Origin of the sequence: Pedobacter gandavensis, assembly GCF_032678465.1 — a bacterium.
In the GTDB taxonomy this organism is placed as follows: Bacteria; Bacteroidota; Bacteroidia; order Sphingobacteriales; family Sphingobacteriaceae; genus Pedobacter; species Pedobacter gandavensis_B.
Genome location: NZ_JAVTSK010000017.1, coordinates 1 through 57,671 on the forward strand (window position 1 = coordinate 1; position 57,671 = coordinate 57,671).

Here is a 57,671-nt window from a genome sequence, read left to right on the forward strand (position 1 = left end):
TGGAGTCTTTCAATGCAAAAATCAAGGCTTTCAGAAACTTATTTAGAGGCGTGAAAAATGTAGAATTTTTTCTCTACAGGTTGACTCAGCTATATGCTTAGGAGTTCAAAAAATCGCCTTTGCTCCACAACTTTTGGCATTGATCCGAAATTATTGGACATAAAAAAACCTTTCAGAGGTTCTGAAAGGTTTTGGTGGGAAATGAGGGGTTCGAACCCCCGACCCCCTCGGTGTAAACGAGGTGCTCTGAACCAGCTGAGCTAATTTCCCTTTTGGTTTTACTCTTTTTGTTTTAAAACAGTTGAGTGTCTGTTTTGGTGGGAAATGAGGGGTTCGAACCCCCGACCCCCTCGGTGTAAACGAGGTGCTCTGAACCAGCTGAGCTAATTTCCCTTCTGCTGTACTCTATTTGTATTAAATACGAGCTGAGTAAGCTCTTTCCCGTTTTGCAAAGTTACCTTCGTTTTGGGATTGCAAATATACACCCTTAAATCAGTTTTGCAAAAATATTTTCAACTATTTTATGATAAAATATCTTCCAGGACCTGATGTGAGCGGATTTCTCCGAAAGAAGCGGTGTGTAAGGTGTAGTATATCAGTATTTTATCAAGAATTCTACGGCGTGTTTTATTATCTAACTTTATTTCAATTATTTTTTCGAAAGGCAAAATATATAGTGAAATAAATGGGACTGCATCTTCCTTTTCCATAAAATGGGGATGCACCGGAGGTAAAGATTTAAACTCACCCTCCTGTAAATCGAAATAACTTTGGTCACTTTTGGTCTGCGTACTTGGTGCAAAACCAAGGTAACGTGATAATTTTAATAGAAAAGCCAGATGGAAATTTACATTTAATCCTTCAGATTCATCAAACCAGCAAACGGCATTATAGATGAAATTGAACAAATGTTCATCTGTCATCTGTTGACGAATGCTTTTATATAGCACCTCATTCAGGAACATTGCCATTGTACTTTTCAGAATGTCGTAAGGAATACTGCGGAAAATAGGTGCTGGTCTCAGTTCAGAAATCCGTTGTATGCTTGAGTTTACTTTATGGTAAACTACCATCTCTACCAGATGTAAAGGCTGTAGCATATTCATTTTAATTTTTGCTCTGGGCTTTTTCACCCCATTGATCAGGTAGGATTGCATTCCGAATTTTTCGGTAAACATTTGTACTACGACACTACTTTCACTATAAAGTGTCGTTTTTAATACGATTCCACGTGTTTTATGCAACATGAGTCAATTTTGGAAGAAAAATGATTAAGCCAATCAATAGTGCAGTAAAGGCCGCAATCAACACCGCTCCGGCTGCCACATCCTTAATTATTTTTGCCTTTGGATGGATCTCCGGTGAAACGAGGTCCACCAGTACCTCTATCGCGGTATTGAATAATTCTGAAAGCAATACGATTCCTGAGGCTGTAATAATCCATAACCACTCTTCTGTATTTAGTTCAAAATACCATCCGGCTATGCCAACGATACTGAGGGCACATAGGTGGAACCTGAAATTGAGTTGGCTTTTGCTGGCATAAGCGATTCCGGAAAACGCATAACCAAAACCTTTGATAAATTTAGTCATATGCGGTATAAGTTCTATTCTTTCAGTTTGCAAAGTACGTCATGCTTGACTAGATATCCAATTTTTAAATACTTCATATCGATTTATAGGGCCAAAAATTTCCACCATAAATCCTCAGATGCAAAGAGAAGAGGGCCTAAACCAATTTTTGAGCCTATTGTGGCCAACAAACCATAAAGGGGGCATGACCATGTTTAACCTAAATAACCTTACCTTTGTCGATTATTTAGTTGAAACTAATGTCTATAGAAAAAAACGAGTTACACCCAAGAAACAAGCACCGTTCCAGGTATGATTTTCCGGAATTGATTAGAACTTTACCAGAGCTACGTCCTTTTGTGACGGTTAATCCATATGGAGATGAATCCATTGATTTTTCAGATCCAGTGGCGGTGAGGTTGTTGAATAAGGCGTTACTGAAACATTTTTATCAGATTGATCATTGGGATATTCCGGAAGGGTATCTTTGTCCACCAATCCCGGGAAGGGCTGATTATGTCCATTATTTGGCAGATTTACTCGCTGAAGTAAACAGCGGAACAGCACCGAAATCTTCACAGATTAAAGGACTGGACATTGGCATAGGGGCCAATTGTATTTACCCGATCATTGGGCATCAGGAATATGGATGGTCTTTTGTAGGGTCTGATGTAGATTCGTATGCGATCAGGTCTGCCAAAAATATTGTCGCTATAAATCCATCTTTATCGGCTGCGGTGTTTCCCAGATTACAAATGCATAAAAATCAGATTTTTAAAGGTGTGTTGAAACCGGGGGAAATGTTTGATTTCACAATGTGTAACCCACCATTTCATGGTTCGGCGGAAGAAGCACAAGAGGGAACTCAACGAAAAGTAAGGAATTTAGGGAAACAGAAAGGTAAAACTCCGGTGCTCAATTTTGGGGGGCAGCAGGCGGAATTGTGGTGTGAAGGTGGAGAGGTAGGTTTCATCAGAAAGATGATTCAGGAAAGTCAAATGATCAGCAAACAGTGTTTCTGGTTTACGACATTGGTTTCTAAAAGTATGCACCTACCTTTTATACATGCTGCATTGGATAAAGTATATCCGGTACAGGTTAAAACGATAGAAATGGCCCAAGGTCAGAAGATCAGCCGTTTTATCGCCTGGACGTTCTTAACGCCAGAAGAGCAGGAACGTTGGAAAACTGAACGCTGGTTGAAAAAATGTGTTACCGGTACAAAAACATAAAGGGTACAATTGAAGAGGAGGCCAGCACTTAAAATATAAGTACGCTGGCCTTTTTGTTTTTGAAAGCACCAAGAACTACTCCAGTTTCGATATGTTTAAAAAATAAAACATCACTTTCCTTGAAACGCTTTTTCATCATGCAATAAAGGTGAAGACATTTGATCCAGTTTAGGGCGGTGACTTTATCCTTCCATATTTCTGGATATAAGAGGACCTCATTTCCTTCAATACGGATTATATTTTTTTCTTCCAGCTCTTTTACATTCGCAATGATTTTTGCGGTTTGTGATGCGAGATTAGCAGTATGCTGAACTTTCTTTTTTGCGTAAATCATATTCTAAGATTCAATGAATTATTCCAGTAATAAAGCGTCATCTTCATCATCGGTCAAGCTCAGTTGAATGGTATCAGTACCGGCAATTCCTTCAATGGAACCGCGAATATGAGCAGCATTTAACATGACCTTCTCCAATTGTTTCTCCCTGGCTTTCCATAGTTTTTCCATGGCATCGCGTTCTTTTTGAATGGATAATCTCATGCTCATAAAACCTTCTCTGATGGCTTTCCATTGTTCAGAAAACTCATTACTGGTTAGGTAATCGTATAACATGTGCATTTTATCACCACGATTTTCCTGAGATTTTGTGGCGCCATATAATTTTAAAATTCCATCTCTAAGGATGTAAGAAACTGCTTTTACTTCATCAAATGAACAGATCCATACACCATCTTTTTCACCAAAACAATCCATTCCTTTTGGATAGGATTGCGTCACGATTACGGCTACGTCTACGCCCATGCTGCGCATGTCTTTTTTTAATTTTTCAATCCATTCCATAGAGAAATCTTTGGTGCGCTTACTTTCATAAATAATTTTTCCGCATTCCTGACCAAATTGATTTCTGACATGGTGAACGCAATCTGCACCTCTTACTCCTTTACCCACTTCAGAAATGATATCAAAAGGAAAAGCATTACGCAATAGTTCTTCGAGGATCAGTTCTTGAACCTCGCCTTGCAGCTGCATTGAGCCTTGTTCAGCTTTACGTTTCATTTCTTCTGCGAGTTTTTTCTGGTCGTCCAGCTGTTTTTCCAATTCTTTGACACGGAGTTGATGTTCGGTATCTTTAAGGTTGGTTTTTTCTGCCTCCTGCTTCCTGATTTGCTCTACCATTTCCGCGCGTTGCTCTTGTAACTTGCGTTGCAATTGGAGCTCCATCTCTTCTTCCTTTTCTTTCATGGCCTTTTCCTTCATTAGGAAATCCAGCTCTTTTGAACGGGCAAGTTTCAGCTTTTCTTCTGCTTCCTTCTGGGCATTGTCCATCATTTGAAGTTTATTCTCAAAGTCGCTGGCAATGCTTTTCCTTAATGTTTCCTCCAGGGCAGTTTGTAATACCTTTTTTTCTTCAGCCAGCTTTTTCTCAAAAGCTTGTGCCTGTAGCCTTTGCTGTTGTTCATAAACCTGTTCCTGCTCTTTTTGTTGCTGGGTTAATTTGCTCAACTTTAGTTGATATTCTTCATCCTTTTGCTTAGTAAAAGTAACCATCTTCTCTCTGAGGTCTTTTTTATACTCCTCAGCCATGACTTCTTCAATTGGAAAAGTGTGCGCACAATTAGGACATTTTATTTCTGTTGACATATTTTATGATGGAGGTGATGAATTGAATGGATTTAAATTTACAACTATCTCTTCACAAATAAACTCTCTGCGAATTTCATGGATACATTTCTCTCTTCCTGGTTGGAAATCTGGATGCTCATGGAGCCATCAAAGTCTACCCGTTCCAGAACTTTTATAGGACTGCCAATTGTAATTTGTAACTTTTCGAGGTATTGCAAAAATACGGTTGAAGTATCTTTTACGGCAACTACCTGACAAACTTCTCCTTCTTTTATTTCTGAAAGTAGGATCTTTTCTAACATAGGAATCTCACCATTGGCTTTTGGAATAGGATCACCGTGTGGATCAAACTCAGGAAAGCCCAGAAATTCTTCGAGCTTATCTACGAGTTTGGTAGACTGAATATGCTCTAGTTGTTCGGCTACCTCATGAACCTCATCCCAACTAAAATCGAGCTTCTTATAGAGAAAAGTTTCCCATAAACGATGCTTTCTTAAAATCTCCAGTGCTTGCTGTTTTCCAGATGATGTCAATAAAATCTTTCCATATTTTTTGTAGTTGACCAGATCTTTCTCCTTTAGCTTTTTCAGCATATCTGTGGCGGTAGCTGGCTTTACACCTAAATGAGCCGCCATTTCATTGGTGCCAGCTTCAGGTTTGTCCTCGTTTTGAAAGCTCAGTTTCAATAAGGCTTTTAAATAGTTTTCTTCCGTATAAGATAGCATACTACAAATATAAAATAATAAATATCAAATATGATTTGTTAGGCTCGTCTAACTTATTTAGTTTTGTAATGTTTTGTTAGTCTAACTTTTATTTCACTACAACCAATGAAAACATTATTTATGTGGGCTTTTATAGCTATTCTGCTTTTAATCTGTAGTTTATCTGTTGTTGCGCAAACCGCCAGCATTCGAGGGAGGGTAATTTCTGAAGGAGATCCTGTACCTTTAGTCAATATCAGCCTGGCCTCAACGGGTTTGGTAACCAGTACGGATAGCGCAGGTTTCTATGAATTGACTGGAGTTCAGGCCGGGAGTTATAAAGTTCAGGCTTCGGCTGTCGGTTTCAAGAAAATGGCCAAAATGACGTTCCTGAAAGCAGGAGAATCGCTGCGCCTGGATTTTGATTTAAGTAATTTTCAGAATGATCTGAATGAGGTGGTGGTTACCGGAACATTGAAAGAGGTGAACAGATTGGAAAGCCCGGTGCCAGTGGAGGTTTACACACCGGCTTTCTTTAGAAAAAATCCGACACCAAGCATATTTGACGCTTTGCAGAATGTAAATGGAGTAAGACCACAATTGAATTGTAATATCTGTAATACGGGTGATATTCATATCAATGGTTTAGAAGGGCCTTATACAATGATTTTAATTGATGGGATGCCTATCGTAAGCAGCTTGTCGACAGTTTACGGACTGTCAGGTATCCCAAACTCCCTGGTCGAGCAGATCGAAATTGTGAAAGGTCCGGCTTCTTCTTTATATGGTAGTGAGGCTGTGGGCGGATTGATCAATATCATCACTAAAAAACCTCAGAATGCGCCATTGTTTTCTGCGGATATCTTTGGGACCACTTATGCGGAATTTAATGCAGATCTGGGACTAAAAACTAAAGTAGGAAAGGCGACGGCCCTTACCGGAGTTAACTATTATAAATTCGGGAATGTGGTAGACCATAATCATGATCATTTCACCGATGTGACCTTACAGGACCGGATTTCTGTGTTTCAAAAGTGGAATTTACAGCGTAAGGAAAATCGTCTTTTTACCCTTGCAGGTCGTTATTTGTATGAAGATCGTTGGGGTGGAGAAACGAATTGGAATAAATCTTATCGGGGCGGAGATCAGGTGTATGGGGAGAGCATTTATACCAAAAGATGGGAGTTGATTGGAAATTATCAGTTACCAGTAAAAGAAAAGATATTTTTTGCTTTTTCTTATAATAACCATGATCAGGATAGCCGGTATGGAGATAAATCTTACATCGCTACACAAAAGGTAGGCTTCGGACAACTGACCTGGGATAAGAAGATCAAAGCACATGACTTCCTAATTGGAACGGCATTGCGGTATACCTATTATGATGACAATACAGCTGCTACCGAGCTAAATAATCCAGCAAAAAATATCTGGCTCCCTGGAATTTTTGTACAGGATGAAATCAGCCTGAGCCCAAATCATACTGTGCTGGCGGGTATTCGTTACGACTATAATTCTTTACATGGCAATATCATGACGCCCCGGGCAGCCTATAAATGGAAATTAAACGAGCAGAACATCCTTCGTTTAAATGCTGGAACTGGTTTTAGGGTGGTTAATATTTTCACGGAAGATCATGCTGCATTAACTGGGGCAAGAGAAGTAGTGATTGCCACAAAACTGAAACCTGAAAAAACCTATAATGTGAACCTGAATTTTCTTAGGAAAATGTATGCCAATGATGGGACATATTTTGGGATAGAAACTTCGGCATTTTACACCTATTTTAACAATCGGATTATTGGTGATTTCGATACTGATCCGAATAAAATTATTTATGATAATCTGGATGGTTACGCAGTAAGTAAGGGCTTAACCGCTAACTTTGATATGGCCTTAAATAATGGTTTGAAATTAGTTATTGGGGCGACTTATCAGGATGTGGCGACCTTTGAGCATGGGATTAAAAAACAACAGATTCTAACGGAAAAGTTTTCAGGAAATTGGGCGGTTTCTTACAGACTCAAAGCTTTGGATCTGGGAATTGATTATACAGGAAATCTCTATAGTCCTATGCGCTTACCACTCCTTGGGCCATTAGATCCAAGGAAAGAATTTTCTCCTGTTTGGAGTATTCAGAATATCCAGTTTACCTATACTGGATTCGAGTGTTTTGAGCTTTATGCTGGGATTAAAAATTTGTTGAACTGGACCCCTAATCGTGGAAATCCATTTATCATTGCGGGGTCAAATGATCCTTTCGATAAGCAGGTCATTTATGATGAATATGGGAAAGTAAAACCCACTGAAAATAACCCTTATGGGCTAACATTTGACCCAAATTATGTGTTTGGACCTAATCAAAATATCAGGGGATTTTTTGGCATCAGGTATACCATAAAATAATAGGAATAGTTTAACTTTATGGCATGATCTACTACTCGACCTATCAGGCAGCAAGGGTGATTGCCCCAAAAGTTGAAGCTATTTTTGCAGCGCACCTTTCTGCAGCCAGAGAAAGTGGAGAAGATGATCTTGCCCCATTGCCTACTGCAAATGTGGTGGAAGCCATTATTGATGCCACTTTTTGGGCAAGCTTGCGTAAAGAGGAAGGGCACTCACCGAAGATTTCTTTAGCCTATCTTCCCCCTCAGCAAGCGGGAAACCCCTTGCTTTTCAAACATCGTTTGCCTTTAAATGCAGGAATACTAACTAAAATTGCCCCTGGTGTGGAACGGGCGGGAATTCATCTTGGCGTATGGATGGAAGATGATGAACTCTTTGTTTGGGGAACTACTGTAAGCATTCCTAATTTTTGCTTTGTACTGGATGTTTCAGAGCCTGCCTTATTGGTGATCAAACACCGCAGGATCTATGGGTTTGGTAAGTTTACAAACATTGCGGTACTCAAAGGTGATCAGGTGAAGATGGTAGAAGAGAAACATACGGATATGAAAGATTGTCCGCCAATGTTACTTTCGCTGCTAGACCTTACTGCACCTTCTTACTGGAACGATTCAGTCAATGTGATGATTCAGCTTGCAGTCTCTATGAGAAGTCATGGGAGAGGAGGCACCTTATTGATTGTACCTACAGAGACGAATCATTGGTTGCAATCCATTATTAAACCTATTCAATATTATATACAACCCGCTTTTACCGGTCTTTCTAAGTTATTACAACAGGATCGAAAGGAAGCGAGTCAGATTTTTTGGCAAACCGCACTGAAACGGGAAGTGGAGCATTTGGCAGGATTAACTGCTGTAGATGGAGCTACCGTGATTAGCAGCGATTATGAGTTATTGGCATTTGGCGCCAAAATAGGTCGGGCGAAGGGAAAAGATAATATTGATGAAATTTCTTTTTCTGAACCTATAAAAGGGGGAGATGCGATTGTGGTTCATCCAACGAAAGTTGGAGGAACAAGGCATCTTTCTGCGGCACAATTTGTCCATGATCAAAGAGATGCGACTGCATTGGTAGCTTCACAAGATGGACATTTTACCATTTATAGCTGGTCGCTGAGTCAATCCAGAGTTCAAGCCCATAGGATTGATACCTTGTTATTGTAAATGGTTTTTACGCATTAAAAAAGCGTATCATAATACGCTTTAAAAATAAATCAATGTTAATGATTCTACCTGCACTTAGGAAAATATAATCGCTCCTATTATCGTTGCCAACAGTAAAAAAATCAATACAACCCGATCCGCATTGATCCAGTCTTTCTGAGTAATTACCCTTTCAGTTTTTTCTTTTTTTTGCCTGGCAAAAACATGAAATATGGAAAACGATTTACTTAACATAGGTAGATGTTTTGAGTAGATGTAATTGATTTAATGCAAAGTGTGAGCCAAAATCAGTAGTAAATGTTGGATTGTTAATAAGTTCTGCTCTTCTTTCATTTTAACTGTTGATTAGTTGATTTTTGTGCTCATTATCAGTGCTTTGGTGTTGAAAAAATTTCTATGCTGTCCTTTTTATTAGTCTTCCTTTAACTTTTCCTGTCTATTTTTATTGAAAAAAATAATAACGCTGATAATCAGCTAATTAAGCTTAATTTAGTATTTTATATAGTACTATGTATTGCATATTACTATATAAAACATATAACTTTGAATTATGATAGCAGAAAATACGCAAACACAAATGCGAAAGGGCATATTGGAATACTGTGTGCTCCTGATCATATCCAGAGGTGAGATCTATGCTTCCGATATTATCGCAGAATTAAAGACAGCCAAATTGCTGGTTGTGGAAGGAACTTTATATCCTTTATTAACCCGACTGAAGAATAATGGCTTGTTGAGTTATAATTGGGTGGAATCAACTTCCGGCCCGCCTAGAAAGTACTATCTGTTAACCACAGAAGGAATGGCCATACTTGGTCAGCTGGACCATACCTGGCAGGAGTTGGCCTATGCCATCAATACTTCTAAAAAAGGAACAGATCTGGAATCCGTGAACCAAATAAACCTAACCAAATCATGAAAAAGACGTTAAACATAAATATTGGCAATTCCATCATTCACTTAGAGGAAGATGCTTATGAGATGCTCACAGTTTACCTGAATGAGGTAAAACAACATTTTGCAAAGAATGCAGATGATTTCGAAATAGTCACGGACATTGAAAACAGGATTGCAGAAATGTTCGGAGAGATCCTGACTATACAACAAAAACAAGTGATCGATATCCAGGATGTACGATCGGTGATTATTCAGATGGGTTCTGTGAAGGATTTTGAAAATTCAGAGGAACAGGAAGAGAATAACGGAAATTATCAGCCCTCATCCACCCCGACTGGGATTAAAAAATTATACCGGGATACAGATCAGGCCATGGTTGCTGGTGTTTGTGTTGGCTTAGGACACTACTTAAATATTGAAGCTCGTTGGCTTAGGTTAGCAGCATTGATTTCGATCTTTATTGGAGGCTCTGGAATTTTGATTTATCTGATCATGTGGATAGTAATTCCTAGAGCAGAAAGCAAGTCCGAGAAAATGGCAATGAGAGGAGAAGCGGCGAATCTAAGAGGATTTATGAACAGCCATCTGAACCCCTTGGTACAGCAGTCGCGTGGTTTCCTGGCTGAGTTTTTTGAGTTTTTAGGAAACTTTATTAGTGGTACAGGTAAAGCTGTGCTTAAGGTAGTGGCTACTGGAGTGGTGATTTTTGGTTCATTCTTATTGCTCATGCTGATCATTAGTCTGGCAGGATTATTCGGGCTATGGGACGCAGCTGTTTACAGCTATTTCCCATTCAGTATCATAGATGAAACTTATTTCAGCAATATGGTGCTCGCCGCATTTGTCGTGTTTGTAATTCCGATTCTAGCGCTGGTGTTGTTCTCTATCCGAGTTGCTTTCAATGGTAAGCCTATTCATAAAACGCTTTCTTTTGGCTTGCTGATCATTTGGCTGGTAGGCTTGGCAGTGAGTGTTTTTTATATTGCTAAAGTAAGTGCCGAATTTAAGGAAAGTGCAGAATTTGCCCAGGTGACAGAGTTGGTACCACATAAGACACTTGTTTTGTCTATTGATAAGACCAGGTTCTTCACAAAGGAAGATAGTTTAAATTATAAGATTGATCCGATAAATTATAAAGGACGAAGAATTCTGAATGATGGAAGAGGCCCTTTGGATCAGCCAAGAAATATGAGTCTGAGACTGGAGAAAAGTCAAAATGGAAAGATAGCGCTTACCGAAAATTATAGTTCAAATGGCAGAACTTTTGAATCGGCTTTGAAAAATGCACAGAATATACATTATGATTTTCAACAGGTAGATTCAACTTTAAATTTTAGTTCAGCCTTACAACTGATGAAAAAAGCGAATTATCGAGGTCAGGAAGTGTCGTTGACTTTAGCTGTGCCAGTAGGAACCCATTTAAAGATCAATCGAGATTTCAATAGATATTTAAATGGGTATAATTTCTGGGATTGTTATTCGGACGACAATCAGGAATATTCTGAATGGGTTATGACCGAAACTGGTTTAGAGTGTCTGAATCAGCACAAAGAGGGTGATTCAGACCACTAGTTATTTTACTGTGTAGCGGTAGACAAAGCGACTTAAATTGCCGTATTTGTCTACCCCTTCAATTACTGCTTTATACGTTCCTCTGCCATCGGCATTCCAGTATTCTAATACTAAAGGGGCAGTACCACTGGTATTCACTCTAGGATTCCAATAAATTGTGCTTCTCAAATCATTAAAATTATAGGTGTTTGCAGGGTTGGTATATTTAGGCATATAGAATTCGCGCTGTTTGCTAAATCCTTTCGGACTAAACTTAAGCATGTTTTCTTTAGGGAGCATTTTCTTTAAATCAGCAATACTCATGTTGCTTTTTACCACTTTCTTCGTATTTACCACCAGTACTCCATTGGTGTTATACATCCTATTAATGGTACCAAGGTCATCTTTAGTGAACACTTCTACAGATTCTACATCTTTCGGGTTTACGCCCAATAAAGCCATATAGTCCAGTGCCATTCCGTTGATGAAGATGGCTACTGGAACCCTGCTGCCAGATTGGTAATCACGGGTCACGTAGAAATTGTTTTCAAAATAAGTTAAGCCAATAGCCATAGTTTGTAAGCATAACGCAAGGGAATTACAATCTTTTAAGCGATCTCCCTCAATTACAGTAGCATTGATTGAACTTAAACCCGCCAGATTGGAATGATCTGCATGACTCGGTCTTTTTACTTTAGCGCCTTCAATCTTTACTTCTTTTAAGTTGCGAAGGAAGTTGTATTGCTTTTTACTATTGTTTAAGTAAGCTGATAAAGTACTGTCAATATTTTCGGCTGATCCAACATGATTGAGGTTTTTTCCTACGTCAGGTAATGGGGATCCATCTAATAAAATCATTAAGTTAGAACCATTGGTGCTGTATTTTGCATTGATCAAGACCTCAGATGAATCTGGAATCACCAGATTACCAAACGCAAAAATTCCTGACGGACTGGTGATGGCTTCAGCAGAAATACTGGTTCCCGGAACGGTTAGGCGTAAAGCACCTTTTCTGACTGGCATTCCTGTACGATCTCTCAGTGTACCTGTGATGCGCATATCTTGCTCTGGTAGATAAGTGATTGGAGTAGGCTTACCAGTTAAAACCTCTTTCATTGTAAAACGGCGGAAACCCTGAGTCAATAATAGTAAGTCAAGGTCAGCTATTTTTTTCTCATCTGGTTTATGGAAATAATAATTAGGTTTCTCTACATAGCCCTTTAGGTCGGAAGTCAATAGTAATGAACTTAAAATTGTAGTTTCTGTATCCTCATCCACCGGAACCTTAGTTTCATCAGTAACAGATACTGAATAAGTACCTTCTAATGGTTGAGTGACGCTTTTGGGGATCACACTTAGCTTTACTTTTTGTCTGGGTTTATAGGTAGGTAAATCTGATTTAAGTGATAAGTTTTCCTGTGTTGGGTAGTTAAAGGCCAGACGCTCATTAAGTGGCTCACCACTTTCAGAAATAAGCGTCACTTGTACAATTCCGCTTGGGAATTTATCTTTCGGAATTTTTGCTGAATTTACCTGAGTAGCCAGGCGTGTTTTTGCCGCATAATAGATAATTCCTCCTTGTGTGGCTATAATGAAATATGTTTTGCCTTTGTTTTGCTCAAAATAAGCATCATTTGCAAGGATTTTTAGGTTGAAATTCACCGGATCAGTATTGGTAATTTGAGTGATGATTCCGCTCGGGCTCGCCTTTGGTAATTCAAAGGTTTTGGTGCTACCATCTTTGAAACTCACATTCGCTTTATAGGTTTTACCTGGTTCTGTATTCAGGTAAAAAGAGCCCATTCCTAAATTGTTTGAGCTAAAGTTGGTTAAGGTATTTCCCGTATTGTCTATAATTGTTCCTGTTAACGCTGCGCCTAATCCTTTAGCATTAAGTGCTTTGAAACTGATTCTTACGGCTATACCGTTGACTAATTCTCCTCCTTCAGGGAAGAATTGGAGGTCATTGTCGGATTTAACAGGTCTTAAGCTAAAAGTAGAAGTCAGGATTTCCTTTTCAGTTAGGCTAAGCTCTGTAATGAGCTCACCATTGGTGATGAGTTCATTTTTACGGGGTTCTATTTTGATTTTTAGAATTCCATTCTGATCTGTTGTGCCTTTTCCTTTACTCACCGTTTCATAATTAGAAATGACTTTCCAGTTCACCAGTTTACCAGCCTGAACTACCTTATCCGCATTTTTAAACTGAATAATTGCGTTTATGGTTTGACTTTTATCTGTTTGCACATTGGTATAATTGAAATGTGTAATCAGTTGCTTGTCTATAGCCTCTCCGATTGGAATGGTTTTTTTGAAAAAGTACTGATCACTAAAGTTCATCATCCAAACGGTATAAGCTTTAATGTAATAATTGCCTTGTTTATAAGTGCCTTGTGTTAAAGGGATATTACCCGTGGCTACACTGTTTACTGTTGGAAGTTTTAAGGTTTCAACCAGGGAATCCCGCTCATTGATAACATCCACATAAACAATCTTGCTGAGCTGAGAAGGAATGTTCTGTTCCATAGTCAGGTATGCTTTAAACCAGATCGTATCTGCAACACTATAGTAAGGTTTATCGAAATGTAGATAGACTTTTTCTATAGGCTGCTCGTCGGAGAGTTTTTTGGTTTTGCTAATGATATTGTTTAAAACAACACTGTCCTGTTGTGCATTTGCAGAAAAGTGCAAAGTTGTGGATAGCAAAAGAAAGGCAATAACAAAGTTTATCAGTTTCATCAAAATAATTAAAAACGGTTAATATGGCTAATATATTGAATTATGAAGGGAATAGCCTTATGCTGAGCTATGTTTAACATATTTTGACATTTAAAAAATGGGGAGTGGTAAACTTGGAATGTCTTTTTTTCGGTAAGATTTGCAAGATTTTGTATTTAGGGTATTGCTTCCGTTATTGGGGAAATGTGGATTACTAAGGTTATTAATTGATTGATTATTGCTGAATTAACAAGTTCTTATTCGTTTATCCACATTGTACTGTGGATAACCAGCTGAGATTGGGGAATTTTGTATGAGAAGGAAGGATAATTAAGATGATTTTATGGAATGTTCTCGGGTTAAAGCATAGAATTGTGGGTTGTTTATGAAGTCAAAATGCTGTTAAATTGGTATTTAACAGTTTATTCACATTGTGTTATCCACATAGACTTGTGGAAAAGGTTTTGATTTTGTGGATTACTAAGATTGTTGGCCATAAAAAAACGCCTCTTCTTACATTTGATGTAAGTAGAGACGTTTTAAGGCAGATATTGAGGTTTATCTTACGATAAAGCGCTTTTTATTTCATTTCGATTACGAAGTCAGCCATTGGGGTACGTACTTTTTTAAGACCTACCAACCAGTCGCCATTTTCTGCTCTGTACCCTAAAGGTAACAAAGTTGTGCTACGAAGACCTTTTTCTCTTAATCCCAACAATTCGTCTAGTTTTGCAGGATCAAATCCTTCCATCGGTGTAGCGTCTACTTTTAACAAAGCAGCTTCCGCTAAAGCTACACCAAATCCGATATAAGCTTGTTTTGCCGCATGATGGAAATTCTCTTCCGGTGTTTTTGCCGTATAAGTTGCAATTAGTCTGTTCAGATAATCGCCGTTCGCATCTTCCGGTAAGCCACGTTCCAGATTCCCCTTGATGAAAATATTTTTGATGTTTTCTTCAGTGTAATTCTCCCATGCCGCAAAAATCAATAGGTGTGAAGAATCTGTAATTTGCTCCTGTCCATAAGCGATCTCTTTGATTTTCTCTTTTAACTCAGGATTGGTTACTACAATTACTTTGAATGGTTGTAAGCCAGAAGAAGTTGGAGCAAGATGCGCCGCTTTAATAATTTGATCAACTTTATCTTGTGAAACCTTTTCACCATTCATTTTTTTTGTGGCATAACGCCAGTTTAATGCTTCAATTAAGCTCATGGTAATATTTTTTTATTATAAATGTTCGTTTTTTTATTGTTAGTTATATAGCAACTAAATAAATAACAGTGTTAGCAAATGTAAGTATGTTACTTAGATCTGAGTTCATTCTTTCATAGTTTTGACTTTTAGATGATACTCAGTTTTAAGAGGTAAGCTCGATGTTATGATCAAAATTTTGGAATAACATTTGGATTGTTTTGGTTTATTGTCTAAACTCGTTAATTATTATGCAAGCATAGTTTGTTGCTATATGTAAAACTCTCTCCAACTTATTTTGTTTAATAATAACCAATTTAATTCTAACCATGTATGAAAAAGATTTTACTTAGTTGCTTATTGGCTGTGCCTGTTCTTGGGTATTCCCAGTCTTTCCAGGTGAACCTGCAAGGACAAAAACAAACTGCAATGGGAGGAGCAGGAACAGGACTTGCTTTAGATGAAGCTGCCGTGTTTTTTAATCCTGGAGCTGTATCCTTTCTGAAAAAAAATGGCGTTCAAGCCGGAATTAGTCCCTTATACCTGAAAACGGCTTTCCGGGAAAATGGTTCTAATGTTACAGAATACAATAAAGATAAAATCGCAACCCCGATAATAGGGTATGCTGTTTTCGGTTCTCCTGAAAACCGACTCCGGTTTGGTTTGGGAATTTATACGCCGTTTGGCGGTGCGATGCACTGGAAAGAGGATTGGACGGGTAGGTACTCGGTGACTTCTCTAGATCTACAGGCCATTTATATCCAGCCAACTTTAAGTTTGAAGATATCTGACCATGTTGGTATTGGTGGTGGTATGGTGTATTCACTTGGAAAAGTAGACTTGAGAAAGGCTTTACCTTATACTTTGAATGACGGCCGACAAGCGACAGCTCAGTTGAAAGGTCATTCTAAGGATTTTGGATGGAACGCGGGTATTTACGTGGAAACGGTATCCGGAGTTTCTATTGGTGTAACACATCGTTCTCAGGTAACAGCAACCGTAAAAGATGGTGATGCAAATTTTGATGTTCCTGATGCGATCAGAAGTCGTGTTCCTACTAAATTTGCTGCAGAACTTCCTTTACCGGCGACAACCACTTTGGGCTTAGGTTATCATCCTTCTGAAAAAACGACTCTTGCTTTTGATGTAAACTGGGTACACTGGAGTAAATACAAAGAGTTAGGATTCGATTACAATAATAATTTTGTATCCCCAGCCTCCCCAAGAAATTACCATGACGCTGCGGCATTGCGTTTTGGGATTCAAAATCAAACCACCAGAAGGTTGGCTTTACGCGCTGGAATTGGCTACGCATTTACACCGGTAGGCGAAGGATATGTGACACCTGAAGTTCCGGATGCTAACCGCCTTCTGCTAAGCGCAGGGATTGGATTTAAAGCTTCTGAGAAGTTTCATATTGATTTTTCCTTCCTGTATGAAAACGTAGAGAAAAGAAAAGAAACAAATATTGAAACCCAATTGGCAGGAGAGTTTAAAACCTTAGCCTATATTCCTGGTATTTCTTTTTCTTATAAATGGTAATCCACCCCTTCAGATAAAACACAATGAACTCAAAATACATCTATAAAAGTATAATTGCAGTCGCTATTCTTGGAATGGCTTCCTGTAAACCAGAATTGAGCAGTATCACCCCGTCCAAAGGAAGTGCTGATTTTTCCCGATACATTGCAGTGGGTAATTCCCTAACTTCCGGTTATGCCGACAATGGCTTGTATCTGGAAGGACAGAAAAATTCTTTTCCTGAAATGATTGCTGGTCAGATGAAAACAGTTGGTGGTGGTGCTTTTTCTACTCCATTCTTTAAAGAATCTGAAGCAGACGGTTCAGGTTATAAAATCCTGACCGGATTTACGCCTGGAGGTTTGCCCATTGTTGGCGATCAGGATGCACATACTGCATATCGGACAACCACACCAACCAAATTATTCACAAAATATGTTGGTGACATCAATAATTATGGAGTTCCCGGAATTAAATTATTACACATCACTCTACCTCAATACGGTAATTTGAATAATTATTATGAACGCTTATTGCCTACAGATTTTCCTAATAATACGAATGCTCCATATCTCGGTTTTGTAACAGCTAAGCCCTACACTTTCTTTAGCATGTGGCTGGGAAATAATGATATTCTTGGTTATGCGACTTCCGGAGGGGCAAATCCTGCAGACCAGCCTACGGATAAAAATACCTTTGCCAGTTTGTACAATCTGGCAGCGAGTACGATGACTGCAAATGGAGCTAAAGGTGTGGTCGCAACGATTCCTGATGTTTTAGCGACTCCTTTCTTTAATACCGTTACTTTAGGCTCATTACTAGCTGCGGTACAAGTTTCGGCACCAACCATTAATACTCTTTATATCAGAACAGGTAAAAATGTAGTTAGAGCAGCTACAGCAAAGGATTACTTTGTCTTGCCATTATCATCCGCTAATTTGATCGGCACAGGTGCTGTTCCTTATGGTTTATTTCCTTCAAATCCCATTGAAAGCCAATGGGTGCTGGATCAGGACGAAGCTTTAGTTGTGGCGGATTATGTAGCAGCTTATAACAATACGATTAAATCTGTGGCCACAAGTAAAGGGTTAGCTATCGTAGATGCTTATGCTCTATTAAAAGAATATAGTGCAGGAAAAGTCGTAAATGGGGTGCCAATAAGTGCTGCCTACATCACTGGAAATCTTTTTTCTTTAGATGGGATCCATTTAACCCCAATGGGCTATGCGCTGATTGCGAATGAATTCATTAAATCAATCAATGGAAAATATGGGTCCTCCATTCCTATTGTAGATGTTACCAGATATAGAGGTGTGAAATTCCCGTAATACCAATTGATTTTCATTACCCAAAATTTAAGCCCTCAAGATTTTGAGGGCTTTTTTAAGAATAGAAATATTCAAATCTACATTGCCTTTTTTAGTACGTATTTATCTGCAAGTGGACCTGTAATCTGTTCACCATCCATATCCAATTGTTTTAGGATATTTTCTCCCACAAAAAAGGTGTTTGATTGATCTTTTAAACCAATTAGCTCCACTTTAGATCCAGTGTTATCCCATTTAAAGTTACCACGATCCTCGGGGAAGTGGGTATCCTTCCCCATGTAATTCGTCTTTAATATATAGGTCATGTCAGGATTTAAAGTCAATTCGGTTTGGATGCCTTCGCAATCAGCACAAGGAATAACTCCCTTATAAGTACCAGCCCAGTCTAATGAATTTTGCGCATTATGAGAATCATATATCGCGGTTTTTTCCGTCTTCTGTGTACTGTCTGAATTACTGCTAACTTTTTGATCACTGTTGCAGGCCATGAAAAATATGGAAATGCCGGCCAGTGTTAAGATTTTTGTTTTCATGGGTGAATCATTTTGTTTGGCTCATAACTGATATGTATTGTCCTTTAAAACGATTTCCAGGGAAATATGTTTGATGTCTAACTGGCATTTGATCAAATGATGCTTTTTTTAATGAAAAGTGTTGATTAATGAGGTTTCAGTTTCGCTTTAAAAATCTTTTCTAATTTTTCCAGTTTAGGTAAGATAACGAGTCTGCAATAAGGCTGGTTACCATTTTTGTTGAAATAGTCCTGGTGGTAACCTTCCGCCACATAAAAAGTGCTTGCTTTGTCTATGGCAGTCACTACAGGTTTTCCATATGCCTTACTGTCGTTGAGTTCCTTTTTATATTTTTCGGCAATTTGTTTTTGTTCGTCATTATGGTAAAAAATGACGGAGCGGTATTGTGTACCCACATCTGCACCCTGACGGTTTAAGGTAGTTGGATCATGACTTTTCCAGAATACTTCCAATAGCTCGTCATATTTAATTTTCGAAGGGTCATAGCTGACCTCAATGACTTCAGCATGGCCTGTTGTTCCGGTACAGACATCTTCATAACTGGGATTGGCAACGGATCCACCTTCATAGCCTGATCTGACTGCTGTAACTCCATCCAGGCGTTGGAAAAGTGCTTCTGAACACCAGAAACAACCCATACCAAAGGTTGCTTTTTGTAATTTTTTAGACTGTGCACTGGCATTGCCTGCAGACAAGAGAATTAGAATCATTATTGATAAATACTTCATAATAGTAAAGACAAGTTGAAAACACTTTCATCATATAATACGTAAGAGTCGAGTTTAAAGTTTTTTATATATCGAATCTAATTCGATATGACAATCAACTGATAAACCGCATAGCTCTTCTTGAAATGTGTATAACTTAATGTATTTGTTTTCAGTCAATTGCTTTTCATTTATGTTGATATTTAACATTTATTAACAATACTTTATTAAATTTGTAGTGTTAATACCTATAAAAATATTGATATGTCAACACCTTATATTCCTAGTTTAGACCTGGGCTCATACATCAATGGAGATGATGCGCAGCGTAAAAAATTCTCTGATGAATTGGGTAGAGCTTTTAACGATTCTGGTTTTGTAACCATCACTAATCATGGTGTAGATCAGGAATTGATTGATAAGCTTTATGCTAACATTAAAGGTGTTTTTTCTCTTAGCCCAGAGCAAAAGAAAAAATATGAAAGAGCAGAACTTGCCGGCCAGCGTGGTTATACCAGCCCAGGCAAAGAGACGGCCAAAGGCGCTAAAACAGCAGACCTGAAAGAATTCTGGCAAATCGGTCAGGAAGTGATGGATGGTGATCCGATTAAAAAGGAATACCCTGATAATGAAGTGCTGGAAGAACTTCCTGAATTTAATGCGGTAACCCGCGAAATTTATGAACGTTTAGAAAATAATGGTAAGCATTTATTGCGTGCGATTGCAACTTATCTGGAATTACCAATTGATTATTTCGATCAGCATGTACATAATGGGAACTCTATTTTAAGAGGTATTCATTATTTTCCAATTGAGAACCCTGAGGCCTTACCGGATGATGCAGTTCGTGCAGGTGCACACGAAGATATCAATTTAATCACTTTATTGATTGGAGCAAGTGCAGATGGATTGGAAGTATTGACCCGTAGCAATGAATGGTTACCAATTAAAGCTGGTCATACTGATATTGTAGTAAATGTAGGGGATATGTTACAACGTTTAACGAATAATAAGTTACGTTCTACCACACATAGGGTAGTGAATCCACCACGTGAATTGATGAAAACATCTCGTTTTTCAGTTCCTTTCTTTTTGCACCCACGTGCAAATATGGATTTGACAAGTTTACCTTCTACAATTGATGAAGCACATCCAAAAGTTTATTCAGATATGACTGCTGGTGAATATCTTGACGAGCGTTTACGCGAAATCGGCTTGAAAATGTAATTGTTTTCATAAAGCATAAAAAAAGGGATCAATAAATTGATCCCTTTTTTTATGCTTGTCTTTAAATGGAAGCCACTTATTTTCTTCTGCTAAGTTTTATTTCCATGGTTTTCATTTCTTTTCCATCAGTGTTGCAGTACATTTCCATTAGTTGATGGTCGTCGTCTACATACTTGAATACTTCCCGGATGTCCATGTTTTTACCGGTCATCGGGTCAACACAACTTCCTTTAAAATTGATGGTTTTGTTGTCATTGTCCCAGGTGCCTTCCAGGTTCATAATGCCTGTGCCCATGTTATCTATCCAGGTGGAAACAAAAACTTTTTTTGAATTGTCGTAGCCTAATAGGCTCATTCCTTCAAAAGGCATTCCCATCATGTTCCCTTCGTGCATAGATTGTTGATAACGGCCCCCCATGATCATTGAATTTGTGCAGCTACTTTTACTTTTTGTGGGCGGCGCATCGGGAGCCATCCACATGGTTACTTCTCCATCCCATGTCCCATTGTCCTTTGCAATCATCTTGTGTACATCTCCTGGAGTCATGTAGGCTTGCCATGCTTTCATCATGGCGTCATCCTGTGCATGTACCCTGCAGGTTATGGCCAGCATCAGCAAAGCCATAACAGATAATGTTAACTTTTTCATTTTATTAGAATTAAGTTTTGTACGTTATCTAATTTACGAAAAACTGAGCTAATTCAGGCCTTTTTCAAAAGCTTTATAAATCGCGTCCTGAATTCTTGGTCGGATTTTTAAATTCCCTAATTTCTCTGATACTGTGGGGTTTACCCTATTGGACAGGAAGACGTACACGAGCCCTTTAGCTGGATCTACCCATACTGCGGTGCCTGTATAGCCTGTGTGACCGTAGGTGAGTGGAGAGGCCAGTTGCGAAGGGTATTTTTTGGTAGCATCAGGATCCCATCTGTCGAATCCCAGCCCTCTTCTGCTAACATCTGATTGTTTTTTTGTAAACATATCGACGGTTTGAGGCTGGAAATATTGATTGCCACCATAGCTGCCTTTATTGAGTAGCATCTGGTAAATAATAGCCAGGTCATTTGCACTGGAAAACAAGCCTGCATGACCCGAAACTCCACCTGATAATGCGGCCCCCTGATCATGAACATATCCTTCTAATAGTGTTTTCCTGAAATAATTATCTTGTTCTGTTGGTACAATCTGATCTTTGGAGAATCTGTTCCTTGGTAAGAATCCTGCAGTTTGCATGCCTAGTGGCTTGTAGAAATTCTCCCAAACATAAGTGTCTAGCGGTACACCGCTTAATCGTTCACAGATTTCTTTCATCACATACATGCTGATGTCGCTGTATACATATTTACCACGTGTTCTAATTGGGGAGTTTAGCATTTTTGGCCACATCACCTCTTTAAAGAAACCTTTTTTGATGTAGTAGTTATCCGCAACCTTAGTAGGGAAAGCTGCGCTGGAATCCCTGCTGTAATCACCAGGTTTTACAAAATCATGAAAAGGAATAAAAGGAATGAAGCCAGCCTGATGCAGCATGACTTCCCGAACTTTAATCTCATTCATCGGTGATAACCTCGCTTTTGGAATATAGGCGCCGATATTGGTGTCCAGGTTTAGCTTGTGTTCTTCAAATAACCGCATCACGGTAGGGGTAGTTGCAGTAGTCTTGGTAAGAGAGGCCAAATCGAAAATATCTGTTACTTTTTCTGGTAAACCGTTGGTATAGGTGTGGTTGCCATAGGCTTTGTTGAAGATGACTTTTCCATCTTTTGCTACCAATACGACAATTCCTGGGGCAGCTTTTTCCCGGATGGCTTCATTTGCGATGTTGTCGATTTCTTTGAGATTGTCGGAATTGACACCGGCATCTTCAGGAAGGCTATACTTTAGTCTGGTTTGACTGGTGGTTGCTCCTTTGCCGATGCTGTACTTGGAGGAGTAACTGGCGGTTAGTTTTTTACTGAATGGGATGCCGCCAAAAATCATCTGAGGTACAGCCATCGCTGCTGCTTCATTAATCTGGTTGGCCCAGACAATAGGGGCACTAAGTCCATCGAATGCCAGTAGGCTACCACTTTCTCCAAATAAGGAAATAATGATCTTTTTATTTTTGGCAATGCTACTGATGAAATTCATGTTTCTGGGATTGTTTATTGCCGAAACCGGCATTGCAATGATCACCAGATTGAAATATTTGAGGTCATCTTCCAGTTCATCGAGCGTGCTGGAAGCGGGGTAGGTGTTAGAAGAGAAGCTGCTGACTTTGGAATATTTATTTAAAAGGCTGTCAAAGGTCGACTGGAATTCGAAACTGAGGCTCACTGCAGCAATATTTTTCTGATCTAATGCTGTTAAAGGGATGAGCTGCGTTTCGTTATTTAGCAATACCGTATTGCTACTCACGCTATTGAGTATCTCTAGCTTTTGCAGGTTTTGCTGATGATTTTGTGCACAGGCTCCGAAGCTGAATAGGGCCATAAAACTAGTGGCAATAATTCCTACAAGGTTTGGTTTAGTGCGATAGTTCTTTTCCATTTAAGTGTGTTTTAAAAATTGCGATCTCCGTTTTTAAGGCGGTCTTACAGAATTGGCCGGAACTCAGAAATTAAAGACTTTCAATACCCGCGCCAAATGCCGGCATTTCCTGTCGATAAAGATAGAAAAAGGAACAAATAAAAGGAGAAGAGGCATGAAAAGACAAATTATTAACAAATGAAAAACGAAGATTGAGGCTTATTTTCCTTAAATTAGCAACCTTTACCAGAGAGAAATAAATGTCAGATATAATACAACTTTTACCGGATAGTGTAGCCAATCAAATCGCGGCCGGAGAGGTGGTTCAACGCCCGGCATCAGCCGTGAAAGAGCTTTTAGAAAATGCGATAGATGCAGGTGCAAACAAGATACAGTTGATCTTAAAAGATGCCGGCAAGGCATTGATTCAGGTGATAGACAATGGTTGTGGAATGAGTGTGACGGATGCACGTATGTGTTTTGAACGTCATGCCACTTCAAAAGTCAGAAAAGCAGCAGATTTATTTGCCATTCGTACAATGGGTTTCAGAGGGGAGGCAATGGCTTCTATTGCGGCAATTGCACAGGTTGAAATGAAAACGCGCAGACATGAGGACGAACTGGGAACAATGGTTCAGATCGAAGGTTCTGAAGTGATCAGTCAGGAACCAGTTGCCACTTCTGTAGGGACAAGTATTTCTGTGAAAAATCTCTTTTACAATACACCTGCAAGAAGGAATTTTCTGAAAAGTACCTCTGCAGAAATGCGTCATGTACTAGAGGAGTTTCAACGTATTTCTCTGGCGAATCCTGCCATAGCTTTCAGTTTACATCATGATGGGGTAGAAATTCATCGTTTGCCTGCTTCGGGTATGAAACAAAGAATTGTTCACCTGTTTGGTAATAGTTATAACCAACGACTGATTCCTGTAGAGGAGGAAACCAGTATCATTAACATAAAAGGTTTTATTGGAAAACCTGAATTTGCTAAAAAAACAAGGGGAGAGCAGTTCTTTTTTGTCAATAATAGGTATATAAAAGATGCTTATCTGAATCATGCAGTGAGTAAATCATATGAAGATTTATTACCTGATGATCATTTTCCAATGTATGTGTTGTTCATTGATATTGATCCGGCAAAGATTGATGTGAATGTGCATCCTACAAAAACAGAGATCAAATATCTTGATGAGAAATCGATCTATGCCATTCTTCATTCTGCAGTTAAGCGTTCTATTGGTAGGTTTAACATCAGTCCGACTATTGATTTTGATCAGGAAACCGGATTTAGTGGAATGATTACTCATAAAGCACCTGAAGAAATTGTGCCGCCGAGCATTAGCTTCAATCCGGACTTTAATCCTTTTGCTTCAGATAAACCGAGCAAAGAGCCTGCTACCACCTTTCCTAGAGTTGGAAATGGCAGTTCCAGAGATGCTAGTGCAGCCATTGTACCAAGTACAAAGGGTTGGGGTGCTTTATATGAAGTGGCCAATCATGTAGATACTGCGCAACAGGCAACAATTGAATTACCAGAGGCCGTGGTGGCGGCAGACCCTACCTTAGAGCCCGTGCAGAAACAACTGATGCAATTACATGGCAGGTATATCATCTCCCAGATTAAATCAGGATTGATGTTGATTGACCAGCAGGCTGCCCACGAACGGATTCTTTATGAACGCTTCAGCAAACAATTGGATGATCATAAAGGTGCTTCACAACACAGTCTGTTCCCTCAAACCGTTACCTTGACGCCGAATGATTTTGAATTGGCAAAAAGTTTAATGGAAGAGATTAAGAGCCTGGGTTTTGAAGTAAGAGAGTTCGGTAAAAACACCTTGATTATTGAAGGTATTCCAGTTGATTTGGTTAATAACAATGGGAATGAGACCAAATTGTTTGAGCAGTTGATTGAAGGTTTTAAAAGCTCTCAGCAAGAACTTAAACTAAGTAGAAGAGATGCCCTGGCCAGGAGTATGGCAAAAACGAGCGCCATAAAAAGCGGAGCCGTTTTAGGACAACAAGAAATGAATACACTGATTGAGCAGCTTTTTGCTTGTCAGACTCCAAACTTTAGCATTAGCGGGAAGCCGGTCATTCAAACCATCGGACTAACTGAATTAGATAAAAAATTTGATAAATAAGCTACGATGAACAATATCCACATCCCACCAGTTGTTAAAAACCTGCTCATTATTAATGTGTTGTTTTTTGCTGCTAAATACGTAATGAAAAATGCAGGAATTGACCTGGATTATATTTTGGGTGCATTTTATTTTGATTCGCAATTTTTTAGAATATGGCAGCCGATCAGTTATATGTTTATGCATGGTGATGTCATGCATATCTTTTTCAATATGTTTGCCTTGTTTATGTTTGGTGGCGTTATTGAAAGCAGGTGGGGGACCAAACGCTTTATCAACTTTTACCTGATCACCGGATTGGGGGCGGTAGCCTTACAAATGGGGGTGCAGGCATATGAAGTTTACCAAATTACCGGATCAGTGATGCATAATCCAGTGATGGTAGATTTGACCAGGGGAATGGCACAAGTGGCTGTTCCAGGTATTTCAGCGGAGGCCAGAGATACGTTGATCGGTATTTATGGCTTTCCAATGGTTGGCGCTTCCGGTGCTATTTTTGGATTGTTGGTTGCTTTCGGAATGTTATATCCTAATACGGAAATGTACATCATGTTCATTCCAATTCCCGTAAAAGCAAAATACATTATTCCAGTATATATTTTAATGGAACTATCTTTAGGCGTTGCACGTGTTCCCGGCGACTCTATCGCGCATTACGCACATCTTGGTGGTGCTTTATTAGGTTTTATATTGGTTAAATTATGGAAAGACAAGGACAATAACAGATTTTATCAATACTATGAATAAGTCTTTTTTTGAAGAACTGAAATACAAAGTATTTCAATCGGGGAATCCGGTATTTTTTTACATTGGGATCAATGTGCTGATCTTTGTGATTGTCGCATTTATGGGCATTCCTTTCTTTTTGTCGGGTATAGCAGCGGTTGATTTTCCTTCTTTTATCAGGGAATATCTGGGTTATCCTGCTTCGCTGGAGAAATTGCCAAGCCGGTTTTACACCGTAATTACGTATCAGTTCTTTCATGATGGATTCATGCATCTGCTGTTCAATATGCTCTGGTTGTATTGGATGGGGAAAATCTTTCTGGACTTCTTAAAACCAAGACAATTTCACTTTGTATACCTTGTGGGGGGGATGGCAGGAGCAGCATTGTATACCCTGGCTTATAACGTATTTCCGGTTTTTGCCGCTACAGTGGCAAATGCAACCGTGATCGGTTCTTCCGCTGCAGTAATGGCAGTGGTAGTGGCTACGGCAACATTGGTCCCTGATTACAGCATCAGATTGCTATTACTGGGAGATGTGAAACTAAAATATCTGGCGATGGCTTATATTGCGATGGAGCTCATTGGCCTGGCTTCGGCTAATGCCGGGGGTAGCTTTACTCATATTGGAGGTGCTTTACTTGGCTTTGTTTTTATTAAACTTTTACAGAAAGGGAAAGACTGGAGTAAATTGTTCAAAAGAAAACCAAAATTAAAAGTGGTGAGAAATGAACCGACAAATTCTACCTCAAATAAATCCAGACAAAATTCAGTAAACCAGCATGAAGTAGATGCGATTTTAGATAAAATTTCTAAATCCGGATATGATAAATTAAGTAAAGAAGAAAAGGAAACTTTGTTTAAGGCCAGCAAACATTAATGAAGCGATCAAAACCTACATTTTTTGATAAACTCGTTATTTTACTTGCTGTTTCTTTAGCGATAGCGCTATTGCTGGGCTTTCTTGCAGGTAGATTTGATCCCCGCGAATATCAATTGATCGCATTTTTTGGCCTGGCTTATCCTTTTATCCTCTTCCTGAATATAGCTATGGTAATCTGGTGGTTCCTGCGTGGACGATGGGTGTTTGCCACCGCTACCGTAGCCCTGATTCTAATAGGCTGGCAAGCTTTAACGGCTACTGTAGGTGTTTTTGGGGAAGCCGATAAAGGTCCCAAAGAAAATCCGAAGGCTTTCAGAATGATGACTTACAATGTCCATAGTTTTAAGCCTTATGGATTGGAAAATGTAGAATCAGTGAAGCAGCAAATGCTGGAACTGATCGAAAAGGAAAATCCGGATGTCATTTGTTTTCAGGAATACTTCACACGGAAAAAGGGTTCTTTTGACATTACTGATAGTCTAAAACGGATCCTAAAAACCAAACATTTTTATTTCGTCCCTTCGAGTTACAATGATTACGAGGCTACTGGCCTGGCGATCTTCTCCCGTTATCCGATAAAGGATACAGGAACGATTGCCTTCGGACCAAACTTTGGGGGGAATGCCAGCATTTATGTTGACCTGGAAGTGGACAAAAAGAAACTTAGGATATACAACATTCATTTGCAATCTATTTCTTTTGATAAACAGGATTATAGCTATATTGATAAAGTAGCCAAAAAGATGAATGCCGAGATAAAGCCTTCCAAAAGGATCCTTGTTTTGTTGAGAAATGCTTTTCTGAAGAGAAGTGGTCAGGTAGATATCATGAAAGCTCATATGGCCAAATGTTCGACTCCTTTTTTAATTGCTGGGGATTTCAATGATACACCAGCCTCCTATGCCGTTACTCAGCTGACAAAATCTTTAAATAATACTTTTCAGAAAGAAGGGACTGGCCTGGGAAGAACCTATAATGGTAAATTCCCTAATTTCCAAATTGACTATATTGCCACTACAAAAGACATCAAAGTGCTGAATCATCTGGTGATTCCCGCTAAATTGTCAGATCATTTTCCTGTTCGCAGTGATTTGATTTTAACACCCTAAAATTTTTACCTTTGCAAGATGAATACAGGCTTACAGCTCTACAATACCCTAACCCGTAAAAAAGAACTTTTTGAACCCTTAAACGCGCCTCATGTAGGTATGTATGTTTGCGGGCCTACTGTTTACAGTGATGTTCATTTGGGCAATTGTCGTACTTTCATTTCTTTTGATTTGATCTTTAGGTATTTGAAATATAGCGGATATAAGGTTCGTTATGTACGGAATATTACTGATGCTGGTCATTTGGAAGGAGACCGTGATGAAGGTGATGATAAATTTGCAAAAAGAGCAAAGCTTGAACAATTGGAGCCAATGGAAATTGTACAAAAATATACATTGGGTTTCCATGATGTATTGAGGATGTTCAATACCCTACCTCCAAGTATTGAGCCCACAGCAACAGGACATATCATTGAACAGATAGAAATGATTAAGGAAATCATGAACAATGGGTATGCCTATGAAGCGAACGGAACTATCTATTTTGATGTAGAAAAATACAGTAAAAATTATAACTATACTATTCTTACCAATAGAAATCTGGAAGATATGCTGGCCAATACCAGGGAACTGGGAGGGCAGGATGAAAAGCGTGGCAGGTTAGATTTTGCACTTTGGATTAAGGCAAAGCCAGAAACGCTGATGCGTTGGGCTTCTCCATGGGGTGAAGGGTTTCCAGGATGGCATATCGAATGTTCAGCAATGAGTGCGAAATACCTTGGGGCAGAATTCGATATTCATGGTGGTGGAATGGACCTTGCTGCAACACACCATACCAATGAGATTGCACAGTCCGAAGCTTGCAGTCATAAGCAACCAGCTAAGTACTGGATGCATACCAATATGCTGACTGTGAATGGAACCCGTATGTCAAAAAGTGCAGGTAACGGATTCTTACCAGAGCAATTGTTTGCTGGTGACCATGACTTACTTGAAAAGGGCTTTAGTCCGATGACGGTAAAATTCTTTATGTTGCAGGCTCATTATCGCAGTACACTTGACTTCTCAAATGAGGCACTTGATGCATCAGAGAAGGGATTCAAAAGACTAATGAATGCATTGAGTCTATTGGATAAATTAAGTCCCGCCGAAAGTTCTGATTTCGAAATCGATCCGATCATTGAGAATTGTATTAAAGCAATGAACGATGATTTTAACAGCCCTGTCGTGATCGCTGAATTGTTCGAAGCCAGCAGAATCATCAATACAGTTTATGATGGTAAAGGAAAGATTTCAATCATAGAGTTGGATAAATTAAAACAGTTGATGCAGGACTTCGTTTATGATATTTTCGGATTGAAGGACGAGGAAAGTTCCAATGTCGAATTGAATTCAGTGCTGGATATGGTGATCGACTTACGCAAGACCGCAAAAGAAAATAAAGATTACGCAACCTCTGACAAAATTCGTATTGGACTTCAAAGCATGGGAATCCAGCTGAAAGACAGTAAAGAAGGAACAACCTGGAATAAAGCCTAACAATGTTTAATTGTTAATTACTTTTAACTGCCAGAATTCTCAGAACTATTATATTCGTGTCAACATCCTGATCAGTCAGATTCTGGTGAATCAGGATGTTTACCACATACGTTTACCAAGAACAATTATTATTCAAATCATTTCAAATCATGATCAATAAAATCCTTTATACCGTAGTAGCCCTTTCTATGACTGTTGGCGCTTATGCCCAAAAATCGGATGGAACCACTAAATCTCTTGTGAAAGCAGAGAAAGAATTTGCAGAAAGTCTGGCAAAAAATGGCGCTAAAAATGCCTTTACTACGTTTTCAGCAAATGATGCATTGGTTTTCAGACCGAATCCAGTAAATGCAAAAACGTATTATGCTACGCAAGGAGATACTAAAGATTTGAGCTGGACGCCAACGTATGCAAGAGTGGCTAAAAGCGGCGACTGGGGTTTCACAACCGGTCCATTTATAGATAATGGTACAGAGAAGTCTTATGGACAATATTTGTCGATCTGGAAAGCCAAAGACGGTAAATGGGAACTGGCAATGGATCTGGGCGTTACGCATAATAAGCCATTGAAAAAATCCGAAGATTTATTTGTTGAGCCTAAGGAATTCTATAAGCCAAAATTTGCTACAGAGAAACAGAGGGCTGCAGGAGCAGATATCATTGCAACTACGGAAAAAACCTTAAATACGACTTTGAAATCTTATGGTCCAGTTGCTCTTTCAGGCTTCTTAAATCCCGATGCAAGAATATTGTTCCCTGGTTATGAACCGATCATTGGAAAAGATAAAGCGATGGCTTTTTACAATGGAATGATCAAGAACATGATACTTAAAACCACTAAAGTGGATAAAGCACTAGGTGGAGATATGGCCTATACCTATGGTGTTGCTACAATTGATTATAAAGCTGACCTTAGAGAAAGCTTTAATTATGTATTCATTTATGAACGTCAGGCAGATCATAACTGGAACTTGATTATGCAGGTTTTTACACCGGCAGAACGCTAGGTAAATGAATATATCATTATAAAAAAGGGTTTTTAAAGGTTTAATTTAAAAACCCTTTTTTATTTATCAGTAATTTAATCCTTTATTTTTAAATTTTAATCCTCTTTCGTTAGCGGTAAGGATAAGGATTGCAGCTGATCTACGTTATGAAGGATATTGAAATAATAATGAATAAGCATATTTAATGAAGAAACAAATACTAACCCTTGCGGCAATGTTCATTGCCATTCAGACCTTTGCTCAGAAATTTGATTTACAAGGCCAGAGAGGTGCCAGAGGTTTGATGCCTGAAAACACGATACCAGGAATGATTAAAGCCATAGAGTTTGGCGTAAATACGCTGGTGATGAATACAGTGATCTCAAAAGATAAACAAGTTGTACTTTCTCAGGAGCCTTATTTTAATGCAGAGATCAGTTTGAAGCCCGATGGCAAAGCCATCAGCTTAAAAGATCAGAAGAAATATAACATCTACAAAATGAATTATGAAGAGGTTAAGAAGTTCGATGTAGGGAGTAAAATTCACAACCGTTATCCCGGCCAGCAGAAATTCAGTGCCTATAAACCTTTATTGGGAGAAACGATAGATTCAGTAGAAGCATATGTTAAGTTGAACAGGTTGCAAAAGCCAAATTATAGTATTGAAACTAAACTGATTCCTAAAGGGGATGGAGAGTTCCAGCCGGAACCAGGAGAGTTTGTAGACCTGATTATGGAAGTTGTCAAAAGTAAGAAACTGGAGAAAAGAGTAACGATCCAGTCCTTCGATATCCGTACACTCCAATACCTTCATGAACACTATCCTAAGATAAAAACCGGATTATTGATTGATGAAAAGGAGAATTTTGAGAATAACATTCAGGAATTAGGTTTTAATCCCACTGTATACAGCCCATATTCGGTATTGGTAGGAAAAAGTCTCGTGGACCGTTGTCATGATGCAGGGATTAAGATTATTCCCTGGACGATCAATTCTACAAAAGAAATGAAATATTTAATAGGATTAGGTGTGGATGGACTAGTAACCGATTATCCGAACCTGTTTAAGGCAGCGTACTTAACAGAAAAATAAATGAGTTTATAAAAAAGCCTGTAAAAAGAGCGGCCTTGAAAATTTTCAAGGCCGCTCTTTTTGTATATCCAGATTAGCTAGCTGAGATTTAAAATAGGTTTTTAATGATTTGCTCTATGGAAAGGCCTTCCGCTTCCGCACGGTAATTTCGTACGATCCTGTGACGCAATATCGCTTCTGCTACCGCTTGTACATCTTCAATATCCGGAGAATATTTGCCAGAAATTGCCGCATGGCATTTCGCGCCGACCACAAGAAATTGAGAGGCTCTTGGGCCAGCACCCCAACTGATGTACTTGTTCACCTCTTCTGTGGCGAGTGAAGTATGTGGACGGGTTTTACTGGCCAGTTTAACGGCATATTCCACCACGTTATCTGCTATAGGGATGTTCCTGATCAGTTTCTGGAAATATTGGATTTGCTGAGCGTTAATGATTTTTTTCAGCTGGACATTCTGATTGCTGGTGGTGTTTTTAACAATGGTCAATTCCTCTTCAAAAGAAGGGTAACCTAAATGTACATGGAACATGAAGCGATCCAGCTGAGCTTCCGGGAGAGGATATGTTCCTTCCTGTTCAATCGGATTTTGCGTGGCCAATACAAAGAAAGGATTTGGTAATATATGTCTCTGTCCGGCAGCAGTAACCGCTTTTTCCTGCATGGCTTCTAATAAAGCTGCCTGTGTTTTTGGAGGTGTTCTGTTGATCTCATCTGCAAGGATGATATTCGAAAATATCGGTCCATGAATGAATTTAAAATTGCGGTCTTCTCCAAGAATTTCAGCACCAATGATATCGCTAGGCATTAAATCCGGAGTGAACTGGATCCTATTAAAATTAAGATCCAGTACATTGGATACCGTTTGAACCAGCAGGGTTTTTGCCAGGCCGGGAACACCAACCAGAAGGCAATGCCCATTACTGAAAATCGATATTAAAACTGATTTGACCACTTCATCCTGCCCAATAACCACCTTGCCAATCTCGGCTTTAATGTCTTTGTATAACTGATGTAAGGCGTCTACCGCTTTGATATCATTTTCAAACTGCATAGAATTATTTCTTAGAGGTTTGAGCCCAGATCTTCAATTCATCACATTGGTCATAATCTTCACCAATTCTGATGTAGGTGCTTTCTCTTCTTTTTTCAAACCACTCGCTTAAGGTACGGTCAACTTTAGCTTGTTGTGCTCTTTCTTTGAACTTTGAGTAATCTTGTTCCAGGTTACCCTTGTGTGGAGGTATTTTAGATTTTAAATACAATAATTTATAGCCTTCTTTACCATCCTGGCCAGTGAAAAGTACAGGTTTCGAAATATCGCCAACTTTCATCGTATCTACCACTAAAAATACTTTGGGATCAAGTTTATCTGCAGGGATGAAGGTGGTTCTAGCAGTTACATTATCTGCATAAAGGATCATTCCTCCATTGTATTGTGATTCTTTATTGTCTGAATATAAAGAAGCAGCGGTAGAGAAAGTAATTTTTTTGTCGACAAGGTTGTTGTAAATACTATCTGCCTGAAGTTTCACACGCTCCAAACTCGCTGGGGTAATTTGTGGGCGAATTAGGATGTGACGGGCCTGAACCTGCTCCCCACGGCGTTCGATTACTTGTAAGATGTGGAAGCCATGTTCAGTTTCGAAGACTGGAGAAACTTCACCAGCTTTCAATTTGAAGGCCCATGCTGTGAATTCTTTTACCATTCTGGTGCGGTCAAAGAAACCTAAGTCACCACCATCTGGTGCTGATCCCGGGTCTTCAGAGTATGTTTTTGCAAGGAAGCCAAAGTCTTCTCCACTCTTAACCCTTAATCTCAATGCATCAATTTTATCATAGAATTTCTGTTTCTCTGCTTTAGTCAGTTTTGGATGAAGTACAATCTCTCCCACCTCAAATTCTGTAGGAATGTCAGGTAAACTGTCTTTTTTGTACGAATCAAAGTATTTTTTTACCTCAAGAGGAGTGATGCTTACATCTTTTGTGATGTGTTGCTGCATGTTGTCAGAAATCAATTGTTCTTTAATATCGGGTCTGATTTCATCCTTGTATTGCAGGATGGAACGGTTTAGGAATTGCTCTAAACGTTCTTCACCACCCGCACGTTGGATTTGCATACGCATTCTTTTTTCGACTTCATTATCGACCTGATTTTCATCTACCGTAATTGAATCGATTTCTGCTTGTTGCTTCAGTAATTTTTGCGCAAGCATCTGTTGTAAAATATAGCATTTTACCTTTTCATCAGCTGGATTTCCAGAATTCAGGTACTGCGCATATTGCTGGTTCAGATCAGATAATAAAATGATATTATTCCCTAATACTGCAACAACTTTATCTATGTTTTTCTTTTGCGCCTGGGTGTTTAAAAACAAACAGATCAATCCGCCTGCAATCACTAAAAATTTCTTCATTCTATGTACGTTCAATTATATTCTTTTGCAAATTTAACATTAATATTCTTGAGGCGTTATGTTTACAATTTCGCCAGTTTTCTCAATTCCGCTTCATTCACTTTCACTGGATATCTTTCCCTTAGTTTGGAAACCCATTCTTTTTCCAGTGCCCTTTGATAATCTGCAATCACTGCTCCTTTTTGATCTTCAAAAGAACCATCGTTATAGAACGACTGATTTCTTTCATAGAAGTTCCGAAGCTGATGTACGTCATTTTGAGCTTTATCCCAAACTTTTATCTCAGATACATTAAACATGAGTACTGCATTTCTGTACTCATTGATGACCATGGAATAAGTTGCTTTCGGAATGGATCTTTTTTTCTGGGCCAGAGCGATTTCATAATCTTTTATTTCTGAAAGATAGGCAGTATCTCTGTCAAATCCCATTTCAATAGCGTCCAGTACTTTAAGTTTGAAATCCAGGTAGAGGTTTAAATAGTCTTCCAGTTCTTTAAATGCAGCATTTGCAGTTCCGGCATGGGTTTTCTTATATACCCACATAAATTCTTTACTACTTACAGGTTTCCCATTGATGCTGGCTACATTTTGTGCAAATGCGCTGGCAAAGGTCATACTGAAGAAGATAATGCAACAAGTTTTTCTCACAAAAGATATATGCTATATATATTTTAAGGCATAAAAGTAATAAATAAAGGCGCTATAATAAGATATTTAACTAATTTTAACAGAAAAAAGATTTCCATCAAAATCAGCATTAATGGGCAGTGAACTAACAACGAACGGAGCCGCTTTACGTTTATTTTTTACAGATGATATTTATTTGATTAAGGGGGAGGAAGGGTTTTCAACTGAAGAAGTGGTGTCGGCTGAAGTTCAGGTGTTTGTGTCTGATTCCGGGCTTGATCCAGTAAATGGAGGTCATCCGGAAATTACTCAGGAGTTGAATCCGGTAGGGAGTTCTGTTCCTGGAATCATCCCAATAATTCCTGCTGCTCAGGAAGAACGTTCTGAATTGCCAAGGACTAAGGAAACGATTCCTGTTATTCCAGCGGCTATAGTTCAGCCAAAACCAGCTCCAGTTCCAGCAGTGGAAACGCAAAAAGCATTTAAGTTTCTTGGGAAAAACAAGAAAAAAATCCTCATTCTGGTCAATGATCCTGATCATGAGGTAAGCGATGAAGCGGGTAGGGAGCTGTTACGAAAAATTGTAAAATCAATCAACTTAACTGCCAGTGATTTTGCCTTATTAAATTACGCAGCTCATCCGGGAACGAATTTTAACGAGCTACAGCAATATTTCTCGAGTGTTTTGGTTTTTGCTTTTGGCGTTTCTCCAGAAATGTTGGAACTGCCAGTACAAGCAGAAAATAAGCTCGTGATGGAGGGTGATGTTCGCTTAATTTTCTCGGAAGAACTTCGGAAGCTGGAACAGAATCCGGCAGGAAAGAAAGCATTATGGGGAAGCCTTAAACAATTGGGAATATGATTACTGAATTAGTATTTGCAACAAATAATAAACATAAAACAGAAGAGGTTGGCAAGTTATTGCAGGGCCAGTATAAAGTATTGTATCTGACCGACATCGGATGTACTGTCGATATTCCTGAAACGGGGATTACATTTGCTGAAAATGCAACATTAAAAAGCAGTTATGTAGTGGAGAACTACCACCTGGATTGCTTTGCCGACGATAGTGGTTTGGAGATTGAAGCTTTAAATCAGGAACCGGGAATTTATTCAGCGCGTTATTCAGGTATAAAGGATGATGCGACAAATTTAAAACTGGTGCTTCAGAAAATGGAAGGACAACGCAATAGAAAGGCCAGATTTAGAACGGTGGTTTCTCTCTTTAAAAACAATAAAAACTATCTTTTTGAAGGCATCATTAATGGGCAGATTGCTGAAAAACCAATCGGGACACAGGGTTTTGGCTATGATCCGATTTTTATTCCTGATGGGTATCAGGAGAGCTTTGCCGAAATGAGCATGGAACAAAAGAATGAAATCAGTCACCGGGCTATTGCTATGAGAAAGCTTATTGCTTTTTTGAAGGAACAACAATAGACTTCAGTGAAGAAGAATCAATAGCGGCTTTAACTGGAGCCGCTTTTTTTTGTGCTTCTTTTTTTATCGACTCTATTTTAGTGCTGTCCAATTTGATCGGCGCTGTTTTTTTAAGACTGTCTATTGCTGGAGTTGCCTTCTCTTTAATCACCTTTTTCAATGGCTCCTGTTTAGTGGAAATTGATTTTCCATCTTTTTCTGAAATAGGAGTAACTCCAGGATCAGGTGTACCATCTTCTTTCTTTTTTACCGGCAATTTCGGGCCTTTGGGTCTTTTTGCACCTGGCTTTTGTTTCGGTATGCCATTGATTACTTCCTTTTTAGACAAAGGCCTTAGTTCAGGTTTCCAAATGAATCCTGTTAAATAAACATCTTCTTTAAGCTCTTTGATCGGAATTCTTACCCCTTCAGTATCTTTAATGGTAAGGATCTCACTGATCTCTTTATTTTTAAATATGATTTTGATCCGGCTACTTACCGTTTGGTTCATTTCTGTGTAAATGCTGTCTTTTTCTCTGTTATAATAAACACTTTCGGCATTTCCATCTACAAACATTCTATTTAGTGAACCATTAAGGAAAAATCCGGTGATCAGTTTTCCTTTGATCTGATTGTACCTTACCGAATCCTGATTTACATTCACCATGAATGCGTTACCGATCACCTGGGAAGTATTTAATTGTTTGTCTTTTAGTCTCAAATAAATGGTGTCTCCTGTTTGTTGGGAACCTTCCGCCCATAATATAGGCTTGCCATACCAACGAAGTGTAGAATCTGAGGTCGTGTAAAATAAAGAGTCTGCTCTGGCCTGCATATTGGATTTATAGACCCTCACGTTGTGGTATGCCTTGATGATCCTGGTGGTGATGGTGTCAGCAGGATTAAATGGAATAGCATCTTTAGGTTTAGTTATCGTTGTTACTTTATTCTTAGCTGGAACTCCATTTTTGGCCTTCGCAATTGCAACAGGTTTTTTGTCGGTACTTGGTTTAGCCGTTGTGGCTTGTTTTGTGTTTAAGGAATCTTTGGTTGATGTCTTACTGACAGTGGGTTGAATCACCTCTGCGGCTTTTAGTACGGTTAGAATAGTACTATCGGCCAGCGCTGCCTTGACCTTGCCGACTGGAATTTCCTTGCCCTTGATGGGAATCTGATCGTTTTTCAAAGGAATATTCCCTTTCGTCAATGAATTCGGAGTACTGCTTAATTTGGTTTTTGAAGTGTCTGAAGGAACTACCGGAAGCGCAGCAACTGGTGTTTTATCCTTTTTCTGTGGCTCTTTTTTATTGGTACCAACCGAAATTTCAGGCTTTTTAGCGCCGATTTTTGGTTCTGCAGGTTCTTCTGCTTCTCCCATTTCATTGTCTTTTTTAAGTACAGGGGAGGAAATCAATTTTAATGTTTTGAGCAGTACCATTTGTGTTTCCAGGGTATCGGCACCTATCCATAAAGTATCAGGACGAAGTTTTTTGTTGACCATGATGGAGTCGCTGGTCCCGAAACCAGCATAAGCGTTTTTGGTCACCAGCGTACGCTGATCAATTTTATAATAATAACCCAGCTGGCCATTCAATAGGGTTTTATCTACTGTATCTCTAAAAACAATGTTCCTGACTGCCTTACCATATCCGGCAATGCCATCATAATATAAACTATCTCCTTTTAGTGATTTTGAATTGGTGGTATACAGGTTTTTCTTGCCGAAATATGCATACTGAGTCTTGGTATTGTAGGCGCCATTTTCTGTGTAAAGGTTGTCGTCTTTTCCTTTGATATTGGTTGGACCGTAAAAATAAGTCCAGTTAGTGAGGGTATTGTACCTTAGTGTGTCTGATTTAATCGTGGTTTCAGGAGTGACGACCACCACATCATAGCGGAAAAAAGCATCTCTGCTATTCGAAAAATACCAACCATTTTTACTGGTTAGCGTCACGTCTTTACTCACAATTTTACCACCGGTTACATAAGTACCTACTTTACTACCGAGGTTATAATCCAGGATGTTGGTGCTGAGAACCGACTCCTTATCGATCATTCTGACATTACTGGTCAGGTGTGCGTTTTTTGTATTCCCATCATAATTTAGTTTGTCTGAATAGATATTGATGGTATCCGCCTGGTTGATGTGTACGTTTCCAAAAGCATCAAACATATTTTTGGATTCATAAAAAATGGCACTATCACAAGCCAGTGTAGCATTGTCTTGCTGAAATATTGGACTTTTCAGGTAGGTCATATTGGTGTTCTTTTCTACACGAGCACTTTTTGAACCTTTCAATAAGATTTTAGTCTTCTGCTGGGCAATTAGCGAAAACGATAAAAGGAATAGAATAAAAAAAATAGATAGTTTCTGCACATTACAAAGTTAGTTTTTTGCTTACCATTTTCATCAGAATAAATTTTTGATTTATAAAAGCCTGGGTTCAGTATTGCTGATAAGGATTGCTCAGAAAAAATAGATATTTTTGAAAGATGTTACCTCTTCAAAATTTTAAAACTTATATCCGGCAAAACCAGCTTTTCTCTCATACAGACCGGATTCTTCTGGCGGTAAGTGGGGGAAGAGATTCAGTGTTAATGGCCCATTTATTTAAACTGGCGGGTTATCAATTCGGAATTGCGCATTGCAACTTTAATTTACGTGGAGAGGAGTCTGTTAGGGATGAGCATTTCGTGAAAATGTTGGCTGCTACACTGGAAGTACCCGTTTATGTAAAACATTTTCAAACGAAAAGTTATGCTACTGCAAATAAGATCTCTATACAGATGGCGGCAAGAGATTTGAGGTATCAATGGTTTGAGGAGTTAAGCGAGGCGGAAGGCTACGGTTATATTGCCCTGGCACAGCATCAGGATGATGCAATAGAAACCGTATTGTTGAATCTGACACGTGGTACAGGTATTGCTGGTTTACATGGAATTTTGCCTAAAAGAGGAAAGCTGATCAGGCCATTGTTGTTTTTAACGCGTACAGAGATCAATGATTTGATTGATGTTGAACATATTGATTATGTAGAAGACAGTTCTAACCTTTCTGCGAATTATGCCAGAAACAAGATCCGTTTAAAAGTAATTCCTCAATTAAAAGAGATTAATGCAAGTTTAGAATCTACTTTTCAGCAAAATATTCAACGTTTTGCAGATACGGAGCAGGTGCTGCAGCAGGTGGTCGCCAACTTACGTGATTCGATGTTTAGAACAGCCTATGATGGCATTTATCTGTCTATAGAAATATTGAAAAGTCTGAATCCACAGAAATTACTGATGTTTGAATTGTTCAAACCTTATCATTTTTCTGAAGCAGTGATTGGGGATTTGATCCAGGCCTTAGACAAACAAAGTGGAATTTCTTTTTTTAGTACCAGCCATCAGCTGACTTTAAACAGGGAAGAGCTGATTATTAGTCCGCTGAAAACGGAAGAAAGTACACAACATTTGCTTTGGCATTCAGCAGAGGATAAAATAGAAACACCAAATGGGACTATTAGCCGTGTCAGGTTGAGTAAAGCAGAGTTTGATAAAGATTACCAAATCGTAAAAGATCCAAATAAAGCTTATTTTGATGCGGATCAATTGATTTATCCTTTAGTTTTAAGAAGCCGGCAGGCTGGAGATCGCTTCAAGCCATTTGGGATGAAACATTACAAAAAACTCAGTGATTTTTTTATTGATGAAAAGGTTCCGGTTACTAGAAAGGATGCGGTACCAATTTTGCTAAATGGAAATGGAGAGCTGATTTGGGTAGCTGGAATGCGTCAGGATAATCGTTATAAGATCGGAGCTGCTGCGAAAAATATAACTATTTTGACTTATTCAGCGCCACATATTACAAATTCTAAACAATCTTAATCCGCTTGTTTTGCTATGCAAAGGAAAAAACAAGTAACTTTATTGAAAATTATATAGATGGGGAACCGATACGCATTTTTGGAGAAACAATATATAGGCCGTGATTACATCCGAATCTGTATTCGCTTGGTGATGTCGGCATTTTGTTTTGCAGCTTACGTTTATGAACGTGACCGTGACAATACCCAAGACTTATTTTTAGTAGTAGGTTTTGGAATCATTGGAGTCTCCATTATTTTGCTTTTCATGATTCAGTATAAAACGATGATTGAGGATAAAAAAATCATCATAGAAGGTTTATGGTCGGCCAGAAAGGTGGAAATCGATCTGAATACCATTAAGAGTGTAAGAAAAGATACTTATAGTAATTACCTGTTCAACAACCCTGTTTATAACCTTCACCGAAAAGGAAGTGTGCGCTTCTATTCCTCTGGAAAAGATGCGGTTGTGCTGACCGATCGTGATGGTTTTGAATACTTTATAGGTACCCAACGCCCCAACGAAATGTATCTGGTGATTAAAGACCAGATGAAATCTTAAATAATTGCATTTGTTTAACACAAAGCTCAGTTTAAGTATTGTTCTTTGCATTTGTAAAAACAAAAGAAATCAAACCGTTTTTCTGGATTGGTGTTGTCTTTACAACACGGTAAACTAGGATCTGCAGGTCTCATCTCCTGTATCTTGTATCGTGTATTTGAGATAAGAATATCACAAAAAACAAATTCGCTAGAATGAAAATAGGTATTGTTTGTTACCCAACTTTTGGAGGTAGTGGCGTTGTTGCTACCGAATTAGGTAAAGCGCTCGCTGATGAAGGACATCAGGTACATTTTATTACTTATAGTCAGCCGGCACGCCTCGACTTTTTCTCCGCCAACTTATTCTATCATGAAGTATCCGTAAGGGACTATCCCTTATTTGACTACGCACCTTATGAATCGGCGCTGGCAAGTAAACTTGTAGACGTAGTTCGTTTTGAGAAGCTGGATATCCTCCATGTTCATTACGCTATTCCGCATGCCTCTGCTGCATTTATGGCCAAGCAAATCCTGGAAACCTATGGAATCAACATCCCATTTGTGACCACTTTGCATGGTACTGATATTACCCTTGTAGGAAAAGATCCTACTTATAAACCGGTGGTTACTTTCTCCATTAACAAATCAGATGGGGTAACTACAGTTTCACAAAATCTGAAAGAAGATACAGAAGCTCATTTTGAGATCACGAATGAGATCAAGGTGATCCCGAATTTTATAGATTTTAACCGCTTTAGCTTAAAGCCAAAGGATCATTTTAAGAAAGCAATTGCACCTAATAATGAGCGAATTTTAATCCATACCTCGAATTTCAGGAAGGTGAAACGTACTCAGGATGTGGTGAAGACATTTGAAATCATTCAGAAAACGATCCCCTCTAAATTATTGATGGTAGGAGATGGTCCTGAGCGGGTCTATTGTGAACAATTGTGCAGAGATCTGGGCATTTGCGAACATGTTCGTTTCCTTGGAAAACAAGATGCAATAGAGGAAATTCTTTCTGTATCTGATTTATTCCTGATGCCTTCAGAATCTGAGAGCTTTGGCCTGGCAGCATTGGAGGCAATGGCCTGTAAAGTGCCTGCAATTACTTCTAATGCGGGTGGATTACCGGAATTAAATGTGGATGGCTTTTGTGGATTCATGAGTAACGTGGGCGATGTAGAGGATATGGCCGCTAAAGGTATTCAGATTCTAGAAAATGATGAGGTATTACAGCAATTTAAAGAGAATGCTTTTATTAGAGCACAGGATTTCGATCTGAAGAAAATCCTTCCAATATATGTTGATTATTACACTCAGGTTATTGAAGAAGCAAAAATCAATAATCCGGTTAAAGTGGTATTAAAAGCAGCCAGTAAATAGCAATAGGATTTACTTCCAGGCATAAAGAAAGGCCTCCGGATATATTCCGAAGGCCTTTCTTGTTTATTGTATAGATCGTAGTTCTGGCAATTGATCAAATACCTAATGTGAGGGGCCTGTTTATTTTGCAGCTGCAAATAGCAAACAAACCGGAGCGCCTACCTCAATTCTTTTACCGGTATTGGTTAAAGCACCTGTTTCTGCATTGCGCTCAAAAATAACGATGTCGTTGGTATATTGGTGTGCAACCAGTAAGTACTTACCAGTCGGGTCTATGGCAAAATTTCGCGGACCTTTTCCTAAGGTAGGTACATAGCCTCTTACGCTCAGCAAGCCACCTTTTTCAATGGCAAAAATGGTGATCTTATTTTCAGAGCCTCTGTTACTTGCATATAAAAACTTACCATCCGGAGAAAGGTGGATATCGGCAGCACCATTTTCTCCTTTAAAATCATCTGCTGTGATTTTGGTTTCCTGGATTTCGGTGAGGTTCCCATCGCTATAGCTAAATACGGTGATGCCACCATCGATTTCATGAATCAGGTAAGCATATTTGCCATCTTTGCTAAAAACAAGGTGCCTTGGGCCGGCTCCTGGCTTAACTGCTACACTATCCTTAATGGTAAGGGTCTGATTTCCACCGTTTGGTTGATAGGTATATAGATATACTTTGTCTGTACCCAGATCGTTAACCACCAGATATTTATGATCGGGTGTAAATTGTACCATGTGGACATGGGAACTTCCCTGACGGTCTTTATTTACGCTATTTCCGCTATGTTTGACCAGTTGTTTAACAGGCGATAGGGCTCCATTCTTTTCAATTCCAAATACAGAGATGCTTCCACCTGAATAATTGGCTGTAATTACATTCTTTTGATCGGCAATGATAAAGCAGGGATCAGCTCCATTGCTGGCTTGTTTATTGATGAAAGTCAGTTTCCCAGATGCAGCATCAAAATTAAACGCAGAAGCGGCGCTGGTTTCTGAAGTTTCATTAACGGCATAAATGGTTTTATTGCCATCGCCTAAGGCCAGATAACTTGGGTTTTCCACACTTTTTGTAACACTTTTTGCTTTGAAAGCAGCAGTATTGGTGTCAAAGTCGTACACGTAAATCCCTTCACTTTTCCCTGTATTGGTATACGTACCTACAATTAAATTAAAATCCTTTTTTTGAGCGCAACTTTGCAGTGCCAGCATAATCATCGGGAAAAATAAGAGTTTCTTCATGAAGGCTAATTTATTCAAAATAATCTATAAAAAACAAGAGCCTGTTCCTTATGGTGAAAGAACAGGCTCTTGGTATTTTATTGGATCTTTTCGAAAAGATTATCTAATCAGATGTTTGATCTGAATCAGTTCATGCTCTTCTAAATATCTCCATCTTCCACGTGGAAGGTCTTTTTTAGTCAGGTTACCGTAAACTACACGGTCAAGTTTCACGACATCATAACCTAAGTGTTCAAATATTCTTCTTACGATTCTATTTTTACCACTGTGGATCTGAATACCGATCTCTTTTTTACTACCACCAGCAACATAAGAAATGTTATCAGGTTTGATCAAACCATCTTCCAATTCCAAACCGAATTGAATTTTGTTGAAATCACCCTGACTTAAAGACTTACTTAATTCTACATGGTAAATTTTAGTGATGCCATTTCTTGGGTGAGATAGTTTATCAGCAAGATCACCATCATTGGTCATCAATAATAGACCTGTAGTGTTACGGTCTAATCTTCCTACCGGATAAATACGTTCTCTGCTTGCTTTATCTACCAATTGCATTACGGTACGACGTTCCTGAGGATCATCAGTAGTGGTAATGTAATCTTTAGGCTTGTTTAATAACACGTAAACTTTCTTTTCGCGTTTTAACAATTCACCATTGTAACGGATTTCATCTTTCGCAGGGTCAATTTTATGACCAAGTTCAGAGATTGCCTGTCCGTTTACAGATACCACACCAGCAGCGATCAGCTCATCCGCTTTACGACGGGAGCAAATGCCTGAATTGGCAATGTAACGGTTCAAACGAATTAGGCCGTCATCTTTAACGATTGGCGCCTTTCTGCTACGCATAGTGGTGTTACCAGCTTCTGCGCGGTCAGGACGTGCATCACGAGATCTGAAATCTCTAGCACCGCCTTCTTCTGCTCTTTTTCTAAAAGGTCTGCTGTCAGTACTTCTTGAAGCATTTCCTTTATTATCATCAAATTTCCTGAAGGTATCTTCTCCTTTTCCGAAATGATCTTTCTTAATATAGCTGCGGGTTTTGTCAGAAGGAGGTACATCTCTTGAACTTCCTGCACTATGAGGTCTGAAGCTTTTTGAACCGCCTTCACGAGGTTTGAAATCCCTTGAACCGCCTTCACGTGGTTTGAAATCTCTTGAACCACCATCACGAGGTTTGAAATCTCTTGAACCGCCTTCACGTGGTTTGAAATCTCTTGAACCGCCTTCACGTGGTTTGAAATCTCTTGAACCGCCTTCACGTGGTTTGAAATCTCTTGAACCAGCTTCACGTGGTTTGAAATCTCTTGAACCACCTTCACGTGGTTTGAAATCTCTTGAGCCACCTTCACGTGGTTTAAAATCTCTCGGGCCGCCAAACTTTTTATCTTTCCCCTCTTTGTCGTCAAACTTGCCTTTGCCTTTATAAGCAGAATTTTCTCCACTACGGCTTGGGCCTGTTGAACGTCTGTTTCCCGGTTTGGACTTGTCATCCCGACTGTTCCTGTTGTTGTCTTTCATCATGATACGCTATTATTCCGCATAGTTTATGCGGGTGCAAATTTAGTAAAAATCGGGCAATTTTCAGCTAATATTTTGCGAAGTTGTCAGAGTTGTAGAAAATCGCGGTCTATGGGTGTTTAAACGTGGATTTTGGGAGCACTTTTCGTAAAAGCTTGATAGTTAAGATAATATAGCTTACCTTTGCAAACGTTTTAAAATTGTTAACCAAAAAAAGGAGGAAAATGATAAAGAAACACATAATAACATTAACGGTAATAATTACATTACTGGTAATCGCAAAAGTGTTTGCTTACAACATGCCCCAAGCAGCAGAAAGTCTTTTAAAAGAAGAAAAAACAACAAAAAATACGGATACATTAGTATCAGAGATCGAAGAGCCAGCTCAAACAATGGCTGATCTAAAATTTGCAGAGGAAGCACTACCATTAGGGGATGCCATCGTGGAGCGGAAAATGGAAAAGGCCCTTGCTAAATTTAGTTACAGTAATCTACAAACCAATCGTTTGCACAGTAAAGCAGCAGAATGGTTTCCTGTAATAGAACCAATACTTGCCGCCTACGGCATTCCTGAAGACTTTAAGTATATGCCTTTAGTGGAATCAGGATTAAAGTCGGGCGTTTCTCCAAAAGGAGCAGCAGGATTCTGGCAGTTTATGCCAGGTACGGCACGCAGTTATGGTTTGAAAGTTAATTCGAAGGTGGATGAGCGCAACAACTTACGCAAGTCGACCATCGCTGCCGCCAAATATATCAAAGAACTCTACGGAATTTTTGACAATTGGGCACTTGTTGCAGCAGCCTATAATGTTGGTGACAACCACATGAGGCGACAAATTAGCAAGCAAAAACAAGACAATTATTTCAAGATGAAACTGAACAGCGAAACCGCTAGTTATGTTTACAAATTGATTTCCATGAAACAAATCATGGAATACCCTGATCAGTATGGTTATAAAGCACCAAGAGCATTTATAGCCTATAATGAAGGGAAAGCTGCAAGCGAAGCGGATAAAGCGGAACGCGCAGAGTAATCAAAAAAATCACAATAGGGGGGAGCCGGAATTTATTCCGGCTTTTTGTTTTCTTGGAAAATCACTATTTTACTCGCCTATGAAACTGTTAAAATTGCGCATTACCGGAATGACCTATAGTCCGGGCGATACCCTCCTCATCAGTTTTGAGCCGATCGCAGCGTCGAAGCCAAACTATCTTGCCGGACAATTCTTAACGCTTGTATTTGAGCTGAATGGAAAAGAACTGAGAAGGTCGTATTCTCTTTGCAGTGCTCCTGACCTGGATGAACCATTGGCTATTGCGATCAAGAGAGTAGAAAATGGAGAGATTTCCAGGCTGCTACACCATCGAACTTCAGTAGGTGAGGTGCTGACTGCTTTGGAACCTAACGGGCAATTCAGCTATTTACCCCAGGAAGAGATCAAAAGAACAGTATTTTTATTCGCTGCAGGAGTAGGCATCACCCCATTATTCTCCATATTGAAGACGGCATTGACTGTTGAAAAACATAGCAAAGTCATTTTAGCCTATAGCAACCGATCTGCCGAAGGCAGCCTTTTTTATGAAGAACTCCAGGGATGGCAACAAAAATATCCAGATCGTCTGAAGATCATTTACCTGTTCAGTACGGCGAAAAATCTGATGATGGCCCGTTTAAACGGACAGCTCATTGAAAAGATCGTTGCAGAAAATCTGGAATTTGAGAAAAGTGATGCTTTGCTCTATACTTGCGGCCCGGTAGATTATATGGATGTCTGTAGAATTACCTTATTGAACCTGGGCTTCGATCAACAACAGATCAAAAGAGAAACCTTTGTCCTTCCTGAAGACGAAGCAGATGAAGATGACACTTCAGAGAAGGTGATAAAAGATACCAATACCTATTCCGTGATCCTTGATTTCAAAGGAGAGAAAAGGGAGATTATGGTTCCTTATCACCAAAGTATTCTGGATGCCGCATTGGAACAGGGAATCAATCTCCCATATAGTTGTCATGCGGGTATTTGTAGTACCTGTACCGCTAACTGTACCAAAGGACAGGTAAGGATGGATTACAATGAAGTGTTAATGGACAACGAAATCGCCGCTGGAAGGGTGTTGGTTTGTACCGGCCATCCCACCGAAAATGGAACCACCATAGTTTGGTAAATATCATCAGCAAATGGCTTAGAGCTTTTCTTTTGATAAAATTTTTAGCATTTTTGTGGCTGAAAATTTGTTGTCTTAAATATATAGATATCAGTATTGTTTTAATAAAAATATGAGCAAAAATACCGTTGACCTGGGCGAGCAAAAGGATGTAGAAGTATATGGTGCCAGGGTGCATAACCTTAAAAATATAGACATATCCTTTCCCCGAAACCAGCTGGTTGTAATTACCGGATTGAGTGGAAGTGGAAAGTCTTCTTTGGCATTCGACACCATATATGCAGAAGGACAACGGAGGTATATGGAAACCTTCAGTGCCTATTCCCGACAGTTTATGGGTGGAATGGAGCGCCCTGACGTGGATAAAGTATCAGGCTTAAGTCCGGTGATTGCCATCGAGCAAAAAACAACCAGTAAAAACCCAAGATCTACTGTAGGTACCATCACAGAAATTTACGATTTCATGCGTTTATTATATGCGCGTACGGCGGATGCCTTCTCTTACAATACCGGTGAGAAAATGGAACGGATGAGTGAGGGCCAGATCCTGGATAATATCTACAAGAAATTTGAAGGCATGTCGGTGAATATCCTGGCGCCTGTTGTAAAAGGACGTAAAGGACATTACAGAGAATTGTTCGAGCAAATTCGTAAACAAGGATATGTTAAAGTGCGCATCGACGGAGAAATCCAGGACATGAGCCCTAAAATGCAGGTAGACCGTTACAAGATCCATGATATAGAAGTGGTGATCGATCGTCTGATTATCGATAAGGCAGATCAGAAACGTTTGCAGGATTCCCTTCAAACGGCCATGAAAATGGGAAAAGGGATCATCAAAATCAGTGATAAAGATAATAATGTAGCCCATTTCAGTCGTTTTCTGATGTGTCCAACTACAGGAATCTCTTATGATGAACCGCAACCTAACAGTTTCTCCTTTAACTCACCTTATGGGGCATGTGAAAGCTGTGATGGTTTGGGCTATATTTTTGTGATTGATAAAGAATCCGTGATGCCAAATCCTAAATTGAGCATCATGAATGGTGGTTTGGCACCATTAGGCGAATACCGCGACATCTGGGTGTTCCAGGTATTGAAAGCTCTGGCTAAAAAGTATAATTTTTCTTTGTCTACCCCACTGGAGAAACTCACAGAAGAGCAAATCTCCATTATACTGGACGGTTCTCATGAATTGTTGAGCGTGGCTGTAGAATATAATAAGTGGAATGTTCAAAACTACCAGATCACCTTCGATGGGATCATTAAACTGTTGGAAGAGCAACAGGAGAAAAAGGGAGAAGGAGCAATCGACGACATGGAAACTTTTCGCAAATTGAAAACCTGCCCGGTATGTAATGGGGCAAGGTTGAAAAAGGAAAGTTTACATTTTAAAATTGATGGTAAAAACATCTTTGAGCTGGCCGAAATGGACATCAACAGTTTAAGAAACTGGTATGTTGATTTGGAAAGCCGCTTGTCTGAGCGTCAAAATACCATTGCCAAGGAAATCCTTAAAGAGATCAGGACCAGATTGGGCTTCCTGACTGATGTAGGATTGAATTATCTTTCTCTGGATCGTACGGCACGAACTTTATCTGGTGGAGAGGCACAAAGAATTCGTTTGGCTACACAAATTGGCTCTCAGCTGATGAATGTCATGTACATTCTGGATGAGCCAAGTATTGGATTACACCAACGCGACAATGAGCGGTTGATTGGCGCATTAAAAAATCTACGAGATCTTGGGAATACGGTATTGGTGGTAGAGCATGATAAAGACATGATTCTGGAAGCAGATCATGTGATTGATGTTGGCCCTGCTGCGGGTGTTCGTGGCGGTGAGATTGTTGCACAGGGAACTCCGGATACAATTTTAAAATCTAATACATTGACTGCAGCTTACCTGAATGGTACTAAAGGAATTGCAATTCCTAAGAAGCGCAGAAAAGGTACTGGGCATAAGTTATCGATTATCAAAGCCAGCGGACACAACTTAAAAGAGGTATCGGTAGACTTTCCATTGGGTAAGTTTATTGCGGTAACCGGTGTATCCGGAAGTGGTAAATCCAGTCTGATTACCGAAACTTTATATCCGATCTTAAATCATCATTTTTTCAGGGCTAAGAAGCAACCTTTACCTTATGAAAAAATCAATGGGATTAAAGAAATTGATAAAGTCATAGAAATTGATCAGGCGCCTATTGGGCGTACACCAAGATCTAATCCTTCCACCTACACAGGGGTGTTTTCTGACATCAGAAACTTGTTTGTACAATTGCCAGAGGCAAAAATCAGAGGATATAAGCCTGGGCGATTCTCTTTCAACGTAAAAGGTGGCAGGTGTGAAACTTGCCAGGGCGGGGGAATGAAAGTCATCGAGATGAACTTCCTTCCAGATGTACAGGTACCTTGCGAGGAATGTGGTGGTAAAAGATACAACAGGGAAACCCTGGAAGTGCGTTACCGCAGTAAATCCATCAGCGATGTGCTGGATATGAGTATTGAGGATGCTTGTGATTTCTTCGAAAATATGCCAGTTATCTACCGAAAAATCAAAACGCTTAAGGATGTTGGTTTAGGTTATATTACTCTGGGTCAGTCTTCTACGACATTATCAGGTGGAGAGGCACAAAGGGTGAAACTGGCGACTGAGCTTTCTAAAAAAGATACCGGAAAAACATTTTATATTCTGGATGAGCCGACTACTGGCTTACATTTTGAGGATATCAATGTACTTCTTGGGGTGTTGAATGAACTGGTAGAAAAAGGAAATACCGTTTTGGTGATTGAGCACAACCTGGATGTAGTAAAAGTTGCAGATTGGGTGATTGACTTAGGTGAAGAAGGTGGTGCCGGCGGTGGCAGGATCATCTTTGAAGGAACGCCTGAAGGATTGATACAAAACCCGATTAGTTTAACTGGTAAGTTTTTAAAGAAAGAAATGGGTTTATAAAATATATCCTATGTCAGTTTTCCTGAACACCTATTTACCCGATACAGATGCATCGAGTAAAAAACAGGTCGTAGATACTGGATTAAGAAAACAAAGTACAGAAGCGGAAGCTTCTCCTTATAAATTAGTGGAGACTGCAGACATACGCGGCATGGTCAAAAGAAGAATGCCTTTTTCTCATAAAGGAACTTATGGCCATGCCCTGCTCATTGCAGGAGCCGAAAACACCATGGGCGCGGCTTTACTTTGTGCGAAGGGCTGTTTGTATGCAGGAGCAGGTTTAATTAGCCTTTCCATTCCTGCGCAAGGTTTAACGGCGCTGAACACTGCGATACCGGAAGTGATGTACCTCGATCGTTCAAGTCTGCTAAGATCCAGAACACTGGACAACTACGATGCTATTGCAATCGGACCTGGTATTGGCCGGATGTTGGATAGTCAGCGTATTATGGCTGAGATTTTTGCATTGAAACAGCCCGTAGTGATCGACGCAGATGCTTTGGCCATTCTGGGGACAGATCCAGACCTCTTTCATCAACTGCCAAAAGATTCAATCCTGAGTCCACATGTCAAAGAATTTGACCAGCTCTTTGGTTCACATAAAAGCTGGTGGGAGCGGCTGCAGACGGCCAGAACTGAAGCAAAAAAAAGAGGCATCATCATTCTGCTTAAAAATCAATATACCTTCGTTATTGATCATGAAGGTGATGTATGTATCAATCAAACAGGAAATCCTTCGATGGCGCAAGCGGGAATGGGGGATGTACTTACTGGGATGTTAACTGCTTATCTGGCTCAGGGCTATAGTGCTAAAGCTGCGGCATTACTGGCTTGCTATTTCCATGGAAAAGCAGGCGATGAACTGAGTGTTACGCATTTCAATGTTTCTGCTTCAGCAGTCGCTGCGCAAATTCCTATGACTGTAAAATTTTGTTTGATCGATAACTAGGTTTTAAACACCTCCCATGGCAATCATCTGATCCATAGTTGGACCAGCTGCTCCACCTCTTTTTTCTAAAGTCACGGCAAAGGCATCGGCGTCTGCAATTTCCTTCATTTTTAAGAGAATGTGGTTGCTGTCGGCTTTAACATCAAATACACCCAGATCTACTGGTTTTCCTTTCACCAAGGCCCAAAGCTGATATTGATGTGCTTCATCATTTTTAGGAAGGCTCATTTTAGAATTATCCAGCATCACATGACGGCCAGAAGTATGCCAATAAACGGTCATTTTTGCCTGAGGATCCATTTTTGTCCCCGCCAAACGCACGGTTTTCCAATCTGGATCAGCGGGCATATCAGCAATCGTCTGTAATTCTTTATTATTTTCCTCCAGATAGCTAACTGTGCTGGCGAAGCGCTGCTTTTCCTGATTTAAAGCAATAACCTGGTTTTTTACAGTTCCCAATTCTGTATGTGCAGAATAAAGGGCGATACCGCTGATCAGCAATAGGGCTGCACAGGCTGCCAGTGCAAACTTTAGGTTTCTTATTTTTGCCTCATATCCTGCAGAACCTAAAGGCAATACCCGAGTACTTTCCTGAGGCGTTGTAAGAACTGAATTAGATGGGATTGTGGTTGCTATAGGTGTTTCCGAGGTTTTTTCTATGGCATTAATTTTTCCTAGAATAAGACCCTCCAACTCTGGAGATGGGGCAATTGCATTTTCCTCTGCATACTTTTCCATTGCAAGTTCAATTTCAGCAATTTCCTGTTTTACTTCCGGATATTTTGCTGCCATTGCGGCTACCTCAGCTTGTTCTTGCGCATTAAGATCGCCAAGAACATAAAGTTCTAGTATACCTGATGCTATAAATGCTTTTCCCTCTTCCACTTTAATTAAAATGCTTTCTTAATTCCAAAATAGCCATCCTGATCCGGGTTTTAACCGTGCCTAATGGCAAATCTAATTCCTCAGCCGCTTCTACATGGGTGTAGCCCTTAAAATAAACCATGTTCAACACCTGGTTAAATTCTGGTTTGAGCTTAGTCACCATGTCTTTCAGACCAATGAGGTCTGCGTTGAAAGTTGTATCTTTCTCTGCGTCAATGGAACCTACGTTATTTTCGATGTCTTGGTTTTTGCTGGCGTTCTTAAAATCTTTTGAACGGAGCTTATCGATAGCTAAATTCCGGGCAATGTTCATCATCCAGGTGAATAACCGACCTTTTGAAGGATCATATCCATCTGCAGAATTCCATATTTTTAAGAAAGTTTCTTGTAAAATGTCTTCTGCAACCTCGGTATGCAAGACAATTCTGGAAATAACGCCAAACAAAGAAGCTGAGTACATATCATACAATGCTTTCATAGCATAGGTGTCCTGTGCTTTTAGCGTCAGAATGAGCTGATCTTCAGTAAGGGAGATTTTCTTTGTTGTTGTCAAGGTCTACTAATATACAGTAATACAGTAAACCTTAACAAGAAAAAACAAATTTTGTTTGCTTTTTTGATTTTATAGATCAAATAGGTGTTTTTCAGCATGGTAGGAAGAACGCACCAGTGGTCCGCTTTCTACGTATTTGAAACCTTTAGCCATTCCAACCTCTTTGTATTTTGCAAACTGGTCCGGATGAATCCAGTCTAGTACAGGATGGTGGTTACGGGTTGGCTGTAGGTATTGACCTAATGTCAGGATATGAACACCATTGGCGACTAAATCGTCCATTGCCTCATAGACATCTTCTTCGGTTTCTCCTAATCCAAGCATAATTCCTGTTTTAGTTCTCAATCCGAAATCCGAAATGCGTTTAAGGCATTCTAAACTTCTATCGTATTTGGCCTGGATGCGCACTTGTTTGGTCAAACGTCTTACCGTTTCCACATTATGAGACATCACTTCTGGTCTTTCTTCGAGCACGCGGTATAAATTGTCCCAGATCCCTCTAAAATCAGGGATTAAGGTTTCCAGTGTAGTCTGCGGACTTTCTCTTCTGATCGCCTGTAATGTTTCTGCCCAAATGATAGAACCCCCATCTTTCAGGTCATCTCTATCTACAGAGGTAATTACACAGTGTTTTACCTGCATTAATTTCACTGAATTGGCCACACGATTAGGCTCATCAGTATCCACAGCTAATGGTCTGCCGGTAGCTACTGCACAGAAAGAGCAGGAACGCGTACAGATATTTCCAAGAATCATGAAGGTTGCAGTACCCGCGCCCCAGCATTCACCCATATTCGGGCAATTGCCACTTTCGCAAATCGTATGTAGTTTGTGCGTGTCTACGAGACTACGTACTTGTGCATATTCTTTACCCACTGGAAGCTTAACTCTAAGCCAATCTGGTTTACGTTGTACTGTGTTTGCGGAAACAACCGGAAGTTCGATCATAGGGCAAAGTTAAGCAATAGGTTTGAATTGTTATAAAATTGCATGGTTTAACAACGCTAATCTGACAGTTTAAAAAAAATATGTTAATCTTGTATCTAAAAACTAAGCGATGGCAACTTCAAAAATAACTTATAACGGAGGTTTGAGAACAACTTCGGTACATGAACGATCGGGAAATGAAATCATCACCGATGCACCGGTAGACAATCATGGGAAAGGGGAGGCTTTTTCACCTACAGATCTGCTGGCTACTTCTTTAGGAAATTGTATGCTAACAATTATAGGTATTGCCTCTGCAGCACAGGGATTCAGTATTGATGGTGCTACCTGTGAGATCAGCAAAATCATGGCGGAAAATCCAAGGAGGGTTTCGGAAATTGTGGTCAATTTCCAATTCCCTGCAAATGGTTATTCTGAAAAGGATAAAACCATCATTGAGCGCTCCGCAAGAACTTGTCCGGTCGCGATGAGTTTACATCCTGATATCAAGCAAACGGTATCTTTTAATTATTAATCATTTCGGCAACCTCCTCCGCGGAGATGTCGCTATGTGAAGCATCAAGGATACAATCTCCGTCTTTGATCAATAGGATCTGCGGAGATTCGTGATGCACCTGGAAGGTTTCTGCGATATTCGCAGAAATCTCTCTGAAACTCACTAAATCCAGAAAATATAATTGGGTAGGTTCAGGGATCGCATCCCAGTCCAGCTCAAACCTTCTTTTTGCCATGCTGCTCACTGAACAACGGGTACTGTGTTTAAAAATTAAACTGTATCCCTCATTATTTTTTATCTCGCTGATCTGAGCAAGATCAGTTATCTGTTTCCACTGCATCAAAATTCTCTTAATAGTATGGTTTATGCTTATCTTCTTTTTTGCGGATAAGAGCTATAAGCCGGACAAAGTTTGTTGGAGCAGGATTGCAACAACAGGCTTGTACAGCCCAGGCAAAGCAATAAAATGATTAATTTTTTCATTTTCAACTGATTTAAAAAATTTCTTCTCCTAAATTACCAATTTTAATACGAAGAAACAAAGGCCTGCTAAGCAGTAACTACCAGTTCAGCCATTTTTAAAGCAGTAATTGCAGCCTCATCGCCTTTATTACCGTGTTTTCCACCAGCACGATCAATTGCCTGTTGTAAATCATTGGTAGTCAGCACACCGAAAATAACCGGCTTGCTGTATTTTACACTTACCTGAGTTACGCCATGTGCTACTGCATCGCAGATAAAGTCGAAATGCTTCGTGTCGCCCTGAATCACACAACCTAAACAGATCACTGCATCCAGATCCTGGTGTTTCTTTAATAGGATATCTGCAGCTGAACTCAGCTCAAAACTACCTGGGACTGCAATAGAAAGAATGTTTTCTTCTGCAACGCCATGGTCTAATAAAGTTTTTAATGCGCCATTATACAGGCTGCCAGTGATTTCTGCATTCCATTCTGCAACTGCAATTGCGATTTTAAACGCAGCTCCATTAGGAACTGTGGTATGTGAAAAGTCAGATAGGTTTTTAAGTTGTGTTGCCATAATGCAAATATAAGGAAAGGGTACAAAAAAAGGCTAGCCGTAATGGCTAACCTTTGTCATAATATTTTTTATTGTCTTACTTCACCTGAACAGAAGCACGAGCGATATATTCATCGATCATTGCTGCTTCCTGGCTTTCCGGATATTGAGTTTTGATTTTAGTATAAGCTTCTTCTGCAGATTTGAAATCTTTCAGGTGCTCATAAACTAATCCTAGTTTTTTAAGGAACATTGGAGAAGTGAATTTGTTGCTCGCTTTATCTGCTGCTTTTTTATAATAAGTAGCCGCTTGTTTGAAGTCTTTCAACTCGCTGTAAGCATCACCTAATAAACCTAAAGCCAAAGGATCTGCTACCGGGCTACCAGTTTCAGCATATTTACCCAAAGCTTCAGTCGCTTTTTTGTACTCACCTTTACGCAAATAAATACCACCCAAATAAAGGTTTGCTAAGTTTGCTGATTTGGTGTTGTCGTACTCCTCTGCAATTTTTTCTAAACCTGGGTAACCACCATCGCCATTGATTGCTTTAGTAGCAAGAGAATCTACACCAAGAAACTGCTCTGCTTTATACATTTTAGCTGATGCTTCCTGTGCTCTGTCTTTTAAATACACATTTTGATACCAAAAGTAGATTCCGATTAATAGCACTACAGCGCCTGCAATGAACAAAAGGCTTTTTGAATTTTCTTCTAAAAAGGAACCCTTTCTTACCGGGTGACTCGTTTCTTTTTCTGTTGTAGACATTTTATTTAAAAAAATTAAGGATTGCAAAAATACATTTTTATAGGAAAGTATCAACCCCTTTCGGTCGATTTCTTAAACTTTGTTACCTAAATGATTAAACAGAACTACCTGATGGTTAATAATCTACTGCATAGGGGCTAAAAACTGCCCTGAAACCGGAATAGAAAAGCATGACCTGCTCAATAGAAAAATAAATGATACCCTCATTTTACTATATAACAAAGCGAAACGGTAACTTTGCAGCATACAACTATGTGGTTAAAAAACATTACACTCCTGAACTTTAAAAATTATTCTGATGCAAGCCTTAGTTTTTCTAAAACGGTAAATGCGTTTGTAGGGAATAATGGTGCAGGAAAGACCAATTTATTGGATGCTATTCATTATCTCTGTTTATGTAAAGGATATTTCAATCCCATCGATAGTCAGCAGATTAAGACTGCTGAAGACCTGTTTCTGATCCAGGGCGATTTTGATCGGGAATCGAAGAATGAGAAAATCACTTGTGGCGTAAAGAGAAATCAAAAGAAACAATTCAAGCGCAATAAAAAGGAGTATGATAAATTAGCCAATCATATTGGTTTGTTTCCATTGGTGATGATTTCACCTTATGATGCGACCATCATTATGGAGGGCAGTGAGGAGCGGAGGAGGTTCATGGACAATGTGATTTCCCAGACGGATGCACAATACCTGGACGAGCTGATGATGTACAATAAACACATGCTCAACCGAAATGCTTTATTGAAGCAGATCGCCCTCACCAGAAGCTATGACCCTACCTTGCTGGAAATTTATAATGAACAGCTGGTGCAATCCGGGGATAAGATCTTCGCGAAACGAGAGCAGTTCATGGCCGATTTTATTCCATTGTTCAATAAATACTATCAATACCTGACAGATGATCAGGAGGAGGTGAATTTAACTTATCAGAGTCAGCTGAAAGAAAGTCCTTTTTTGAAATTATTGAACCAGTCTATCGAAAAGGATAAAATCCTGGAACGCACCACCACAGGAATTCATAAAGATGATCTGATCTTTACCATCAGGTCAATGCCTTTGAAGAAATTTGGTTCACAGGGTCAGCAAAAATCTTTTTTAATTGCTCTGAAACTGGCGCAGTATGCTTATCTTCAGAGGTTTAAAGGCTTTAAGCCTTTGTTGTTACTGGATGATATTTTTGATAAGCTGGACGACAACAGGATGCACAAACTGATGGAAATGGTATCACATCATGATTTTGGGCAGATCTTTATTACAGATACCGGTAAAGAACGGGTATTGGCAGTATTCAATAAGATTGATGTGGCCGTCACTTTGTTCGAAGTAAATAATGGAGCAGTAGAAAATGCGTAAACCAAATGACATTACTTTAAAGGAAGGCATTGGTAAATTACTCAATGTATATAAGTTGAAAGGCAAGTTTGATGAGACTACCATTATTGCACTTTGGCCTGAACTGATGGGCGTAGCCATTGGCAACCGAACCACACAGATCTACATCTTTCAAAAGAAACTTTTTGTAAGAATTGAATCTTCCGTAATTAAAAACGAACTGATGATGGTCAGAACCGGGATCATTGAAAAATTAAATGAACGCGCCGGTTCTGAAGTAATCACTGAAATTGTATTTCTATAGGGATTAATTGTTGCCGCCAAAGATTCGGCTAATCAGCCAGATGATCAGGGCAAGCACAATCACCACTACAATAATGCCGGTCCATACGCCGGCTTTGAATATGCCTGTGACCAATTCACAACTCATAAGTGTGCTGGACAGGAGGGCAACAAGGGCCAGTGGGAAATATTTTTTTGTCATCATAAGACTTTCTTTACCCTTAACAACAAAGCAATTTCCCAATGGTTTTCCCAGGTGTTATTGACCGTTTACTTTCAACAGCTCCACTTCGAAAATCAAAGTACTGTAAGCCGGGATATCATTCCCCATGGCACGCTCACCGTAAGCCAGCTGATATGGGATGAAAAATTTGTATTTTGAACCGGTAGACATCAACTGGATACCTTCTGTCCATCCTGGAATTACACGGTTCAATGGAAGTGAAAGTGGCTCATTTCTATCGTAAGAGCTATCAAACTGTTTTCCGTTCAATAAGGTTCCTCTGTAATGTGCCAGTACGGTATCCGTAGCTTTAGGCTTGATTCCCGTTCCTTCTTTGATGACAATGTATTGTAATCCACTAGGGGTTTCCTTTACCTCTGGATTTTTCCTGTTGTTTTCTAAAAATGCTTTTCCTTCGTTGATCATAGGTAAATATTTCTTTTTGTTTAAACTGCTGAATAGGTTACTGATGGGTGCCTGAGATTCTTCCTGGCTGATTAATAAGGTTCTTCCTTCTAAGACATCTTTCATTCCTTTGATCATCAGATCGTAGTTCAAAGTACTTAATCCGTCTTTTTTCATACTGCTGGCCATACTCAAGCCTAAAGCATAGCTTGCAGAATCCAGATTGTTACGGAAAACCACCTTAGATGTGCCTTTTGCAGGGCTTTTTACTTGTGTTTTTGTTGTCGGAGCTTTTTTAGCCGGACTCGCCTTTGTTCCTTTTGTCTGCGCCATTGCTACCAGACTGCAGCATGGAAGTAATAAGCTGATCAAAACTTTTTTCATCAA

Annotated in this window: 52 protein-coding genes, 2 tRNA genes and 1 pseudogene; 28 read left to right on the forward strand and 27 right to left on the reverse strand. The window is 39.4% G+C overall.

Annotation, left to right across the window (positions count from 1 at the left end):
• Positions 1-101 (forward strand): annotated as a pseudogene (locus R2Q94_RS21565) (DDE transposase); the annotation flags it as partial.
• A gap of 91 nt (positions 102-192) precedes the next feature.
• Here the strand turns inward: R2Q94_RS21565 and R2Q94_RS21570 are convergent.
• The 4 genes from R2Q94_RS21570 to R2Q94_RS21585 all read right to left on the reverse strand — a co-directional run bounded on the left by R2Q94_RS21570 (position 193) and on the right by R2Q94_RS21585 (position 1,593).
• Positions 193-270, reverse strand: a tRNA-Val gene (locus R2Q94_RS21570).
• A 45-nt stretch (positions 271-315) separates the two neighbouring features.
• Positions 316-393, reverse strand: a tRNA-Val gene (locus R2Q94_RS21575).
• A gap of 128 nt (positions 394-521) precedes the next feature.
• Entirely contained in the window at positions 522-1,247 is a 726-nt protein-coding gene (gene recO, locus R2Q94_RS21580) for a DNA repair protein RecO (protein ID WP_316823550.1), read from the reverse strand.
• Positions 1,237-1,593 (reverse strand): diacylglycerol kinase family protein, encoded by a 357-nt coding sequence (locus tag R2Q94_RS21585; protein ID WP_316823551.1) that lies wholly within the window; start codon positions 1,591-1,593, stop codon positions 1,237-1,239. Before R2Q94_RS21585 ends, recO begins: the two co-directional genes overlap by 11 nt.
• A gap of 239 nt (positions 1,594-1,832) precedes the next feature.
• Between R2Q94_RS21585 and rlmF the strand changes: the two genes are divergently transcribed.
• Positions 1,833-2,804, forward strand: coding sequence for a 23S rRNA (adenine(1618)-N(6))-methyltransferase RlmF (gene rlmF, locus R2Q94_RS21590; protein ID WP_316823552.1), 972 nt, complete (start codon positions 1,833-1,835; stop codon positions 2,802-2,804).
• Positions 2,805-2,832: 28 nt separating this feature from the next.
• On the opposite strand, the gene R2Q94_RS21595 is transcribed toward rlmF, so the two are convergent.
• Genes R2Q94_RS21595 through R2Q94_RS21605 form a run of 3 tightly spaced genes read right to left on the reverse strand, consistent with a single transcriptional unit; the run spans position 2,833 to position 5,150 of the window.
• Positions 2,833-3,138: a hypothetical protein gene (locus R2Q94_RS21595; protein WP_316823553.1), complete on the reverse strand. Its 306-nt coding sequence runs from the start codon at positions 3,136-3,138 to the stop codon at positions 2,833-2,835.
• An 18-nt stretch (positions 3,139-3,156) separates the two neighbouring features.
• On the reverse strand, positions 3,157-4,443 hold the full coding sequence (locus tag R2Q94_RS21600; protein ID WP_316823554.1) for a DUF2130 domain-containing protein: 1,287 nt from the start codon (positions 4,441-4,443) through the stop codon (positions 3,157-3,159).
• A 44-nt stretch (positions 4,444-4,487) separates the two neighbouring features.
• The gene (locus tag R2Q94_RS21605) at positions 4,488-5,150 is read right to left on the reverse strand and encodes a metal-dependent transcriptional regulator (protein ID WP_316823555.1); all 663 of its coding nucleotides are present in this window, start codon (positions 5,148-5,150) and stop codon (positions 4,488-4,490) included.
• A gap of 105 nt (positions 5,151-5,255) precedes the next feature.
• Here R2Q94_RS21605 and R2Q94_RS21610 point away from each other — a divergent pair, with 105 nt between their 5' ends.
• The 4 genes from R2Q94_RS21610 (at position 5,256) to R2Q94_RS21625 (ending at position 11,170) form a co-directional block, all read left to right on the forward strand.
• Positions 5,256-7,535, forward strand: a complete 2,280-nt coding sequence (locus tag R2Q94_RS21610; protein WP_316823556.1) for a TonB-dependent receptor — start codon at positions 5,256-5,258, stop codon at positions 7,533-7,535.
• Between the two features lie 23 nt (positions 7,536-7,558).
• Complete coding sequence (locus R2Q94_RS21615) at positions 7,559-8,701, forward strand: putative sensor domain DACNV-containing protein (protein WP_316823557.1); 1,143 nt, start codon at positions 7,559-7,561, stop codon at positions 8,699-8,701.
• A 550-nt stretch (positions 8,702-9,251) separates the two neighbouring features.
• Positions 9,252-9,620: a PadR family transcriptional regulator gene (locus tag R2Q94_RS21620; protein ID WP_316823558.1), complete on the forward strand. Its 369-nt coding sequence runs from the start codon at positions 9,252-9,254 to the stop codon at positions 9,618-9,620.
• On the forward strand, positions 9,617-11,170 hold the full coding sequence (locus tag R2Q94_RS21625; RefSeq protein WP_316823559.1) for a PspC domain-containing protein: 1,554 nt from the start codon (positions 9,617-9,619) through the stop codon (positions 11,168-11,170). The genes R2Q94_RS21620 and R2Q94_RS21625 overlap by 4 nt, the downstream gene beginning before the upstream one ends.
• On the opposite strand, the gene R2Q94_RS21630 is transcribed toward R2Q94_RS21625, so the two are convergent.
• Both R2Q94_RS21630 and R2Q94_RS21635 read right to left on the reverse strand, forming a co-directional pair.
• Positions 11,171-13,888 (reverse strand): carboxypeptidase-like regulatory domain-containing protein, encoded by a 2,718-nt coding sequence (locus tag R2Q94_RS21630; RefSeq protein WP_316823560.1) that lies wholly within the window; start codon positions 13,886-13,888, stop codon positions 11,171-11,173. It lies immediately after the preceding gene.
• Between the two features lie 559 nt (positions 13,889-14,447).
• On the reverse strand, positions 14,448-15,080 hold the full coding sequence (locus tag R2Q94_RS21635; RefSeq protein ID WP_316823561.1) for an NAD(P)H-dependent oxidoreductase: 633 nt from the start codon (positions 15,078-15,080) through the stop codon (positions 14,448-14,450).
• A 312-nt stretch (positions 15,081-15,392) separates the two neighbouring features.
• Here R2Q94_RS21635 and R2Q94_RS21640 point away from each other — a divergent pair, with 312 nt between their 5' ends.
• Both R2Q94_RS21640 and R2Q94_RS21645 read left to right on the forward strand, forming a co-directional pair.
• Positions 15,393-16,601: an OmpP1/FadL family transporter gene (locus R2Q94_RS21640; RefSeq protein ID WP_316823562.1), complete on the forward strand. Its 1,209-nt coding sequence runs from the start codon at positions 15,393-15,395 to the stop codon at positions 16,599-16,601.
• Between the two features lie 23 nt (positions 16,602-16,624).
• The gene (locus tag R2Q94_RS21645; protein ID WP_316823563.1) at positions 16,625-17,908 is read left to right on the forward strand and encodes an SGNH/GDSL hydrolase family protein; all 1,284 of its coding nucleotides are present in this window, start codon (positions 16,625-16,627) and stop codon (positions 17,906-17,908) included.
• 77 nt (positions 17,909-17,985) lie between these two features.
• Here the strand turns inward: R2Q94_RS21645 and R2Q94_RS21650 are convergent, their stop codons facing one another.
• Entirely contained in the window at positions 17,986-18,441 is a 456-nt protein-coding gene (locus tag R2Q94_RS21650) for a copper resistance protein NlpE (protein WP_316823564.1), read from the reverse strand.
• A 125-nt stretch (positions 18,442-18,566) separates the two neighbouring features.
• Positions 18,567-19,169 carry a peptide-methionine (S)-S-oxide reductase MsrA gene (gene msrA, locus R2Q94_RS21655; RefSeq protein ID WP_316823565.1) on the reverse strand — a complete coding sequence of 201 codons (603 nt, stop codon included), beginning with the start codon at positions 19,167-19,169 and terminating at the stop codon, positions 18,567-18,569.
• 243 nt (positions 19,170-19,412) lie between these two features.
• Here msrA and R2Q94_RS21660 point away from each other — a divergent pair, with 243 nt between their 5' ends.
• Positions 19,413-20,375 (forward strand): isopenicillin N synthase family dioxygenase, encoded by a 963-nt coding sequence (locus tag R2Q94_RS21660; protein WP_316823566.1) that lies wholly within the window; start codon positions 19,413-19,415, stop codon positions 20,373-20,375.
• A gap of 76 nt (positions 20,376-20,451) precedes the next feature.
• Here R2Q94_RS21660 and R2Q94_RS21665 read toward each other — a convergent pair whose 3' ends face one another.
• Positions 20,452-21,024 carry a DUF1579 domain-containing protein gene (locus R2Q94_RS21665; protein ID WP_316823567.1) on the reverse strand — a complete coding sequence of 191 codons (573 nt, stop codon included), beginning with the start codon at positions 21,022-21,024 and terminating at the stop codon, positions 20,452-20,454.
• A 48-nt stretch (positions 21,025-21,072) separates the two neighbouring features.
• A complete protein-coding gene (locus R2Q94_RS21670; protein ID WP_316823568.1) occupies positions 21,073-22,905 on the reverse strand; it encodes a serine hydrolase in 1,833 nt (610 codons plus the stop codon).
• A 239-nt stretch (positions 22,906-23,144) separates the two neighbouring features.
• On the opposite strand from R2Q94_RS21670, the gene mutL reads away from it, so the two are divergent.
• From mutL to R2Q94_RS21705, 7 genes are all read left to right on the forward strand, one after another.
• Positions 23,145-25,028 carry a DNA mismatch repair endonuclease MutL gene (mutL, locus tag R2Q94_RS21675; RefSeq protein WP_316823569.1) on the forward strand — a complete coding sequence of 628 codons (1,884 nt, stop codon included), beginning with the start codon at positions 23,145-23,147 and terminating at the stop codon, positions 25,026-25,028.
• A 6-nt stretch (positions 25,029-25,034) separates the two neighbouring features.
• Complete coding sequence (locus R2Q94_RS21680; protein ID WP_316823570.1) at positions 25,035-25,775, forward strand: rhomboid family intramembrane serine protease; 741 nt, start codon at positions 25,035-25,037, stop codon at positions 25,773-25,775.
• Positions 25,768-26,634 (forward strand): rhomboid family intramembrane serine protease, encoded by an 867-nt coding sequence (locus R2Q94_RS21685; protein WP_316823571.1) that lies wholly within the window; start codon positions 25,768-25,770, stop codon positions 26,632-26,634. The genes R2Q94_RS21680 and R2Q94_RS21685 overlap by 8 nt, the downstream gene beginning before the upstream one ends.
• Positions 26,634-27,746 carry an endonuclease/exonuclease/phosphatase family protein gene (locus tag R2Q94_RS21690; RefSeq protein WP_316823572.1) on the forward strand — a complete coding sequence of 371 codons (1,113 nt, stop codon included), beginning with the start codon at positions 26,634-26,636 and terminating at the stop codon, positions 27,744-27,746. Before R2Q94_RS21685 ends, R2Q94_RS21690 begins: the two co-directional genes overlap by 1 nt.
• Positions 27,747-27,764: 18 nt before the next feature.
• On the forward strand, positions 27,765-29,225 hold the full coding sequence (gene cysS / locus R2Q94_RS21695; RefSeq protein ID WP_316823573.1) for a cysteine--tRNA ligase: 1,461 nt from the start codon (positions 27,765-27,767) through the stop codon (positions 29,223-29,225).
• A 149-nt stretch (positions 29,226-29,374) separates the two neighbouring features.
• Positions 29,375-30,232, forward strand: a complete 858-nt coding sequence (locus R2Q94_RS21700; protein ID WP_316823574.1) for a DUF4440 domain-containing protein — start codon at positions 29,375-29,377, stop codon at positions 30,230-30,232.
• Positions 30,233-30,416: 184 nt separating this feature from the next.
• A complete protein-coding gene (locus R2Q94_RS21705) occupies positions 30,417-31,304 on the forward strand; it encodes a glycerophosphodiester phosphodiesterase family protein (RefSeq protein WP_316823575.1) in 888 nt (295 codons plus the stop codon).
• Between the two features lie 88 nt (positions 31,305-31,392).
• Here the strand turns inward: R2Q94_RS21705 and R2Q94_RS21710 are convergent, their stop codons facing one another.
• The 3 genes from R2Q94_RS21710 to R2Q94_RS21720 all read right to left on the reverse strand — a co-directional run bounded on the left by R2Q94_RS21710 (position 31,393) and on the right by R2Q94_RS21720 (position 34,335).
• Positions 31,393-32,355: a MoxR family ATPase gene (locus R2Q94_RS21710; RefSeq protein ID WP_316823576.1), complete on the reverse strand. Its 963-nt coding sequence runs from the start codon at positions 32,353-32,355 to the stop codon at positions 31,393-31,395.
• A 4-nt stretch (positions 32,356-32,359) separates the two neighbouring features.
• Positions 32,360-33,718, reverse strand: a complete 1,359-nt coding sequence (locus R2Q94_RS21715; protein ID WP_316823577.1) for a peptidylprolyl isomerase — start codon at positions 33,716-33,718, stop codon at positions 32,360-32,362.
• Between the two features lie 62 nt (positions 33,719-33,780).
• Positions 33,781-34,335 (reverse strand): hypothetical protein, encoded by a 555-nt coding sequence (locus tag R2Q94_RS21720; protein WP_316823578.1) that lies wholly within the window; start codon positions 34,333-34,335, stop codon positions 33,781-33,783.
• A gap of 145 nt (positions 34,336-34,480) precedes the next feature.
• Between R2Q94_RS21720 and R2Q94_RS21725 the strand changes: the two genes are divergently transcribed.
• Together R2Q94_RS21725 and rdgB are read left to right on the forward strand one after the other, a co-directional pair.
• Positions 34,481-35,209 (forward strand): hypothetical protein, encoded by a 729-nt coding sequence (locus R2Q94_RS21725; protein WP_316823579.1) that lies wholly within the window; start codon positions 34,481-34,483, stop codon positions 35,207-35,209.
• Complete coding sequence (rdgB, locus tag R2Q94_RS21730; protein WP_316823600.1) at positions 35,209-35,787, forward strand: RdgB/HAM1 family non-canonical purine NTP pyrophosphatase; 579 nt, start codon at positions 35,209-35,211, stop codon at positions 35,785-35,787. The genes R2Q94_RS21725 and rdgB overlap by 1 nt, the downstream gene beginning before the upstream one ends.
• Here the strand turns inward: rdgB and R2Q94_RS21735 are convergent.
• Positions 35,759-38,065: an OstA-like protein gene (locus R2Q94_RS21735; RefSeq protein WP_316823580.1), complete on the reverse strand. Its 2,307-nt coding sequence runs from the start codon at positions 38,063-38,065 to the stop codon at positions 35,759-35,761. The genes rdgB and R2Q94_RS21735 overlap by 29 nt on opposite strands.
• Before the next feature lie 194 nt (positions 38,066-38,259).
• On the opposite strand from R2Q94_RS21735, the gene tilS reads away from it, so the two are divergent.
• From tilS to bshA, 3 genes are all read left to right on the forward strand, one after another.
• Entirely contained in the window at positions 38,260-39,636 is a 1,377-nt protein-coding gene (tilS, locus tag R2Q94_RS21740; RefSeq protein ID WP_316823581.1) for a tRNA lysidine(34) synthetase TilS, read from the forward strand.
• Between the two features lie 57 nt (positions 39,637-39,693).
• Positions 39,694-40,176 (forward strand): hypothetical protein, encoded by a 483-nt coding sequence (locus R2Q94_RS21745; RefSeq protein WP_316823582.1) that lies wholly within the window; start codon positions 39,694-39,696, stop codon positions 40,174-40,176.
• 194 nt (positions 40,177-40,370) lie between these two features.
• Positions 40,371-41,543: an N-acetyl-alpha-D-glucosaminyl L-malate synthase BshA gene (gene bshA, locus R2Q94_RS21750; protein ID WP_316823583.1), complete on the forward strand. Its 1,173-nt coding sequence runs from the start codon at positions 40,371-40,373 to the stop codon at positions 41,541-41,543.
• A gap of 120 nt (positions 41,544-41,663) precedes the next feature.
• Here bshA and R2Q94_RS21755 read toward each other — a convergent pair whose 3' ends face one another.
• Both R2Q94_RS21755 and R2Q94_RS21760 read right to left on the reverse strand, forming a co-directional pair.
• Positions 41,664-42,776 (reverse strand): lactonase family protein, encoded by a 1,113-nt coding sequence (locus R2Q94_RS21755; protein ID WP_316823584.1) that lies wholly within the window; start codon positions 42,774-42,776, stop codon positions 41,664-41,666.
• 99 nt (positions 42,777-42,875) lie between these two features.
• Positions 42,876-44,303, reverse strand: a complete 1,428-nt coding sequence (locus tag R2Q94_RS21760) for a pseudouridine synthase (RefSeq protein WP_316823585.1) — start codon at positions 44,301-44,303, stop codon at positions 42,876-42,878.
• 296 nt (positions 44,304-44,599) lie between these two features.
• Here R2Q94_RS21760 and R2Q94_RS21765 point away from each other — a divergent pair, with 296 nt between their 5' ends.
• The 4 genes from R2Q94_RS21765 (at position 44,600) to R2Q94_RS21780 (ending at position 50,371) form a co-directional block, all read left to right on the forward strand.
• Entirely contained in the window at positions 44,600-45,334 is a 735-nt protein-coding gene (locus R2Q94_RS21765) for a lytic transglycosylase domain-containing protein (protein WP_316823586.1), read from the forward strand.
• Positions 45,335-45,413: 79 nt separating this feature from the next.
• Positions 45,414-46,466 (forward strand): ferredoxin--NADP reductase, encoded by a 1,053-nt coding sequence (locus tag R2Q94_RS21770; RefSeq protein ID WP_316823587.1) that lies wholly within the window; start codon positions 45,414-45,416, stop codon positions 46,464-46,466.
• A gap of 112 nt (positions 46,467-46,578) precedes the next feature.
• On the forward strand, positions 46,579-49,422 hold the full coding sequence (uvrA, locus tag R2Q94_RS21775; protein ID WP_316823588.1) for an excinuclease ABC subunit UvrA: 2,844 nt from the start codon (positions 46,579-46,581) through the stop codon (positions 49,420-49,422).
• Between the two features lie 10 nt (positions 49,423-49,432).
• Entirely contained in the window at positions 49,433-50,371 is a 939-nt protein-coding gene (locus R2Q94_RS21780) for an NAD(P)H-hydrate dehydratase (RefSeq protein ID WP_316823589.1), read from the forward strand.
• Between the two features lie 3 nt (positions 50,372-50,374).
• Here R2Q94_RS21780 and R2Q94_RS21785 read toward each other — a convergent pair whose 3' ends face one another.
• The 3 genes from R2Q94_RS21785 to lipA form a co-directional block, all read right to left on the reverse strand.
• A complete protein-coding gene (locus tag R2Q94_RS21785) occupies positions 50,375-51,256 on the reverse strand; it encodes an anti-sigma factor (protein WP_316823590.1) in 882 nt (293 codons plus the stop codon).
• Between the two features lies 1 nt (position 51,257).
• The gene (locus R2Q94_RS21790; protein ID WP_316823591.1) at positions 51,258-51,809 is read right to left on the reverse strand and encodes an RNA polymerase sigma factor; all 552 of its coding nucleotides are present in this window, start codon (positions 51,807-51,809) and stop codon (positions 51,258-51,260) included.
• A gap of 69 nt (positions 51,810-51,878) precedes the next feature.
• Complete coding sequence (gene lipA / locus R2Q94_RS21795) at positions 51,879-52,757, reverse strand: lipoyl synthase (protein WP_316823592.1); 879 nt, start codon at positions 52,755-52,757, stop codon at positions 51,879-51,881.
• A 109-nt stretch (positions 52,758-52,866) separates the two neighbouring features.
• Here lipA and R2Q94_RS21800 point away from each other — a divergent pair, with 109 nt between their 5' ends.
• Entirely contained in the window at positions 52,867-53,271 is a 405-nt protein-coding gene (locus R2Q94_RS21800; RefSeq protein WP_316823593.1) for an OsmC family protein, read from the forward strand.
• On the opposite strand, the gene ytxJ is transcribed toward R2Q94_RS21800, so the two are convergent.
• The 3 genes from ytxJ to R2Q94_RS21815 form a co-directional block, all read right to left on the reverse strand.
• Positions 53,261-53,593, reverse strand: a complete 333-nt coding sequence (gene ytxJ / locus R2Q94_RS21805; protein ID WP_316823594.1) for a bacillithiol system redox-active protein YtxJ — start codon at positions 53,591-53,593, stop codon at positions 53,261-53,263. The genes R2Q94_RS21800 and ytxJ overlap by 11 nt on opposite strands.
• A gap of 209 nt (positions 53,594-53,802) precedes the next feature.
• Positions 53,803-54,294 carry a 6,7-dimethyl-8-ribityllumazine synthase gene (ribH, locus tag R2Q94_RS21810; RefSeq protein ID WP_316823595.1) on the reverse strand — a complete coding sequence of 164 codons (492 nt, stop codon included), beginning with the start codon at positions 54,292-54,294 and terminating at the stop codon, positions 53,803-53,805.
• A gap of 76 nt (positions 54,295-54,370) precedes the next feature.
• A complete protein-coding gene (locus tag R2Q94_RS21815) occupies positions 54,371-55,039 on the reverse strand; it encodes a tetratricopeptide repeat protein (protein ID WP_316823596.1) in 669 nt (222 codons plus the stop codon).
• 252 nt (positions 55,040-55,291) lie between these two features.
• On the opposite strand from R2Q94_RS21815, the gene recF reads away from it, so the two are divergent.
• Positions 55,292-56,395 carry a DNA replication/repair protein RecF gene (gene recF, locus R2Q94_RS21820; protein WP_316823601.1) on the forward strand — a complete coding sequence of 368 codons (1,104 nt, stop codon included), beginning with the start codon at positions 55,292-55,294 and terminating at the stop codon, positions 56,393-56,395.
• Positions 56,388-56,678, forward strand: a complete 291-nt coding sequence (locus tag R2Q94_RS21825; RefSeq protein ID WP_222537469.1) for a DUF721 domain-containing protein — start codon at positions 56,388-56,390, stop codon at positions 56,676-56,678. Before recF ends, R2Q94_RS21825 begins: the two co-directional genes overlap by 8 nt.
• A gap of 3 nt (positions 56,679-56,681) precedes the next feature.
• Here the strand turns inward: R2Q94_RS21825 and R2Q94_RS21830 are convergent, their stop codons facing one another.
• Both R2Q94_RS21830 and R2Q94_RS21835 read right to left on the reverse strand, forming a co-directional pair.
• Positions 56,682-56,861, reverse strand: a complete 180-nt coding sequence (locus tag R2Q94_RS21830) for a hypothetical protein (protein ID WP_316823597.1) — start codon at positions 56,859-56,861, stop codon at positions 56,682-56,684.
• Positions 56,862-56,915: 54 nt separating this feature from the next.
• Positions 56,916-57,668 carry an FKBP-type peptidyl-prolyl cis-trans isomerase gene (locus tag R2Q94_RS21835; RefSeq protein WP_316823598.1) on the reverse strand — a complete coding sequence of 251 codons (753 nt, stop codon included), beginning with the start codon at positions 57,666-57,668 and terminating at the stop codon, positions 56,916-56,918.
• Positions 57,669-57,671 lie beyond the last annotated feature (3 nt).

What these genes read in the sequence shown, in the direction of transcription:
- R2Q94_RS21745 (WP_316823582.1), top strand. Translation starts at nt 39,694, where the DNA reads ATGGGGAACCGATACGCATTTTTGGAGAAACAATATATAGGCCGTGAT.
- R2Q94_RS21705 (WP_316823575.1), top strand. Translation starts at nt 30,417, where the DNA reads ATGAAGAAACAAATACTAACCCTTGCGGCAATGTTCATTGCCATTCAG.
- R2Q94_RS21645 (WP_316823563.1), top strand. Translation starts at nt 16,625, where the DNA reads ATGAACTCAAAATACATCTATAAAAGTATAATTGCAGTCGCTATTCTT.
- ribH (WP_316823595.1), bottom strand. Translation starts at nt 54,294, where the DNA reads ATGGCAACACAACTTAAAAACCTATCTGACTTTTCACATACCACAGTT.
- R2Q94_RS21625 (WP_316823559.1), top strand. Translation starts at nt 9,617, where the DNA reads ATGAAAAAGACGTTAAACATAAATATTGGCAATTCCATCATTCACTTA.
- R2Q94_RS21665 (WP_316823567.1), bottom strand. Translation starts at nt 21,024, where the DNA reads ATGAAAAAGTTAACATTATCTGTTATGGCTTTGCTGATGCTGGCCATA.
- R2Q94_RS21715 (WP_316823577.1), bottom strand. Translation starts at nt 33,718, where the DNA reads ATGAAGAAATTTTTAGTGATTGCAGGCGGATTGATCTGTTTGTTTTTA.
- recF (WP_316823601.1), top strand. Translation starts at nt 55,292, where the DNA reads ATGTGGTTAAAAAACATTACACTCCTGAACTTTAAAAATTATTCTGAT.
- R2Q94_RS21670 (WP_316823568.1), bottom strand. Translation starts at nt 22,905, where the DNA reads ATGGAAAAGAACTATCGCACTAAACCAAACCTTGTAGGAATTATTGCC.
- R2Q94_RS21640 (WP_316823562.1), top strand. Translation starts at nt 15,393, where the DNA reads ATGAAAAAGATTTTACTTAGTTGCTTATTGGCTGTGCCTGTTCTTGGG.
- R2Q94_RS21680 (WP_316823570.1), top strand. Translation starts at nt 25,035, where the DNA reads ATGAACAATATCCACATCCCACCAGTTGTTAAAAACCTGCTCATTATT.
- msrA (WP_316823565.1), bottom strand. Translation starts at nt 19,169, where the DNA reads ATGAAGTATTTATCAATAATGATTCTAATTCTCTTGTCTGCAGGCAAT.
- R2Q94_RS21700 (WP_316823574.1), top strand. Translation starts at nt 29,375, where the DNA reads ATGATCAATAAAATCCTTTATACCGTAGTAGCCCTTTCTATGACTGTT.
- R2Q94_RS21815 (WP_316823596.1), bottom strand. Translation starts at nt 55,039, where the DNA reads ATGTCTACAACAGAAAAAGAAACGAGTCACCCGGTAAGAAAGGGTTCC.
- R2Q94_RS21615 (WP_316823557.1), top strand. Translation starts at nt 7,559, where the DNA reads ATGATCTACTACTCGACCTATCAGGCAGCAAGGGTGATTGCCCCAAAA.
- cysS (WP_316823573.1), top strand. Translation starts at nt 27,765, where the DNA reads ATGAATACAGGCTTACAGCTCTACAATACCCTAACCCGTAAAAAAGAA.
- R2Q94_RS21720 (WP_316823578.1), bottom strand. Translation starts at nt 34,335, where the DNA reads ATGACCTTTGCCAGCGCATTTGCACAAAATGTAGCCAGCATCAATGGG.
- R2Q94_RS21630 (WP_316823560.1), bottom strand. Translation starts at nt 13,888, where the DNA reads ATGAAACTGATAAACTTTGTTATTGCCTTTCTTTTGCTATCCACAACT.
- R2Q94_RS21770 (WP_316823587.1), top strand. Translation starts at nt 45,414, where the DNA reads ATGAAACTGTTAAAATTGCGCATTACCGGAATGACCTATAGTCCGGGC.
- R2Q94_RS21600 (WP_316823554.1), bottom strand. Translation starts at nt 4,443, where the DNA reads ATGTCAACAGAAATAAAATGTCCTAATTGTGCGCACACTTTTCCAATT.
- R2Q94_RS21685 (WP_316823571.1), top strand. Translation starts at nt 25,768, where the DNA reads ATGAATAAGTCTTTTTTTGAAGAACTGAAATACAAAGTATTTCAATCG.
- R2Q94_RS21585 (WP_316823551.1), bottom strand. Translation starts at nt 1,593, where the DNA reads ATGACTAAATTTATCAAAGGTTTTGGTTATGCGTTTTCCGGAATCGCT.
- R2Q94_RS21660 (WP_316823566.1), top strand. Translation starts at nt 19,413, where the DNA reads ATGTCAACACCTTATATTCCTAGTTTAGACCTGGGCTCATACATCAAT.
- R2Q94_RS21725 (WP_316823579.1), top strand. Translation starts at nt 34,481, where the DNA reads ATGGGCAGTGAACTAACAACGAACGGAGCCGCTTTACGTTTATTTTTT.
- R2Q94_RS21610 (WP_316823556.1), top strand. Translation starts at nt 5,256, where the DNA reads ATGAAAACATTATTTATGTGGGCTTTTATAGCTATTCTGCTTTTAATC.
- R2Q94_RS21635 (WP_316823561.1), bottom strand. Translation starts at nt 15,080, where the DNA reads ATGAGCTTAATTGAAGCATTAAACTGGCGTTATGCCACAAAAAAAATG.
- R2Q94_RS21800 (WP_316823593.1), top strand. Translation starts at nt 52,867, where the DNA reads ATGGCAACTTCAAAAATAACTTATAACGGAGGTTTGAGAACAACTTCG.
- R2Q94_RS21650 (WP_316823564.1), bottom strand. Translation starts at nt 18,441, where the DNA reads ATGAAAACAAAAATCTTAACACTGGCCGGCATTTCCATATTTTTCATG.
- ytxJ (WP_316823594.1), bottom strand. Translation starts at nt 53,593, where the DNA reads ATGCAGTGGAAACAGATAACTGATCTTGCTCAGATCAGCGAGATAAAA.
- R2Q94_RS21825 (WP_222537469.1), top strand. Translation starts at nt 56,388, where the DNA reads ATGCGTAAACCAAATGACATTACTTTAAAGGAAGGCATTGGTAAATTA.
- R2Q94_RS21710 (WP_316823576.1), bottom strand. Translation starts at nt 32,355, where the DNA reads ATGCAGTTTGAAAATGATATCAAAGCGGTAGACGCCTTACATCAGTTA.
- uvrA (WP_316823588.1), top strand. Translation starts at nt 46,579, where the DNA reads ATGAGCAAAAATACCGTTGACCTGGGCGAGCAAAAGGATGTAGAAGTA.
- R2Q94_RS21760 (WP_316823585.1), bottom strand. Translation starts at nt 44,303, where the DNA reads ATGATGAAAGACAACAACAGGAACAGTCGGGATGACAAGTCCAAACCG.
- rlmF (WP_316823552.1), top strand. Translation starts at nt 1,833, where the DNA reads ATGTCTATAGAAAAAAACGAGTTACACCCAAGAAACAAGCACCGTTCC.
- R2Q94_RS21830 (WP_316823597.1), bottom strand. Translation starts at nt 56,861, where the DNA reads ATGATGACAAAAAAATATTTCCCACTGGCCCTTGTTGCCCTCCTGTCC.
- R2Q94_RS21835 (WP_316823598.1), bottom strand. Translation starts at nt 57,668, where the DNA reads ATGAAAAAAGTTTTGATCAGCTTATTACTTCCATGCTGCAGTCTGGTA.
- R2Q94_RS21765 (WP_316823586.1), top strand. Translation starts at nt 44,600, where the DNA reads ATGCCCCAAGCAGCAGAAAGTCTTTTAAAAGAAGAAAAAACAACAAAA.
- tilS (WP_316823581.1), top strand. Translation starts at nt 38,260, where the DNA reads ATGTTACCTCTTCAAAATTTTAAAACTTATATCCGGCAAAACCAGCTT.
- recO (WP_316823550.1), bottom strand. Translation starts at nt 1,247, where the DNA reads ATGTTGCATAAAACACGTGGAATCGTATTAAAAACGACACTTTATAGT.
- R2Q94_RS21605 (WP_316823555.1), bottom strand. Translation starts at nt 5,150, where the DNA reads ATGCTATCTTATACGGAAGAAAACTATTTAAAAGCCTTATTGAAACTG.
- R2Q94_RS21620 (WP_316823558.1), top strand. Translation starts at nt 9,252, where the DNA reads ATGATAGCAGAAAATACGCAAACACAAATGCGAAAGGGCATATTGGAA.
- bshA (WP_316823583.1), top strand. Translation starts at nt 40,371, where the DNA reads ATGAAAATAGGTATTGTTTGTTACCCAACTTTTGGAGGTAGTGGCGTT.
- R2Q94_RS21595 (WP_316823553.1), bottom strand. Translation starts at nt 3,138, where the DNA reads ATGATTTACGCAAAAAAGAAAGTTCAGCATACTGCTAATCTCGCATCA.
- R2Q94_RS21755 (WP_316823584.1), bottom strand. Translation starts at nt 42,776, where the DNA reads ATGAAGAAACTCTTATTTTTCCCGATGATTATGCTGGCACTGCAAAGT.
- mutL (WP_316823569.1), top strand. Translation starts at nt 23,145, where the DNA reads ATGTCAGATATAATACAACTTTTACCGGATAGTGTAGCCAATCAAATC.
- R2Q94_RS21690 (WP_316823572.1), top strand. Translation starts at nt 26,634, where the DNA reads ATGAAGCGATCAAAACCTACATTTTTTGATAAACTCGTTATTTTACTT.
- lipA (WP_316823592.1), bottom strand. Translation starts at nt 52,757, where the DNA reads ATGATCGAACTTCCGGTTGTTTCCGCAAACACAGTACAACGTAAACCA.
- R2Q94_RS21780 (WP_316823589.1), top strand. Translation starts at nt 49,433, where the DNA reads ATGTCAGTTTTCCTGAACACCTATTTACCCGATACAGATGCATCGAGT.